This is a genomic window from Gordonia sp. p3-SID1431, from assembly GCF_025143765.1.
In the GTDB taxonomy this organism is placed as follows: Bacteria; Actinomycetota; Actinomycetes; order Mycobacteriales; family Mycobacteriaceae; genus Gordonia; species Gordonia hongkongensis.
Genome location: NZ_JAMBDT010000001.1, coordinates 113,748 through 168,863, shown reverse-complemented (window position 1 = coordinate 168,863; position 55,116 = coordinate 113,748). Strand labels below are relative to the sequence as shown.

Sequence of the window (55,116 nt, the reverse complement as noted above, 5' to 3'; positions counted from 1 at the left end):
CGTTGCCGGTGTGCCGGAACTCGTCGTCGAGGGTCACCGGCAGTGTCACGCGGACGACGTCGGCCTGTGGGGACGCGGGCGGGTTGAGGCTGATCGCCCGGCCGATGGCGGCGAGGAGGAACTCGTGAACGGTCGCGCCATTGCCCTTGGCCGCCTTGCGCAGCGTCCGGGTCGACGCGGAGAACAGGGCGTACTCGCGCTCGCCCGACTTCGTCAGTGCGGGCCAGGCCCGTTTCTTGCCACCGCCGGCCGCGTGCTGGTCGCCATAGGCAGCCTTCGCCTCTTTGAGTTCCTCGGGATCGATGCCGCTGATCCGGAAGCGCGGACTGGTGGCGAATCGCTCGAACTCCGCGAGATCGTCGGGCTCCCCGTCGGCGAGGAGGGCGGCGAAGGCCGCGCCCGCAATGCCGTCGGAGATGCTGTGGTGCACCCGGAGCAGGACCCACTGTCCGACACCTTCGGCACCCGCCGACGGCGTGAAGAGGGTGATGTCCCAGAACGGGCGCGGGCGCGGCAGCGGCGACTCGAGCAGTTTCGTCACCCGGCGCTGGAGATGGGCGCGGTCGGTGAACCCGAACTCGGTCACGTGTTCGCCGGCATCCCAGCTGTCGTCGGCGAGCACCACTTCGGGCTTGCGCCAGCGGCCGTTGCGGATGCCCAGCCGGAAGATCTCGAACAGCCCGGCCCGCTCCCGGACCCGCGTCCGCACCTCGTCGAGGCCGAGCAACGCCCCGTTGCTCTCGAGCTGCAGGATCATCGACCAGTGCATGGGCGCGCTGTCTTTGTCCATGTGCAGATAGGTGTGGTCGGGCGGCGCGAGTTCGGTGACACGCGCGTCGGCCGGTGCCTGGCTGGCTGGGCTGTTCATGGGATGACCGCCTGGGTGAGAGGGACGATGGCTCGAGCGCTTCAGGACACCGGCGAACCGGTGCCGTGGAGTTCGGAGTCGACGAACATGGCCTGGTACCGCTCGGTGTCGGGTTTCATCGCCGCCGCGACCAGTTCCCACAGCACCTCGTCGGTGCCGCCGCCGACGCGGGCCAGTTTCATGTCCCGCCACCAGCGACCGATGGGGGATCCGGTCTCGAGGTAACCGATCCCGCCGAAGATGTGCAGGCACTCCGACGCGACCTCTTCCCCGAGGTTGGCGGCGGTGGCCTTCAGCGCCGCGGCGGTGCGCAGGTTGATCTTGCCCTCCGCGGCGACACCGGCCAGCGAGTAGCGCAGGACGTCGACCCTGGCCTGCAGATCGGCGACGCGCAGGCGGAGTGCCTGGTGGTCGTAGAGCTTCTTGCCGAACTGGGTGCGCTCCACCATCCGGGCAAGCGTCACGCCGATCATCACGTCGCACGCGGCGGCGATCTGGGCGGCCACCGAGTACCGCTCGTGCGCCAACCCCCAGCTGATGATCGCCAGGCCCGTCCCCGGCCGGGCGATCAGCGCCTCGTCGGGGATCCAGGCGTCGATGGTCACCGGCGCGGTGTCGAGGGGCCCGGCGCCGAGTTTGGCATACGGCTTCCCCACCGTCACCGACTCGATCGGGACGGCGGCCAGCGCCACGTTGCCGCCCACGTCGGGACCGTCGTCGACGCCCCGGCAGACCACGAACACGTGGTCCGCGATCGGCGAGAGAGACACGAACTTCTTGTGCCCGACGACACGGAACCCGCCGTTCTCCGGCAGGATCCGGGTCTCGGAGTTCTGTAGATCCGACCCGCCCTGCTCTTCCGACACCCCGATGCACAGCACGGTCTCGGCGGTCAGGGCGCGCTGGGCCAGGTCTCTGAGGTAGTCGTTGCGGCCGAAGCGGCGGAGGATGGCGATGGCCGAATCGTGCAGGCTCACACCCACTCCGATGGCCGCGGAACCCAGCGCGCCGAGATGTGCGCCGAGGGCGAAATGGTCGTGGAGGTCGGTGACCTTGCGGTCCTCCCACTTGCGGACGAAGACGCCCTCGGCACCGAGGTGTTCGAGCAGGGGCCGCGGGAATCGGTGATCCCGCTCGGCCTGCGCCGTCCAGGCCGTCACCTGCTCGTCGAACGCGGCGTCGAGCAGTTCGGCGTACGTCTGCACTGGGGTCTCCACAGTCATGTCGGGTCCGGGTCCTCTCAGGCCGGGGTGCCGGCCTTCGACCGGATGAGGTCCTCGAGGTCGCCGACGGTCTTGGACTCGAAGAGCTCCCGTTCCGACAGCTTCACGCCGAGACGCTCTTCGATCGCCACCACGCCGATGGCGAACGCCACCGAGTCCAGCCCGAGGTCGTCGATCAGCTTCGAGTCGCGGCTGATGTCGCCGAGCGCGAGGTCGAGGTCCTCTTCGAGGATGCCGCGCAGGGCTTCGGTGATGTGGTCGGACATGTGGTGGCTCCTGGGGTGGTGATGTTTGGTCGAAAGTATCGGTCGGTCAGCGCGGGACCACGTACGGGGCGACGCTGGCCAGCTTCTCGCAGGTCTCGGTGAATTCGCGCTCCGGCGTGGACTGGGCGACGATCCCGGCACCGGCACGCAGCCATGCGCCTTGCCCGGACGAGAAGATGGTGCGCAGGGCAAGGGTCGCCTCGAGCTCGCCCGTCGACGAGGCGGTGAGGATCGCGCCGGAGTACAGGCCGCGGCGTCGGGGCTCGAGACGGTCGATCGCCTCCACGGCCGGGGTCTTGGGGATGCCCGACGCGGTGATCGACGGGAACACCACCTCGAGTGCACGCCACGGCGTTTCGTGATCGGCGAGGGTCCCGCGCACGGTCGAGGCCAGATGCTGGACGCTCCCGCGCTCACGAACCTCCATGAACTCGCTCACGGCCGTGGTGTCCGCAGTGGCGATCGAGGAGATCTCGTCGAAGCACGCACGTACCGACATGGCGTGCTCGGCGATCTCCTTGGCATCCGAGAGCAGGTCGGCGCGGGCCGCCGCGTCCTGCTCTTCCGAGATTCCGAAAGCCCTTGTGCCGGCCAGTGGTTCGGTGACCACGGTCCGGTCGTCGTGCACCGCGACCACGAGTTCGGGACTGAACCCGGCCGCCTGCAGGTCACCGAGCGAGAGCAGGTAGCTCCGGGCGGGGTTGTTGTCGGCGCGGCCGCGGGCGTAGGTGGCGGGGATGTCGACCTCGAACGGGATGTCGACGGCACGCGAGAGGATCACCTTCTGGTACCGGCCGGCTTCGATCTCGGCGACAGCCGTGGCCACACGGCCGCGGTAGTCGTCCGGGTCGGACTGCACATCCACCGGCCGCGACTCGACGGAAACGGTTGCTCGCGAAGCGATCTCGAGGAGACGACCGGCACGCTCGGCGTCGAGCGACGCGGTGTCGACCCCGTCAGCATCGACGGTCGCCTCGAACTCGGGAACGATGAGGTGCGCCAGCACCGTGTCCTCGGGAACGCGCTCGAGGATGCCGTGATAGGGCGCGCAGAAGTCGAAACCGACCCAGCCGTAGACGCGCCAGTCGGGAATCGACAGCGACGCGGTCGCGGCGGCGAGCGCGTCGGCGGGGTCGCCGTGCCAGGGCGTCGTCGTGCGGTCGCCCTGATCGTCGACGATGACCTCGCTGCGTGTGATCACCACGCGGGCGCGGACACCGGCTGCGAAGGTCCAGCGCCGGTCACGCTCGTAGACGACATGGTCGCCGAATTCGCCGGAGCGGGCCCAGGCCGCCGTGATCCGCGCGGCATCGAACTCGCTCAGCGGCGAGGCCGGCGCGAGCAGGTCGACGAACTGCGCGGCGTGCGATTCGGTTGTCAGCGACATGTCCTTCGTTCCTCCGGTCGTGATGCACTCGAGCACCGATGATCATAGGGAATCTTAGGGCAGCCTAATCAAACAATCCCCCGCGGGTCGACAACCGGCCTCCCGCCCTGCATCGACCGGTAAGGTTACCCTATCCTGCCTGTGTTTCAATGAACTCATGCCGACGCATCTCGACGCCGCGACCGATCTGCTCGAAGGTTTCGCTCCCCACACCGACGCACAGGCACAGAAGTACCGCGACGCCGGCGTCTTCCTCGACCGCCCGTTGTTCGCCGGCCTCGATCTGGCCGCCGAGCGAACTCCCGACTCCCCTGCGCTGACCGACGCCTCCACCGACGGGCCGCGCACGCTCACCTATACCGAGTTCCGCGACGCCACCCTCCGTCGTGCCGCCGGTTTCGTCGCGGCCGGACTGCGGCCGACGCAACGGGTCGTGTTGCAGCTGAACAACTCCCTCGACTTCGCGGTCACCCTGTACGGCCTCCTACGCGCGGGTGTCGTTCCGGTGATGACGCTGCCCGCGCACCGGATCACCGAGATCGCCCATCTCGCAGCCGGTGCCGGCGCGGTCGCCTACATCGGTGAGGACGGCCGCCGGGGGTTCGACTACCGCGAGCTCGCGACCGAGCTGCAGTCACGGGTGCCCGACGTCGCGCAGGTCTTCATCTCCGGCGAACCGGGTCGATTCACACCGCTCCCCGACGCCGATCCCGCCTCGGTCGAGCTCCCGGCTGCCCCCGACGCCGGGCTACCCGCCCTGTTCCTCGTGTCGGGGGGCACCACCGGACTGCCGAAACTCATCGCGCGCACGCACGACGACTACGACCTCAACGCCCGGCTGTCCGCGGACGTCGCCGGCCTCACCGCCGACGACACCTACCTCGTCGCCCTGCCGGCCGCGCACAACTTTCCGCTGTGCTGCCCGGGAATACTGGGCGTCTTCGGTGCGGGCGGCCACGTCGTCTTCGCCGACAACCCCAGCCCGGACAACACTTTCGACCTCATCGAGCGGCACCGCGTCACGGTGACCGCGCTCGTCCCCGCGCTCGCGCAACTCTGGTGCGCGGCGACCGAGTGGGAGCCGGCGGACATCAGCTCCCTGCGCCTGCTGCAGGTGGGCGGCGCCAAACTGGCCCAGTCCGACGCCGTCGCCCTCGACGCGGCCCTCGGCCCCGTCGTCCAGCAGGTCTTCGGCATGGCCGAGGGGCTGATCTGCTACACCCGGACCGACGACCCACGCGACCTGGTCCAGCAGGTGCAGGGGGCGCCGATGTCGGAGCTCGACGAGGTGCGGGTGGTCGACGAGGACGGCGCCGACGTCCCCGACGGCACAGAAGGTGAATTGCTGGTACGCGGCCCGTACACGATCCGCGGTTACTACCGCGCCGCTGCCCACAACGAGAAGTCCTTCACACCGGACGGGTTTTACCGGTCCGGGGACAAGGTCACCCGGCTGCCGTCGGGGCACCTGGCCGTGACCGGCCGCATCAAGGACACCATCGTGCGCGCCGGGGAGAACGTCGCCGCCGACGACGTCGAGGAGAACCTCCTCGCCCACGATTCGGTCCGGCAGGTCGCGGTGGTCGGGCTGCCCGACGATGCGCTCGGTGAGAAGATCTGTGCGGCAGTCGTGCTCTCGCACGAACACCCCCCGGCCCGACCGCTCGAGCTGGCGACGATCCGTACGTTCCTCGCCGAACGCGGTCTCGCGTCCTTCAAACTGCCCGACGTGGTCCGCGTCGTGCAGACACTGCCGGTCACCGCAGTAGGCAAGATCGACAAAAAGGTGCTCCGCGAGACATTGCTGTCGGAGCCGTCGGCGGGCTGAGCCGAGTCGGAGCCCGTTCCTCACACCGGCGCGAGCGCGACCACCGCTCCCTCTAATCCGAAAGAAGCGCATAACCCCTGCTCCCTGAGGTGCGAGGAGCGATAGCGACGAGCCTCGAAGGGTCCGGCGAGGAATGTTCTGGAGCCGCCGAGGCTTACCTTCGGATCACACCGGCGCGAGCGGCACGATCCCGGGATGGCTGTCGAGGTAGCGCTTGGTGAACGTGCACACCGGCCGGAGGCGGGCACCCTGTTCGCGGGTGTATTGCACGGCGCTACGGGTGAGTCGCGTGGCGAGTCCGTGTCCGCTGTATTCGTCGTAGAGCACGGTGTGCAGCACGGTGATGGTGGTCTGACCGTCCGCCGACTCGGTCGAATAACCGAGCACGCCGACCAGGTCGCCGGCGACCCAGAGTTCGAATCGGTCGCGGTCGGGATTGTGTACCACCTGCGAGATCTGTTGCAGGATGGACTTTGCCGACTGTGGTGGTCGCTGACGATGCTTGCGTAGCACCCGACCCTCCTCACCTCGTGATCGCGGACATCGGATCACCGGCGCGTACCTGCCACACGCGACAGCGCCACCCCTGTGATCCGGGTCACACGGTACCTTACGGAACCGTAACTGCCGACCCCGATCGTGTGATCGTCGCAAATCGATACGGTCTTCCCCACCCGCACGACCCGACCGGACGATGCGATGTAGGGTGGCGGACGCACGACAACTACACACCGCGGGGGCTCTCACGATGACCGAGGGCTGAGATGGCGACGGGCGGTCGCCGACCGCTCGAACCTGTCCGGGTAATGCCGGCGTAGGGAGACCAGCCATGGGCACACGTGTATCCACCACCCGCAACAGCAGCGCACCCGCCGATTCCGGGTTCCTGACCCTCGGCCCGATCGAGGGCAGCGCCAAGCACTACCTCGCCGTCGACGACCTGCGTGTGCCGCAGCGTCGAATCCAGCTCACCAACGGCGAACACCTCGACGTCTACGACACCTCCGGCCCCTACACCGATACGGCGGCGCACATCGACGTCGAGAAGGGCCTCACCCCCACCCGCGACAGCTGGCATCGGCCCGACCCGATCGACGGCGCGAGCACCCAGCTGGCCTGGGCGCGTGCCGGCATCATCACCGACGAGATGCGGTTCATCGCCGCCCGGGAGGGCGTCGACGCCGAACGGGTCCGGTCGGAGGTCGCCATCGGCCGCGCGGTCATCCCGGCCAACCACCGCCACCCCGAGTCCGAACCGATGATCATAGGCAAGAACTTCGCGGTGAAAGTCAATGCGAACATCGGTAATTCGGCGGTGCGCAGCTCGATCTCCGACGAGGTCGAGAAGATGGTGTGGGCCACCCGCTGGGGCGCCGACACGATCATGGATCTCTCGACCGGCGCCGACATCCACACCACCCGCGAGTGGATCATGCGTAACTCGCCGGTCCCCGTGGGGACGGTTCCGATCTACCAGGCGCTGGAGAAGGTCAACGGCGATCCCGCCTCGCTGACCTGGGAACTGTATCGCGACACAGTCATCGAGCAGGCGGAGCAGGGCGTCGATTATATGACCGTCCATGCCGGTGTCCTGCTGCGCTACGTTCCGCTGACCGCGAAGCGGGTGACGGGCATCGTCTCGCGCGGCGGTTCGATCATGGCGGCCTGGTGTCTCGCGCACCACCGGGAGTCGTTCCTGTACACGCACTTCGACGAGTTGTGCGAGATCTTCCGCCGCTACGACATCACGTTCTCCCTCGGCGACGGCTTGCGCCCCGGATCGATCGCCGACGCGAACGACGAGGCCCAGTTCGCCGAACTCCGCACTCTCGGCGAGCTGACCGCGATCGCCAAATCGCATGGTGTGCAGGTCATGATCGAAGGCCCCGGGCACGTCCCGATGCACAAGATCGCCGAGAACGTGCGCCTGGAGGAGGAGCTGTGCGAGGAGGCCCCCTTCTACACCCTGGGTCCGCTCGCCACCGACATCGCGCCGGCCTACGACCACATCACCTCGGCCATCGGCGCGGCGATGATCGCTCAGGCCGGCACCGCGATGCTGTGCTACGTGACTCCGAAAGAGCATCTAGGACTTCCGGACCGCGACGACGTCAAGGTCGGCGTGATCACGTACAAGATCGCGGCGCACTCGGCCGACCTGGCCAAAGGCCACCCGCGGGCACAGGAACGCGACGACGCACTGAGCAAGGCGCGCTTCGAGTTCCGCTGGACCGACCAGTTCAATCTCGCCCTCGACCCCGACACCGCGCGCGCATACCACGACGAGACGCTACCCGCCGAGCCCGCGAAGACCGCCCACTTCTGCTCGATGTGCGGACCCAAGTTCTGCTCGATGCGGATCTCGGCGGACGTCCGCGCCTACGCCGAGGAGCACGGTCTCGTCACCGCGGACGACATCGACCGGACTATCGCCGAGGGCATGGCCGCGAAGTCGGCCGAGTTCGCCGAGGCCGGTAACCGCGTGTACCTCCCGCTCCAGACGACCGGCGGCGCCTGATGCGCACAGACGACGCACGACGACGCACAGTCGACGCGAATCAGCGCACGGTCGACGAACAGGCCTACACGGGACTCCCGCTGTCACCGCCCGGAACGGCCCCGGTACGGGTCCTGACCATCGCTGGTTCGGACTCCGGCGGGGGCGCGGGAATACAGGCAGACATGCGCACCTTCGCCCTGCTCGGGGTGCACGGGTGTGTCGCGGTGACCGCGGTGACGGTCCAGAACTCGGTGGGCGTGAGCGGGTTCGAGGAGATCTCACCGCAGACCGTGGCGGCGCAGATCGACTCCGTGTCCGGTGACATCGGTGTGGCCGCGGCGAAGACCGGGATGCTCGCGTCGGCGCCCATCATCGAGGCCATCGTCGAGCAGTGCCGCACGAGCGGTATCGGCCGGGACACATCCGTTCCGCTGGTGGTCGATCCGGTGTGCGCGTCGATGCACGGCAACCAGCTGCTCGCCGACTCGGCACTCGACACCCTGCGGCACAGCCTGTTTCCCCTCGCGACGGTGGTGACCCCGAACCTGGACGAGGTTCGCCTGATCACCGGGATCGAGGTCACCGATACCGCGTCGCAACGCGACGCGGCCAGGGCGCTGCTCGATCTCGGGCCGCGCTGGGCGCTGGTGAAAGGCGGGCACCTGCGAAGCTCGGACCACTCCCCCGATCTGCTCTACGACGGCGACCAGTTCATCGAGCTCAGCCACGAACGCATCGACACCCCGCATGACCACGGCGCCGGCGACACCCTCGCCGCCGCGATCGCATGCGCGCTGGCCCACGGGCACGACGTTCCCGCGGCGGTCGGCTTCGGCAAGGACTGGGTGACCCGCTGCCTGGCCGCTGCGTATCCACTGGGCGCCGGCCACGGTCCGGTCAATCCGCTGTGGCGTGTGGGCGCCGGGTCGGCGGACTGACGCGACGCCGGTCCCGAACCGGAGAACAGACAACGCTCCCCGACGGCGACCGGCGCCATCGGGGAGCGTTGTCTGTGTCGAGGGACCGTCAGGCGGTTCCGCTGAGGGCCTTGCTCTTCAAGTGCTCGAACTCCTGAGGTGTGATCGCGCCCGAGTCGAGCAGGTTCTTCGCGTCGGCGATCTGCTGGGTCGGCGAGGTGCCTGCGACGGACCGGATGTACTCGTCGGACGCCTGCTTGGCCTCGCTGTAGGCCTCACGCTGACGCTCGGCCATCCCCTTGCCCTTGGCGAGCAGGTACACGATGGCGGTGAGGTACGGGAGGAAGATCAAGAAGACAATCCAGGCCGCCTTCTGCCAGCCCGACGCGGCCTTGTCCCGGAACAGGTCGCTGATGATGTGCCACAGGACGATCAGGTAGGCCACGAACGCGAAGATGACGATCGTGTACCAGATGAAGTCCCAGAATGAATCCCACATCGGAGTGTCTCCCTTGTCTAGAAGAAATCGGCGAGTTCAGAGCCGAGCACATGAACCGTTATGAAGCATTACACAGCACCGACCTCGACACCGTGACGAACTGGAAAGATGTTCGTGAAATCGTGTGAAAAGACCATTGCGGGCGCAATTCCTCCGATTTCGCCCCTCACGATCACAACTTCGCGAAGGGCGACATGGAATCTCACCCGGTAGGTATCGAGAAGGTCGAGCTCGGTCTCGACACGTTCGGGGACATCACCGCCGAACCCGACGGCACATTGCGCTCGGGGTCGCAGACCCTGCGCGATCTGCTCGAGCAGGCCATCCTCGCCGACACGGTCGGCGTCGACTTCCTCGGTGTCGGTGAGCATCACCGGGACGACTACGCGGTGTCGGCACCCGAGGTCGTACTCGGCGCCATCGCGGCGCGCACCACCCGGATGCGTCTCGGTTCGGCCGTCACCGTCCTGAGTTCCGATGATCCGATCCGCGTGTTCCAGCGGTTCTCGACAGTCGATGCGTTGTCGTCGGGTCGTGCCGAGGTGATCCTCGGGCGCGGGTCGTTCACCGAGTCGTTTCCGCTGTTCGGTTTCGACCTCTCCGATTACGAGGAACTGTTCAGCGACAAGCTGGCCCTGTTCGCCGAACTGCGCACCGGCCGACCGGTCTCCTGGTCGGGTTCCACGCGCAGTCCTCTGCAGTCCCAGACGGTCTACCCCGAACTCGAGAACCCGCCCCTGCCGACGTGGATCGCGGTCGGCGGCAGCCCGGAGTCGGTGGTACGTGCCGCGTCGTACGGCCTGCCGCTCATGCTCGCGATCATCGGCGGCGACCCACTGCGCTTCAAGCCGTACGTCGATCTCTATCACCGCGCCCTGCGCGAGATGGACAAGCCGCTGATGCCCGTCGGCGTGCACTCACCGGGACATGTCGCCGACACCGACGCGCAGGCACGCGACGACCTGTGGCCGCACTACCGCGAGTACGTCGGACGCATCGGTCGCGAACGCGGCTGGCCGCCCCCGACCCGCATCGAGTTCGAGCGGTCGACCGGACCCGGCGGCTCGCTCTACGTCGGGTCGCCCGACACCGTTGCCCGCAAGATCGCGTCGACCGTCCAAGCTCTGGGACTGAGCCGATTCGACCTGAAGTACTCGCACGGGACACTCGGCCACGCCGAGCTCATGCGCAGTGTCGAGCTCTATGGGACGCAGGTCATCCCGCGGGTGCGCGAACTGCTCAGCGTCGGGTCAGGGTGAGCTGGAAGTCGCCCGCGGGATCGGTCCACGCCGACACGACGGACAGTCCGGCCGACTCGAGTTCTTCCGCGAGCGCCCCCGGCTGGAACTTGGTGCTGATCTCGGTGTGGATCTCGGTTCCCGCGGGCACCCGCCACGATCGGCCCAGCACACCGAAGTACGCGTCGACGTCCCGTCGGGCACGTAGCCACATCTCGACGCGGTGCTCGCCCGGATTCCAGCGGGCGATGTGTTCGAAGTCGTCGGCGTAGAGCCCGCGAGCGTCGAGGCCGGCACGGAGCACCTCGATCATGTTCCGGTTGAAATCGGCGGTCACACCGGCACTGTCGTCGTAGGCGGCGACGAGCCGCCCGGTGTCCTTGACGAGGTCGGTGCCGAGGAGAAAGTAATCACCCGGGGACAACGAGCCGACCATCGAGCGATAGAACTCCGCGCGCGCAGCAGGATCGAAATTGCCGATAGTGCCACCGAGGAACACCGCGAGGCGCGGGCCGTCGGCGGGCGGGAGATCCAGGTCGGGCTCGGTGAAGTCGGCGACCACGGGGACGACGTCGATCCCGGGATAGTCGACGGCGAGCACTTCGGCTGTCGTCGTGAGCATCTCGGTGCTGACGTCGACGGGGACGTAGGTCGGACGCTCACCGTCGGCGGCCGCGTCCACGAAGGCGTCGAGCAGCAGACGCGTCTTGGTCGATGTGCCCGAGCCCAGTTCGACGATGACGTCGGCACGGGTCGTCGAGGCGATCTCGGCCGACCGCGCGCGCAGGATAGCGGTCTCGCGGCGGGTGGGATAGTACTCGGGCAGACGGGTGATCTCGTCGAAGAGCTTGCTGCCGCGCTCGTCGTACAACCACTTCGTCGGGAGGACCGGCGGTTGCTGCCACAATCCCGAGAGTGCGTCTGCGGCAAGGCCCCCGATGGCCGTCTCCCCGGTGGTCGCCGTCACCGGGGTGTCGCTGTCGAGGCTCATCGGGCCAGCCGGAGTCCCGAGAAGACCCAGCGCGACGGCGCCGGGAAGAAGTTCCGGTACGTCAGTCGTTCGTGACCCACAGGCGTCACCGCGCTCGCCCCGCGCAGCACATGCTGGTCGGACATGAACTTGCCGTTGTATTCACCCACCGCGCCGTTGGCGGGCACGAAGCCGGGATAGGGCAGGTACGCACTGGCCGTCCACTCCCACACATCCCCGATCATCGCCGCACCGACGCGGCCGGGATGACATCGGTCCGGGTCGAGCAGGGCCCCGCGCTCGGTACCCAGTGAGCCGGCAGCGATCTCCCACTCGAATTCGGTGGGCAGCCGGGCCCCCGCCCAGCGGGCGTAGGCGTCGGCCTCGTAGAACGAGACGTGCAGGACGGGCTCGTCGGGCACGATCCGCCGCCGACCGGACAGGGTGTACGTCGTCCAGTCCGACGGGTCGGTGGAGCGCGCACCCGTTTCGTCGCGCCAGTATCCCGGTGCGTCCCATCCGGTCTGGCGGATGGTCGCCCACCCGTCGGACAACCAGAATTCGGCGCGCCGGTAACCGTCGTCGGCCATGAACTCCAGCCAGTCGGCGTTGGTGACCGCGCGGTCGGCGATCTCGAAGTCCTCGAGATACACCCGGTGTCGGGGGCCCTCGTTGTCGTACGAGAACCCGCTGCCCAACGCGCCGATCTCGTTGACGCCCCCCTCGAACTGCCGCCAGCCCAACGCTTTCGCGATGCCCGGTTCGTCGGGTTCGCGATCGACGTACACCGGCCCGAACGCATTCGTGGAGAAGAGATGCTTGATGTCCATGAGCAGCAGCTCCTGATGCTGCTGTTCGTGATTGAAGCCCAGTTCGACGAGTTCGAGCGCGGCCTCGTCGAGGTCTCCGCGTTCGAGAAGGTCCACCATCGCGGCGTCGACATGCTCACGGTAGCGGGTCACATCGCGGACACCCGGCCGCGTGACGAGGCCGCGATCAGGTCGTGGATGCCGTTCTCCCACAGCCTCGTAGTAGCTGTTGAACAGGTACCGGAACGTGTCGTCGTAGACCTTGTACGCGGGGTCACGCCGCAGGATGAACTCCTCGAAGAACCAGGTGACGTGCGCCCGGTGCCATTTCGCCGGGCTCGCCTCGGTCATCGACTGCGGTGTCTGGTCCTCGGGCGAAAGCCGTTCGGACAGCGTGTCGGTCAGGGCGCGGACGTCGAGGTAGCGACGCGCGACATCGGTGACGACACCGTTCGCCGGCGGGCTCTCGGCGGACCGGGTGTCTGTGGACTGGGGACGAACCGACGGTTCGGTGATGCTCACTGGATAACCTCCCGTGGCAAAGCCTGGAGCGGCCGGCGACGACTTCGCCGATCTCCGCATCCATCGTCATGACGCTTGCCGTTCCTGTCAACGCACACGCGCTTGATAGGCCTCGACGTGTCGTCGTCAACTCGGGGTTGACGCGATCGACTCGTCAACCTACGGTTGACGCATGCCCCAGAATTCAGTCTCCATCCGCCTCGACGACCTGATCCATGCCATCCGCAAGGTCCACGAGGACCCGCTGGACCAACTCTCCGACGCAGTGGTCGCCGCCCAGCACCTGGGCGACATCGCCGACAGCCTGATCGGTCACTTCGTCGACCAGGCCCGCCGCTCGGGAGCATCGTGGACCGCCATCGGCACCAGCATGGGCGTGAGCAAACAGGCCGCTCAGAAGCGGTTCGTCGATCGGGTGTCGTCCGCGGGCGAGAACGATGCTCCCGGCGCGGACAACCCGTTCTCGCGTTTCACACCTCGGGCCGCGAACGTACTGATGGCCGCGAACGCGGCAGCTGCCGCGGGCCGTGCCGAGCACGTGACCCCGGCCCACATCGCGCAGGCCCTCACGGCCGAACCGAAGTCCCTCGTGTTCCATGTGTTGCGGGACTCCGGCGTCGACGCCGACACCTGGCGTGCGGCCATCGCGCCGCTGCTCCCGGCACCGCGGGACATCGCCGACGACGAAGCAACGAGCGTGGTGCCCTACGACGACGCGTCGAAGTCGGTCTTGGAGTCGACCGTCGGCGCCGCCCTCGATCTCGGGCACAACTACATCGGCACGGAGCATCTCCTGCTCGGCTTCTTCGCCGATGGCACGCTTGCCGAGGCGATGAGCGCGCTGGGCCTCACGGCCGACGCCGTCCGCTCGACCATCGTCGCGACGTTGGCGCAGGTACTGGAGCAACCCGGCGCCGGGAGCGAAGCGAGCGGGCCGAATCAAACCGGCCCCGGGAGCGAAGCGAGCGGGCCGAATCAAGCCGGCGCCGGGAGCGAAGGGAGCGGGCCGGGTCAGACCGACTAGTCCGAATCGGAGATGTAGTGCACCGCAGCCTCTTCCGCGGAGGCTCCGGCGCCGTCGATCCCGGCGTCCTCGGCGACGGCGTCCGACTCGGTGTCGATACCCGATCCGGCGTCCGGGGCGATGAGACGTCCGGCGCGGCGGTCCCCGACCTCGTCGTCTTCCTCGAACTCGTCGTCACGATCGGAATCGTGTGCGCGCCAGTCGGTCCGCGCACGTTCCTCGGCGGTGATCTCGTCGAGCGGATCGACCGCTCCGACGTCGGGTTCCTCTTCGGCCAGCCGCTCGTCGAGCGTCTCGCCCTCGGCCTGCTCGCGAGAGGTCAGCCCGTGGACGGCGCCCTTGGGCGCATAGTCGGGCGGTGAGTACCCCTCGTCGAGGACGTCGTCGACGCCGCGGTCGTCCAGAGTGTCCTCCGGCTGCAGTTGGTCGTCCTCGTCCAGGCTGTACTCGCCGTCCGAACCCTCCGGGGTGCTACCGATGTCGTCCTTCATCCTTGCCACGATGCCAGCCCGCCGGGAGTCCTGCCAGGACGACCCGATGGCGCGACGTGGCCGACCGCTGTCGGTCGCGCTCACCCGGTTCGGCCGAATCGCCGATGCCGGCGTGCCGGATCGGCGACAATGTCGAGGGTGATCGAGGAAATGCAGGCCGAGGCCCGGGCGCTGCTCTCGGCCGGTGAATACGACCACGCGCTGGCCGAGTTCTCCGTGCTCCGCGAGATCAGATCGCGCCGCGAGGGACCGTATTCGGTGATGTATCTGTCCAATCTGCACGACTGCGTCCGCTGCATGTCCCATCTCATGCTGTGGTCCGACGCCAGCCACCTGTGTCGTGAACTGCACGGCAAGTACGTGCGCACGCACGGGCGCGCCGAAGCCGACACGGTCGACGTCGCGAAGCACTGGGCTTGGGCGCTCGTGCACCTGCACGACTATTCGCCGGCCGTCCGGTTGTACCTGCTGACCGCCGACGCGCTCTGGGAGTCCGATCCCGCCCAGGCGCAACGTCTGCTCGGCGCGGCGGTGGTCCACCGGCACGACACCGATCCCCTCGCGCTGATCTCGCCGGGACTCATCGACGGAGTCGGACTCCGTCACGCCGACGAGGAGCGAGAACTGCTCACGCGCCTGGTCGATAGGTTGGCCGATGGTGGCGGCGCCCCGGCGAGCGCGACCACCATCGACGGTCTGGCTCTGGTGTGAGCCGTCAGACGACGTCTCGGCGTCGGCGTCGCATGATGTAGCTGTCGGCGCCCATCCGGCCGGCCGAGGTGTAGCCGACGGCCAGCAGGCCCGCGATCAGCGCGAGCGGCCACTCGTAACCGCCGTCCATGTTCCAGAACCCGGCGTCCCAGTGCACGAACACGATCGCGCCGATCATATCGGCGATCAGCAGGGTCGCGACGATGGGCAGCAGCAGTCCGAGGATCAGCAGGATGCCGCCGATCAGCTCGACCCATGTCGCGTAGTACGCGGCGAGCTCTGGGTAGGGGATGTCCATGCCGGCCGGGCCGAATGCCGCCTTGGTGGCGTCCATACCCTGGGTGACCAGCTTCTGCCACCCGTGGGCGATGAAGATGATGCCGAGTATCAGGCGCGCGAGAAACTGCGCCACACTACCGAATCCGCTCATTCCGCACTCCTCGAATCGATCGGGCGGGCCGGCTGTGCCGCCGCCAGGTACTCTCTCAGTGTCCGGGACAGCATCGCCCCGTCGCGGGTGAACAGCCGAATCGAGACGTCACCACCGAACCGCAACCGCTTCGTGACCGGTCGCAGCGCGTCGCCGACGCGACTCGTCGAGGCGCGCCGCCGCACGTCAGCCCGCCGGGGCAGAACGGAGTAGGAGTCGAGAGTGCCGGGAAAGTCTGGGCTGGGTTCACGTGGCAACTCCGGGCAACCCGTGCTGGGGGCACCCGCCGACGTCCTCGATACATATCTGCCCGACAACGGCAATCTGGGCTATCGCATCTCTCGATACGATCTGGAACTCGAGTACAAGGTGTCGAGCAATCGACTCGAGGGCACCGCGATCCTGACCGCGACGTCGTATGCCGAGCTCAAGCGTTTCACCCTCGACCTGGCGAGCTCGCTGTCGGTGCAACGGGTGTCGGTCAACGACAAGCGCGCCCGCTATTCGCATCGTCGGCACAAGCTGACCATCACCCCCGACACTCCACTCCCCCCGGGCGGGGCGATGACCGTCACCGTCCGATACCACGGCAGTCCGCATCCGATCCGCGGCCCGTGGGGTGAGGTCGGTTGGGAGGAACTGACCGACGGCTCGCTCTGTGCGAACCAGCCCAACGGGGCGGCGTCGTGGTTCCCCTGCGACGACCACCCGAGCGCCAAGGCGCCGTACCGGATCTCGATCACCACCGACAGCCCGTATCACGCGCTCGCCAACGGCGTCCTGGAGTCCAAGCGGGTCCGCGCCGCGCAGACCACCTGGGTCTACGAGCAGGTGGAACCGATGCCCACCTACCTGGCGTCGATCCAGATCGGTCAGTACAAGCAGATCTCGTTGGCGTCCAAACCGATTCCGGTCTCGGGCCTCGTCCCCTCGCGACTCGAGGAGAACTTCGGGGTCGATTTCGGTCAGCAGACCGAGATGATGTCCGCGTTCGTCGAGATGTTCGGGCCGTATCCGTTCCCCCAGTACACCGTCGTGGTCACCGACGACGAACTCGAGATCCCCATCGAGGCACAGAGTTTCTCCACCTTCGGGGCCAATCACTGCGACGGCAGCCGGCACGCGGAGCGGTTGATCGCCCACGAGCTCGCGCATCAGTGGTTCGGCAACTCGGTGACCGCGGCCCGCTGGCGCGACATCTGGCTCCACGAGGGTTTCGCCTGTTACGCCGAGTGGCTGTGGAGTCAGCACTCGGGCGGCCGCAGCGCCGACGAATGGGCGCGTCACTACTACGCGAAACTCGAATCGTCGCCGGTGCGTGTGCCACTCACCGATCCCGGTCCGCGCAAGATGTTCGACGACTGGATCTACAAACGCGGCGCACTCACCCTGCACGCACTGCGGCTGACCATCGGTGACGGCGACTTCTTCGCGCTGCTGCAGCGGTGGACCGACAAGTATCGGTACGGCTCGGTGACCACCGAGGACTTCATGGCGCTCGCCGCCACCCACTCGTCGAAGCCGCTCAAGGATCTCTGGGACGACTGGCTGTTCACGCCCGAGTTGCCGCCGTTCCCGGGTCCTTCCTGAACCGTTCGATGACGACCGATCCGACGACGCCGGGTCCGGACGCCGGTTCGGCCAGTCCGCCAGGCGACACCGACGCACGGTCACTGGGCCGGGTCACGATGGCGACGATCGTCGCGGCCGCGTCGGGGTATGTCGTCCTGCTCTTGGCGGCCAGGCATCTCGGGGCCGTCGGTTACGGCGTGTTCGCCGTGTTCTGGGCCGCCTACGGCCTGGTGACCGGGGCGCAGAACGGGCAACTGCAGGAGACGACGCGGGCGGTCCGGACCGCCGCATCGGAGGGGCTCGCACGGTCGCGCCCGTTGCTGGTCAATGCGGGCATCGGGCTCGGCCTGGCCGTTCTGGTCGTCGCGACGTCACCGTTGTGGAGCTCACGGGTGTTCACCGCGGATCGCGGCCTGTCGGTGCTGCTGCTCGCCGTCGGCGTGGCGAGCTTCGCGGTGTACGCGCACCTGTGCGGAGCGTTGTCGGGGCGGCTGGACTGGTCGTCGTTCGCGGTGCTGCTGTCGGTCGACGCGCTGATCCGGCTCGCTGGTGCCGGTGTCGCGGTCGCGGCCGGCTGGGGCGTCACCGCGTTCCTGGTCGTCACCGTCGTCGGGTCGGTGTCGTGGTGCCTGCTGCTCGTGGTGTCGGCCTCGGCCCGCCGTGCCATCGGCGTCGCCGGCGACGTCGCGCCCCGACGTCTGACGGGCAACACCCTGACCGCGATGGCCGCCGCCGCCGCGAGCGCAGTCCTCGTCATGGGTTTTCCCGTGCTCATCAACCTGACCACCGACCTGCGTGGCGGCCCCGACGCCGACGACGTCCGGACTATCGGCGCGCTGATCCTCGCCGTCACCCTGACCCGCGCACCACTACTGGTGCCGCTCAACAGCTTTCAGGGTGTGCTGATCTCGAGGTTCGTCGACCGCCGGGACCACCGCCTCGCCGCGCTGGGTGCTCCCCTCGGGATCGTCGCCGCGGTCGGTGGCGTCGGGGTGACGGCCGCGTGGCTGGTGGGCCCGTGGTTGCTGCGATCGGTGTTCGGCGCCGACTTCGATCTCGACGGTGTGGTCGTGGCGATGCTGACGCTCGGCGCGACGTGCCTGGCGCTGCTGACGGTGACCGGCGCCGCCGCGATCGCCGCGGGCGCCCACCGCTGGTACGCGGCCGGATGGTGGGTGTCGACCCTGGTCGCGATCGCGATGTTGCTGCTGCCGCTCGACGTCGCGACCCGGACCTGCGTCGCCCTCGTCGTCGGACCCCTGGTCGGCCTCGGCGTTCATCTCGTCGGGGTGCTGCGGGCCTGACCCTTCGTGACGCTCGCAAGCTCGCTCCTCAGGGAGCATGGGGTCGGCTCGCAAGCTCGCCCCTTAGTACCTGCGGCCTCGCGGCCGTCGTTGACCGAAAGAACCGCATAACCCCTGCTCCCTGAGGTGCGAGGAGCGCAAGCGACGAGCCTCGAAGGGCTGGTGAGGCGCGCTACGAGCCCTTCGAGGCTCGCTTCGCTCGCACCTCAGGGAGCAGGGGTTAAGCTCGCTTCGCCCGCACCTCAGGGAGCAGGGGTTGGGCTCGCTTCACACGCACCTCGAGGAGCGGGGGGCGCTCCTAGCCCCCGGACGAACCCCGCAACCGGCCGAGGCCCGCCCCGACGCGAGCCGAGAGGTGGTTCAGCCTCGACGTCGCGTGCCACCTGGCGGCGCGTGCCGCCTTCGGCCAGCCGTGCGCCTCGCAACGCTGCGCTTCGTCGGCGAAGAATCGGTTCTCCTCGGCGAACCGCCGACCGTCGACGGCCTGCACGGAACTCACCGAGGCGCGGTGCCTGCGGTAGGCGAAGACCACCTCGGGGTCGTAGACCAGTGACCCGCCGGCGCTCGCCAAATCAACGAGGAGTGCGAGATCGAGGACGATCTCGAGTCCGGGCCGGAACCCGACCTCGCGCACGGCGGCGGTCCGCCACAACAGGGACGGAAAGTAGGTCCAGTTGCCGTGGTACAGCGAGGTGGCCAGCTGTTCCCCGGACAGCACGGTCGCCCGCGGCGGCGCGAGAACCGACTTGATCCGGTCACCGAGCGGCGTGACCGGTTGTCCGTTCTCGTCGATGACGTCGACGCCGGGCGCGATGACCGCGGCGTCGGGATGGTGGCGGGCCATCGTACGGACGGTGGCGAGGTAGGCACGGTGCATCACGTCGTCGCACCCCATGACCACGAACCAGTCGGCGGTGACCAGCTCGACGCAGCGCCGGAAGTTCCCGTTCACGCCGAGGTTGGTCTCGTTGCGGAGGTACCGGACCCGGGCGTCACCGAGCGACTCCAGCCAGTGCCGCGGCGTCGGATCCGGGTAGCAGTCGTCGACGACGACGAGCCGAAGGTCCGGGTCGTCTTGGTCGAGCACACTGGTGACGGCTTGCCGGAACTGGGCGACGTCGCCGTAGAACGGCATCATCACGTCGATCGTCACCGCACAAGACTAACCAGGTCCGATCACCACGCGGCCCCCGAGGCGTGCCGGGCGGCAGACCCCGCGCGGAAGCGGGTTAGGGTTGTTGACCATGGCCGACCCCAGTACCAACGCCGACGTGTGGCTGGTGGTACCCGTTTTCAACGAGGGCCAGGTGATCCGCGAGGTGGCGGCCAAGGCCCGCGAGACGTTTCCCAACATCGTCTGCGTCGACGACGGCAGCTCGGACAACTCGGCCGAGGAGATCCGGGCCGCCGGGGTGCATCTGGTTCGGCACCCGGTGAACCTCGGTCAGGGCGCCGCGATCCAGACCGGCGTAGAGTACGCGCGTCGCCGGCCGGGGGCACGGTTCTTCGTGACCTTCGACGCCGACGGACAGCACCGGGTCGACGACGTGTCGGCCATGATCGAGCGCTTACGACGCGAGCCGGTCGACATCATCGTCGGGACCCGCTTCGCCGACGGTCGCAGCGAATCGGTTCCGATCCTGCGCCGGATGGCGTTGCGCACCATCGTGTTCCTGAGTCCGCGCACCCGTCGCCTCGGATTGTCCGACGCACACAACGGACTTCGGGCCTTCAACAAGACCGTGGCCGATCAGCTCGACCTGCTCATGAGCGGGATGAGCCACGCGTCGGAGTTCATCGCGCTCATCGATCACCATCGGTGGCGGGTGGCCGAACAACCGGTGACGATCCTTTACACCGACTACTCGCGCGCGAAGGGACAGTCGCTGATCAACGGGGTCAACATCGTCGCCGATGGCCTGTTCCACACCCGGATGAGGAAGTGATGCCACGATGATCTGGTTCCAGATCCTCGCGATCCTCGGTCTGGTCGCGCTCGTCGGTTTCTTCGTGGTGAACCGGGGCACGGCCCGCGCGTCGGCAGGCGTGAAGCTGCTGTTCGTCGCGTTCATCGGCTTCGGCCTCTACGCGATGCTGAGGCAGGACGACGTCACGTGGGTGGCCAACAAGATCGGCATTCAACGCGGCCTCGACCTGGTCCTGTTCCTGCTGGTCATCGCGTTCGCGTTCACGACGGTGTCGACGTATCTGCGGTTCCGCGACCTGGAGGTCAAGTACGCGCGGCTGGCCCGTGCGATCGCGCTGCAGGACGCGGAGCGCGAGAACCATCCCGGAACGGGCGACTAGCTCCGGACCGTCATCGACTGCGCCACGGCACTACCCGACTCCAGCCGATCGTTCGCACCATCGGCGGCGGAACGGCTTTCGGCCGCGGCCACCTGGAACATGGTGGCGACGATGGAGGCGTACAACACCAGCTCACCGAAGTTGCCGAGCCAGAGAACCGACATGCCCGCGGCCGCGGTGACCAGCATCGTCACCGAGCCGAGCAACAGCCAGAGCGACCGCACCTGACGCCACGTGGTCATCCCGATCGCGATGAGGATCAGCACGGTGCCCAGAGCGGGGACCGGCGGGCCGGCAGCGGCGGCGTTGGCGTACCGCAGCGCATCACCGTCGGTCGCCGGCGTCAGCTCCAGCGCCACGAAGCACTCGACGATCCCGACTGTGATGTATCGGGACATCGGTGACGTTTCTGCATCTGGACATTGGTGACACTTGGTGTGTCAGGACTTCGGTGACGGTGCGGTCTTCTTGGTGGGGCGTGGGCCGCGGGGTTGTCGATTTCCGACGTAGGTGATTCCTGGGGCGGGTCGGGGGTGTTCGACGAGGACTTCGCCTTCGGTGTTGGCGATGACGATTGTGTTGTCGTCGGTGACAACGAGGACCTGGTCGAAGGCGTGGTCCACATCGACCATGTAGGTGACTGCGTCCACGCTGATGGTGCCGGAGGTGCTGACAGTTCTGGCCAGGACGCCGTCGGGTAGGTCGGTGGGTTGCCGCTGTGCGGGCCGAGGGCGTGGTGTCGGCGGATCGAGCAACGGCCGACCGAATTTGGGGTGTGGCGCGTCGGCTTTCGGTGTTGCCTGCCAGGCGGTCAACGGTGTGACCCGCCCGGGCAGTCCTTGGTGAGGCCGCTCGGTGTTGTAGATGTGGTCGAACGCGTCGACCTGGGCCTGCAACTCGGCCAGGGTGTCGGCAAGTGGCTGTTTGTCCAGGTAGCGGAACAGTGTCTGGTGGAAGCGTTCGTTCTTGCCCTGCGTGGTGGGCTTGTAGGGCTTGCCGGTGATTGTTTCGACTCCGAGCGCGTGGGCGTGTTCGACGAGTTGACCGATGCGGCCGCGGCGTGAGGGGTTGAAAGCGGGCCCGTTGTCGGTGAGGAGTCGCTGGGCCACGCCGTGAGCGGTCACCGCCTTGTCGAACACCGCGATCGCGGCGTCGGAGGTCTCACCGGCGGCCACGTAGGAGCCCACGGCGTAGCGAGAGTGATCGTCGATCAGTTGCAGGATGACGCACGTACGTCCGCCGGTCAGAACGTATTCGGTGCCGTCGAGTTGCCAGCACGCATTCGGTGCGGGATAGACGAACCGCCGCCACGCCGAGTGGGGCTTCTTTCTCGGTTCACGCCGGGCTACTCCGGCATCGCGGAAGATGCGGGCCAGCGATGCTGTCGAGGGGACCTGTGCCATGCCCATCGACCGCATCTTGTCGTGCACGCTGATCGGTCCGTGGTCCAGACCCGACCTTTCCAAGGCGGCGCGCACCGCCACCGCTTGTGACTTGACCTCGTCACTGAGCGCTGACGGGCTCGACTTTGGGCGGCGGGTCCGCGGTTCGAGGGCTGCCGCGGGCCCCTCGACTTTGGCGCGTTTACGCAGCTCGTAGAACGACTTTCGAGAAATTCCGTGTTCGACGCAGAATGTTGAGACCGCTCCGCGGGGTGCATCATCAGGCCACTGCGAGATAGCTAGCCGGACGACAGGGTCGATAGGTTCATTAACAGCCACCGTCTGAGCGTTGAATGCGGCACGTGAGCTGACCCGAGGATGGCGGTTCGATCGGAGCCCAACCGGTTGCTTGTCGTGGACACCAACGCGAAAGCGCAAGCCTGCTTCCAGGTCGGCCACCTTGTCGCCTGCATCGACGTGTGTCAATATTGACGCGTGTCGAATAAGAATCTCCTGCTGCCACCCGGCCGCGGCCTCAGTAGCGACGAGACCGGGGCTGTCACCCCACTGTTGAAGGCACTCGCTGATCCGGTTCGACTGCGGTTGCTGTCGGAGGTCGCTGCGCATCCGGGCGGCGAGGCGTGCGTGTGCGACATCTCCGGGCCGTTCGAGCTGTCGCAGCCGACGATCTCGCACCATCTGAAGGTGCTGCGCCAGGCGGGTCTGGTGACCAGCGAGCGCCGCGCGACCTGGGTGTACTACCGGGTGAACACCGAAGCGCTGCAACAACTGTCGGGCCTGCTGGGCGATCTCGCCACGGTCGTGGGGGAAACGCGGTCGTGTGAGGCCGACCAGTGACCGCCACCGACACCGCGGTCGCGGGCAAGTTGTCGACGCTGGACCGGTTTCTGCCGGTGTGGATCGGCGCCGCGATGGTCGCCGGACTGCTGCTCGGTCGAGTCGTCCCCGGCCTGGGTGACACTTTGGCGGCGGTCGAGCTCGACGGCATCTCGCTGCCGATCGCCCTCGGATTGCTGATCATGATGTATCCGGTGCTGGCCAAGGTGCGCTACGACCGACTCGACTCGGTCACCGGTGATCGTCGCCTGCTACTCGGGTCGTTGGCGTTGAACTGGATCATCGGACCGGCGTTGATGTTCGCGCTGGCCTGGCTCCTGCTCCCGGATCTGCCGGAGTACCGGACCGGACTGATCATCGTCGGCCTGGCCCGATGCATCGCGATGGTCATCATCTGGAACGACCTGGCGTGCGGCGACCGCGAAGCCGCTGCTGTTCTCGTCGCACTGAACTCGGTGTTCCAGGTGGTCATGTTCGCCGTGCTGGGTTGGTTCTACCTCTCGGTGTTGCCCGGATGGCTGGGCCTGGAGCAGACCACCATCGACACCTCGCCGTGGCAGATCGCGAAGTCGGTGCTGATCTTCCTCGGTATACCCCTGGTCGCAGGCTTCCTCACCCGCCGCATCGGCGAGCGAACCAAAGGCCGCGACTGGTACGAGTCCTCGTTCCTGCCGCGTCTCGGGCCGTGGGCCCTTTACGGGTTGCTGTTCACCATCGTCATCCTGTTCGCGTTGCAAGGTGAGCAGATCACGTCGCAGCCGTGGGACGTCGTGCGGATCGCTCTGCCGCTGCTGATCTACTTCGCGGTGATGTGGGGCGGTGGGTTCGTGCTTGGGGCCGCGATGGGGCTGGGGTATGCGCGAACCACCACGCTGGCGTTCACCGCCGCGGGCAACAACTTCGAGCTCGCCATCGCCGTCGCGATCGCCACCTACGGTGCAACATCCGGCCAGGCCCTGGCCGGAGTCATCGGACCACTCATCGAGGTCCCCGTCCTCGTCGCCCTCGTGTACGTGTCCCTGGCACTGCGGAAACGCTTCACCACCCCAACCACTGCCTCCAGCCCGGATGTGTCGAAGGAGCCGGCTCGCGATGCCTGAGGATCTGTTGGACGAGCAGCTAAGTCGCAGTGAACACCGCGCGCAGCCCGAACTGTTGATGCCCCATGCCGTGCTCGCCCGTACCGCCGCTGACCTGGCCGCCAAGTATGAGGGGGTGGTGTCTCGCCAGACGGTGGAACGCTGTGTGTTCGAGTCCTACACCGCCTTACGGCGCACCTCCCGGGTGCATGCGCACCTGACGACCTTGGCGGGCAGGTTCGCGGCTGATCGGTTACGCGCCCTGGCCCAGTCCGATGGATCGGTGCCCAAGGATGTGCCCGAAGTTCTGTTCGTCTGCGTCCAGAACGCCGGCCGCTCACAGATGGCCGCCGGATTGTTGACCCACCACGCCGCCGGGCGGGTACACGTGCGCTCCGCCGGGTCAGCCCCCGCGCACTCGATCAACCCGACCGTCGTCGAAGCAATGACCGAGATCGGCGTCGACATGGGCACGCAGTACCCCAAACCGCTCACCGACGATGTAGTCGCCGCCGCCGACGTGGTCGTAGCCATGGGTTGCGGCGACGCGTGTCCGATCTATCCCGGCAAACGCTATCTGGACTGGACGGTCGCGGACCCCCAGGGCCGTCCCCTCGACGAGGTTCGCGCGATCCGCGACGATCTTGACGCCCGAGTTCGTGGTCTTCTCACCGAACTCACCACCGAACGTGTGTGACGTATCTGATGTTCCTTCACAGCTGAAAGGGCTTGTGTCTCATGTCTACATCTCGACCTAGGGTGCTATTTGTGTGTGTCCACAACGCTGGCCGCTCGCAGATGGCCGCCGGTTTCCTCACCGCCTTGAGCCAGGGCAGCGTCGAGGTCCGCTCCGCCGGATCTGCTCCCGCCGACTCCATCAACCCGGCCGCGGTCGAGGCGATGGCTGAAGTCGGTATCGACATCTCCGCACAGTCACCGAAGATCCTCACCCCCGACACCGTCGAATCCTCCGACGTCGTGATCACCATGGGCTGTGGCGATGCGTGCCCGGTGTTCCCCGGCGTCAGCTACCGGGACTGGGCTCTCGACGACCCAGCCGGCCAAGGCATCGACGCGGTCCGCCCCATCCGCGATCAGATCCGCGGACTCGTCGCGAACCTCCTCGACGAACTGGTACCCGCCGACCAGCAGGTCGGCCAATGAGCACACCACCGCAGGTGTTGTTCGTGTGCGTGTCCAACCGCGGCAAATCGGTGATGGCCGAACACCTCACACCGACAGTCACCGACCGGATCACCCCATCCTCAGCCGGCACCAACGCGAAAATCGGCGGCCAGGTCAACGAACTGTCCGCCCAGGTACTCGCCGAAGTCGGCGCCGACGTCGTCGGACATCAGCCGCGGCAACTCACCGATGAACTGATGCAAGCCGTGGACCTGGTCGTGGTGGTCGGCACCGCCGAGGTCACCCCACCCGACGGCGTCGCCCTCGAAGTGTGGGACACCGACGAACCCTCCGGACGGGGCATCGACGGTATCGAACGAATGCGGCTGATCCGCGACGACATCACCAACCGGATCCGCGCCCTCGCCGACCGCATCGCGCGGTAGGCGAGAACGCGAACCGAGGCTGTCAGCAGCAGGCTGTGCGCGCCTCGGCCTGGTCTGCGGCGTTGCCGCCGCAGCACACCGAACCCTGCTCGGCGTCCTCGGTGGCGTTCTGTTCCAACAGTTTCGGGCTGGTCCCGAACGTCTCGGAGTCAGCCAGCACGGTGTAGACCTCCCACTTCTCCTTCGCCGGCCCGGTCACCCACACCTTGTCCTGCGTCGCGAAACAACAGGTGGAGTTGATCTCCTCCTGGGTGAATAGACCCTCCCCGGACAACCGGGCGATCTCGGCGTGCACCTTCTCGCTCGACTCGACCTCGACGCCGAGATGGTTGATCGTGCCGCCCTGGCCGGGATTCTCCAGCAGCACCAGCTTCAGTGGCGGCTCGACGATCGCGAAGTTGGCGTATCCCGGCTTGCGCTTGGCCGGGGTGGTGTTGAACAGCTTGGAGTAGAACTCGATCGCGGTATCGAGATCATCGACATTGAGCGCGAGCTGCATACGGGACATGACCATCACCTTCACCTGTGAGACATATATCGAACTACTGACACCTGCAGGGTGCCACCTTTTCGACATATGTCAAGTACCAGGGTATGGTCGGGTCATGCCGAAGGCCCTGCCGATGGTCGACATCAGTGCCCCGATCTGCTGTGCGCCCGTGTCGGCGGCCCCTCTCGATGACGACACCGCCCTAGAAATCGCTCTGCGGCTCAAGGCGCTGGCCGATCCGGTCCGGATCAAACTCGTCTCGATTCTGCTCACTGACACCGGTGAGGGGATCTGCACCTGCGACCTCGCGACCGCGGTCAGCCTCACCGAGGCCACCACGAGCCACCACCTGGGGCAGCTCCGCGAGGCCGGCATGGTCGCACCTGACCGACGAGGGATGAACGTCTACTACCGTGCCCGGCCAGAGTCGTTGGAAGCGCTGCGCAGCGTTCTCAGCGCCATCACGGGGTGCTGCTGAACCGTCGCAGGCGCGGTCAGTTGAGCACCTGCGTCAGCCCCCCCTCAGCGGCAACCGCGCCACGCAACGCAAGGCACATAGCGGTGCGTGGCGGAAACCAAATGAAGAAGTGTCACCACCAAGACCCCTCACACTGTCACCAGTGTCTTGATGCGGAAGTGACACCGATGTCCTGCGAGATGACACTCGACGATCCCGACGACCACCAATGCGGCGACGAGAACGGCCCCGACCACGACCACCGGACGACTCCACCGCACCCCCAGACGCCAAGCGAGCACGGCCGCGGCGACAACGATCAGCGGAGTCATCAGCCCGTGAATCCAGAAGCGGGGCAGATTGATCGCGTACAGGAGGTCACCGAAGCCGACGAACCGTCCCACCGCAACCGCCATGTTGTCGAATGTCAGTGCCACGCCGAGCAGGACCACCAACCAGGTCACGGCCCCACCCGACCGCCTCAGGCGGAACGCACGCGCGGTCAACGCGATCATCCCCAGCCCTATCGCGGCCATGATCGCCGAATTTCCCATCAGTCCAGTGAGCATCAGCTCGCCACCTCCCATCGCTCAGCTTACTGAACGATTCGGAGCCGTCACCCTCACGGACTGCCCTCCCGGACACAGTTTCGCCAACCCCTTGCGTCTACGTATACATCTACATATAGTTACCGCATGCCCAACAAGACCATCTACGTCTCCGACGAGGACCTCAAAGTCCTCGAACGCGCTCAACAGGTGTCAGGAGGCAATCTCTCCGGCGCAGTCGTCGAGGCACTGCGCGCGTACGTGCGGGCGGCCGACTACCGCGACGCCGGTTACGACGAGGTCGTCCTGCGCGACGGTCCCGACGGAGTGCGTCGTAAACGGTTCTTCGGCAGACTCCTCGCCGAGGAGACCGAGTACGACGAAACCACCGGCAATGCAACCAAATTGACCGCATACGGAGGGCGGACCGGCAAGATCGTCCTCGCGGTCCACCACGTCGACTGGGCGAACTACGGGGTGACACATCGCCAGAAGACCGGTAACTGGCTGAAAGACCTGACCGGCCTTCCCAGTGTCCGCAGCCTGTTCACCGCCGACCTACCCGACTGGGGTGACTACCGCGTCGACATCGTCGACTCTCCCGACCAGCTCAAACCGCTTGTTCCCGAACGCTTCTACGCACGTACCGCAGCCGCCCTCCGACCCGAGGTCGAAGACCTGGACGTGTGAACCCCACCCGACCGCACCGCTAGAACCACCGAGTACTTCCCGGCGACGTCCATCAGGGACGGTCGTCTACCCACATATGCATATATGCGCATGAGTTTATGCCTGGACCCATCAACGACAGGGAGCAAGATCATGACAACAACCGCCATCCGCGCCACCGGACTCACGAAGTCCTTCGGCGACCACACCGTCCTCGACGGTATCGATCTCGACGTACCGGCGGGCACGGTGTTCGCCCTGCTCGGACCCAACGGCTCCGGGAAGACGACCACCGTGAAGATTCTGTCCACGTTGTCGCAACAGGACGCCGGTGGGGTGGAGGTAGCCGGACTCGATCCGCGGACCGACCGCGCCGAGATCTGCGCGCAGATCGGCCTGACCGGGCAGTTCGCCGCCGTCGACACGTTGCTGACCGGGCGGGAGAACCTCACCATGGTCGCCCGCCTGCGACATCTCTCGAAAGCGGCGACCCGCGAACGGGTCGACCGGTTGCTGCGCGACTTCGACCTCACCGACGCCGCGGACCGTCGGGTCGCCGAATACTCCGGCGGTATGACCAGGCGCCTCGACCTGGCCATGACTTTGGTGGGCGAACCGTCGATCATCTTTCTCGACGAGCCGACGACCGGACTCGATCCACGGTCCCGCCGCGCGGTCTGGGACACCGTCCGCGGTCTCGTCGCCGGCGGCACCACCATCTTCCTCACCACGCAGTACCTCGGGGAAGCGGATCACCTCGCGGACCGGATCGCTGTGCTCGACCGCGGCCGCATCGTGGCCGAGGGGACGGCGGCCGAACTGAAGCGTCTCGTGCCGGGCGGATACATCCGGATCGACTTCACGAACGCCGACGACCTCGAACGGGCGCGGTCGCAGTTCCCCTCGGCGGTCGACACCCCGGGCGAGAACACCCTCGCCGTCCCCGGTGGCGCCGGGATCGGCGCTGTCCGCGGCGTGCTCGCCACCCTCGACGACGCCCGGATCGACGCTGCCGGGATCTCGGTCCACACACCGGATCTCGACGACGTCTTCCTCACCATCACCGGCCGCACCGCCGCTACCACCACCAACTAGGAGAAGTCATGACCACCACGCTCGACCACACCCTGTCCGACTCCGCGGTGATGGTGCGCCGCAACCTGATCCGGCTACGGCGCTACCCCACGATGATGTTCTCCACGATTGCGATGCCGGTCGTGATCCTGCTGATGATGACCTACTTCTTCGGCGGTGCCATCGAGAGCGCCCTCGCCGCGGACGGACCGCTGGACGGCAAGTACATCAACTATCTTCTCCCCGGCCTACTGCTCTTCGTGCCGTCGTTCCTGACGGTGGCGGTTGCGGTCTCGGTCAATCAGGACGTCACCGAGGGCATCATCAATCGGTTGCGATCACTGGCAACTCCGCCGACAGCGATCCTGGCCGGACACTTCGTCGGCGCCCTCATCCAAGGTGTGGTCGCGGTCTGCTTCCTGCTCGCGGTCGCGTTCGCGATGGGCTTCCGTGCCGACGCAAGCCTTCTCGACTGGTTCGCGGCCGGCGGACTGCTCCTGCTACTGACCGCCGGCCTCGTGTGGATCGCGGTTGCCATGGGCGTCGTCGCGCCGAATCCGGAGAGTGCGAGCAACATGCCGCTGCCGCTGCTGTTCCTGCCCTATCTGGGCAGTGGGCTGGTCCCGACCGACAGCATGCCCAACGGTGTCCGCCAGTTCGCCGAGTACCAGCCGTTCAGTCCCATCGCCGACACGCTGCGCGGACTCCTCATAGGTCTCGACATCAGTGATCGCTGGCCGTGGGCGCTGGGATGGTGCGTGGTGTTCCTGGTGGTCGGCTACTCCTGGGCGGTCACCGCGTTTCGGCGATCCACTACCGGCTGACGCTTCCCGCCCTGCGACGTGTACGGCTCGCGCCGTGCACGTTTCGGCGTTCGCGCCTCAGTCCCGCAGCGAACCCAGGAAGTCGGCCACCTCGTCGTGGTTCGGCAGCAGACCCGACTCGCGCGCCTCGGTGAGCCCCGGTGCCGCGGTGTCCTTCGGCGAGAGTTCGAACTCCAGCGGCGAACCGTCCCGGGCGTGCGTCGGCCATTCGATACCCAATTCCGGATCAAGCGGGTTGATGCCGTGCTCACCCGTCGGGTTGTATCCGGTGGAACAGAGGTAGGTCACGGTCGAATTGTCGGCGAGCGCGCAGAACGCGTGGCCGAGACCCTCGGACAGGTAGACCGCACGACGATCCACGTCATCGAGCAGGACGGTGTCGTAGGTACCGAAAGTGGGTGAGCCGACGCGGATGTCGACGATGACGTCGAGAATCGCGCCGGTGGGGCAGGTGACGTATTTCGCCTGTCCGGGGGGGACGTCGGCGAAGTGCACGCCGCGCAGCACGCCGGCCGCGGACACCGAGAGGTTCACCTGCGCGAGGTCGAAGCGGTGGCCGATGGTCTCGGCGATCACGTCGGCCTTGAACGCCTCGGCGAACAACCCACGGGCATCGCCGTGTTGGACCGGGGTGAACTCCCACGCTCCGTCGATGGCGAGCGGGCGGACCTTCATGCGGACACCTTTCCCAGAGTCGGTCGTCGGATATGCGCCTCGGGGGCGGCGCTTAGAAACCCTTGCCCCGCTGCAACAGTTCGAGCAGGTAGTCACCGTAACCCGACTTGCGGAGTTTGTCGGCACGAGCCCGCAACTCCTCGTCGGAGAGATAGCCTTGCCGCCACGCGATCTCTTCTGGGACAGCGATTTTGAGCCCCTGGCGTTGTTCGACGGTGCGGACGAAGTTGCCGGCGTCGAGGAGGCTGTCGAACGTGCCGGTGTCGAGCCACGCCGTGCCGCGCGGCAGGACGGTGACCGACAGTTTGCCGCGGTCGAGGTAGTGGGCGTTGACGTCGGTGATCTCGTACTCGCCGCGGGAGCTGGGGCGCAGATTGCGGGCGATGTCGACGACATCGTTGTCGTAGAAGTACAGACCGGGCACCGCGAAGTTCGACTTCGGTTGTGCCGGTTTCTCTTCCAGCGAGATAGCGGTGCCGTCGGCATCGAAGTCGACCACGCCGTAGGCCTCCGGGTTGGCGACCCAGTAGGCGAACACCGCACCGCCGTCGACGTTCTCGAAACCCTGCAACCGGCTGCCGAGTCCGGGGCCGTAGAAGATGTTGTCGCCGAGGACGAGAGCCACCGAGTCTGTACCGATGTGGTCGGCGCCGAGGACAAAGGCCTGCGCGAGTCCGTCCGGGGAGGGCTGGGTCTTGTAGGTGAGGTCGATGCCGAACTGGTCGCCGTTGCCGAGCAGGTTCTCGAAGGCCGGGGCGTCGTGCGGGGTGGTGATGATCAGGATGTCGCGGATCCCGGCCAGCATGAGCGTCGAGAGCGGGTAATAGATCATCGGCTTGTCGTAGACCGGGACGAGTTGCTTGCTCACCCCCTGCGTGATGGGGTGCAGCCGCGTGCCCGTACCGCCGGCCAGGATGATCCCTTTCATGGCGATCAGGGTAATGCCCGCGGCCTTTCGCGACGGCACGCGAGTCGCACCGCTGCGCTCACCCGAGGCGAGCAGGTCAGCTGCTCGGTAGAGTGACTGCGACCATCGACCTCGACGAAAGGCGCCGCGCGTGCGTGTTCTCGTGACCGGGGGTGCCGGGTTCATCGGCGCCAACTTCGTGCTGCGCACCCTGACGACCCGCCCCGACGTCTCGATCCGGGTCCTGGACAAACTCACCTACGCCGCCAACCCCGACACCCTCGCCCCGGTCGCCGACCGCGTCGAACTCATCGAGGGCGACATCACCGACGCCGCCCTGGTCGGCCGACTCGTCGCCGAAACAGACCTCGTCGTGCACTTCGCCGCCGAATCCCACAACGACAACTCCCTGGCCGACCCGTCGGCGTTCGTCTCCACCAACCTCGTGGGCACCTACACCCTGCTCGAAGCCGTCCGCGCCCACCAGGTGCGCTACCACCACATCAGCACCGACGAGGTCTACGGCGACCTCGATCTCGACGACCCCGCCCGCTTCACCGAACAGACCGCCTACAACCCGTCGAGCCCCTACTCCTCGACCAAAGCCGGCAGCGACCTGCTCGTGCGCGCCTGGGTCCGCTCCTTCGGCGTGGCCGCCACCATCTCCAACTGCTCCAACAACTACGGCCCGTACCAGCACATCGAGAAGTTCATCCCCCGCCAGATCACCAACGTGCTCTCCGGGGTGCGACCCAAGCTCTACGGCGACGGCCGCAACGTCCGGGACTGGATCCACGTCGACGACCACAACGACGCCGTGTGGACCATCATCGACCGCGGCCAGATCGGCGAGACCTACCTCATCGGCGCCGACGGCGAGGTCGACAACCGCACCGTGGTGGAAACCATCCTCGAACTCCTCGACCAGCCCGCCGACGCCTTCGACTTCGTCACCGACCGCCCCGGCCACGACCGCCGCTACGCCATCGACTCCACCCGCCTGCGCACCGAACTCGGCTGGACCCCCTCCTACCTCGACTTCCGCGCCGGCCTCGCCGCCACCATCGACTGGTACCGCGACCACCCCGGCTGGTGGCAACCCGCCAAAGAAGCCGTCGAACAGAAGTACGCCACCACCGAACGCGTCACCGGCTGACCGGCACCTCCGCTTATCGACCCAGCCCTCCACTAATTGACCCGCCCCCTCCGCTGGTTAAGCCGGCCCCTCCGCTGGTTGACCCGCCCCCCGCTGGTTGAGCCGGCCCTCCCGCTGGTTGAGCCGGCCCTCCCGCTGGTTGACCCGCCACTCCCCTGGTTGAGCCGCCACTCCGCTGGTTGACCTGGCCCCTCCGCTAATTAATTAGCCCCTCCGCTGGTGACCCGGCCCCTCCACTGGTTGACCCGCACCCTCCGCTGGTTGAGCCGGCCCCGAGCGAAGCGAGGCGCCGAGTCGAAGCCACCTGGTGACCTCCATGCAGTCCACTTGGCCCATTCCCAGGGTCGCCGCTTACGGTGGTCGTCATGCGCGTACTCGTGAGCGGAGGAGCGGGCTACATCGGCTCGCACACCGTCATCCAATTGGTCTCGGCCGGACACGACGTCGTCATCGTCGACGATTTCAGCAACGCCAAGCCGGCCGTCGTCGGCCGGCTCGAGGCACTGACCGACCGTTCCATCCCCGTCCACGCCTTCGACCTCGCCGACGTCGACAAGACCGAACACTTCTTCGCCCACGAGGACATCGACGCGGTCATCCACTTCGCGGGGTTCAAGGCGGTAGGCGAGTCGGTGGCCAAGCCGCTCGACTATTACCAGAACAACCTCGGCACCACGTTCGCCCTGCTCCGCGCGATGGAGCGCCACGACGTGCACACGCTGGTGTTCTCGTCGTCGGCAACGGTCTACGGCGCCGAGCCACAGTTGCCGATGACCGAGGACCTACCCACGTCGGCGACCAACCCGTACGGCTGGACCAAGGTGATGATCGAGCAGATCCTGCGCGATGTCGCCGCCAGTTCGGACGTGTGGCGCATCGCGGCACTGCGGTACTTCAATCCGGTGGGCGCGCATCCGAGCGGGCAGATCGGCGAGGACCCGTCGGGCATTCCGAACAACCTGATGCCGTTCGTCGCGCAGGTCGCGGTCGGCCGGCGCGAGAAGCTGGCGGTCTTCGGCAACGACTACGACACCCCCGACGGCACCGGCGTGCGCGACTACATCCACGTCGACGACCTGGCCGCCGGCCACGTCGCGGCCCTCGACCGCATCAGCACCGGCGAGACCGGCATGTCGACCTGGAATCTCGGTACGGGGCAAGGTGTTTCCGTCTTGGAGGTCGTTCACGCGTTCGAGAAGGCCAGTGGGCGCCCCATCCCCTACGAGGTCGCCCCGCGGCGGGCCGGCGACATCGCCGCGTCCTACGCCGATCCGACCCGGGCGAACGACGACCTGAACTGGCACGCCGCCAAGACAATCGACGACATGTGCGCCGACACCTGGCGCTGGCAGTCGGGCAACCCGAAGGGCTACCCGGACGCCTGACTCGAACCGGCAGGTCCTCGGGCCGGCGCGTGCGGATCGTCGGGATCGACGATCGAGTCGGTGACCCAGCCGATGTAGCGCCGCGCCGAACTGTCCACCACGTCCCGGGCGTTCTCGGCCACGACGACACCGAACGCGTCGTAGAGCCGGTCGAACCGAAGTTCGTTCACCCGGTCGACGATGTGGCGGACGAGCCGCGGTGACAGCGGGATCATGTTCGGGTAGCTGCGCATGAAGGTCACCATGCCGGGTTGCATCACGCCCTTGATGGTGTCGCCGGTCAGCACCGCACCCCGGCCGTCGGCGGCGTCGGGAAGGTGTAGCACCGCGCTGCCGGGGAAATGACCGCCGCACTGGACGAGTCGCACCCCGCCGAGGACTTCGGTGGTGTCCGACCAGAAGCGCACGACGGGGTCGGGTCGGGTGACCCATCGCCGGTCGGAGTCGTTGTAGTACACCGGAACTCGACCGAATCGATGACTGAGCGAGACGCTCGCGCCCACCAGATGGGGGTGACTCGCGGCGATGGCGGCGACCCCGCCGTGCTGCTCCAGCCAGTCGACGAGGGACGGCCCGAGGAAACCCGGCGGTTCCCAGAGGATGTTCCCGTCGGGAGTCGTGACGAGCAGGGCACGCTGCCCGATCCCGACGGAGGGCTGCACCGACAGCGCGGTCAGACCGGGCTCCAGTTCGTGGGCGGTCAGCGCGTTGTCGGCGGTCTCGTCTAGGCGGGTCCAGCTGGGCCCGCTGACCGGAAGCCACTGCCGGTCGTCGTCGCAGATCGGGCACATCGCGGGCGGCGTCTCGCCCGGCGGGAACTCGTTGGCGCAGAACACACACATCCAGGGCCGCATGTCCCGACGCTAGCCCGTGCCCGTGCGTCGAACGGGGTGAATCGCCGCTCCGCTCCGTAAGGAGCGAGACGCGGCCCCACTGCTCCCGAGGAGCGAGACGCGGCCCCACTGCTCCCTAATCCTAAAGAAGCGACCCCATTGCTCCCTGAGGTGTGAGGAGCGATAGCGACGAGCCACGAAGGGCCTGGTGAGACACGTTGCGGAGCCCTTCGTGGCTCGCTTCGCTCGCACCTCAGGGAGCATGAGTTCAGTCGCCCAGGATTGGTCTTTCGTGGCCCACGACGGCCGCCGGGCCGGAATTACTGACGAGCGGAGGCACTCAGGGCGCGGGCGGCGGCGGGTAGACGAGGTCGTTGACGCGGTAGACCACCGCGTCGCCGCGGCGGAAGACCTCGGTCAATCCGGGAGCGCCGTTCTGACGCAACGCCAGGAAGGGGTCGCCCTGGTGACCGCGGGCGGGGTCGGGCATGCCGCGCTGGAACTCCCAGTAACTCGGCGGCGAGTCGATCACGTAGTGCACGTTCATGTCTCGCACGATCTGGTCGATGGCCGGGTCGGCGCCGATCTCCGACACCCCCCAGAACAGGTCGCGCTGCCGCTCGGAGAACTCGTTGGCTCGGTAGAAGGGGAACATCGGGGTGACCCCGGTGACCGGGTACAGCCAGCCGGTGCCCTGGTCGAGGTTGTTGAGGACCAGGACGTCCTGGGCGTCGGGCTGCGCGGCGAGCCACTCGTAGGCGGCGAGATCGTCGGGCCCGACATACTTGCCGCCCCGCTCCTTCGACGCGATCTGCGCGTTCGGCGGATAACGCACGACGGCGGCTCCGGCGATCAGCCCCAGCAACACCACGTATGTCGCGGCCACCACCCAGCGCGCCTTCCCCGAAGTCGCCTCGGCCTTCTCCTGACCGTCGGCCGGTTCCGACGCCACGCGGCGTCGGACCAGACCTGCGACGCCGAGCGCGAGAACCCCGATCGCGACGCCTGCCGCCGCGGCCGAGAGGATCGCGACCACGAACGTGAGCCGGTGGGGTGAGTTGTAGAAGTAGCCGCCGATCGCCCCGAGCGGGTAGGACAGCGGCCCCAGGGACACCATCGCGTTGGCGGTCACCAGGGCGAACACGAACCATGCGACCAGGCCGGCCCAGCATCGCAGCCATACGAGCGCGATCAGCCCGAGCAGGGTGACGACGATCAGCGGCCACACCGGGAAGTGGTCGAGCTCGAGCGGGATCGTCCCGTTGAACGCGCCCTTGACGAGCCCGTCGAGAACGCCGATCGTCTCCTCACGGAAGTCGAAGAACGGGAGTTCGTTGGTGTCGGCGACCCGGATGGTGCCCAGGACGACCGGTGCGATGAGGACCAGCGTCACCACCGCCGTGACGGCCAGCGTCGCGAGATCGCGCAGGCGACCGGCGACCGGACGCCACAGACCCTCGCACAGCCACCAGAGGCCGACGATCACGCCGACGACGATCAGGCCGGAGGGGTGGGTGGCGGTCACACCGGCCACGGCCAGCGCGGCCGGCAGCACACGCGATCTGTCCGACACCACGCTCATCACGAGGACGGCGGCGACCGGCGCCAGGCTCACGCCGACCGCGTTCGGCACCGAGGTCAGCTGGACCTCGACGTAGGGCAGGGACGGGAACAGCGCGCTCAGCGCACCCGCTGTACCGGCGATGAGAGCCGACGAGTCGACGTCGTAGCGGTGCCGCGCGAACCAGTAGGCCAGCGACGCGACACCGAGCGGAACGGTGATCGCCAGCACGGCGGGCGAATACGTGTTGTAGAGCTCGACCGGGTCGGCACCGGTCAGCGGGAACAGCAACGCACCCAGCGCATGCCAGGTGTTCGGGTAGTAGTTGAACCCCTGGGTGTCGTAGTTCATCAGCTCGCCCATCCTCATGGCCGAGCCGACGCCCGTCTCGTGGATCCAGCGCAGCGAACTGGCGTGCCACAACGAATCCCACACCTGCGAGATGTTGCCGAGACCGGCGAATGCGGTCGTCGCGATCGGCCGGATACAGGTGACGGCGATGACGAGTCCACCGAGTCCGAGCCCGGCGGCGACGCGCACCATCGCGGTCCGTCCCACGCGGGATTCGCCGTCGGCGTCGGGTACCGGCGCCAGCCGCTGACCCCACCGGGTGAGCAGCAGTGCCGAGTAGACCCAGGCACCGCCGACCGCGAAGACCAGACCCACCAGGGCCGAGACGGCATTCCACTCGAAGCCGACGACGGAGTACAGCACCGTCAGGATCGAGACCAGGGCGAACGTGATGGGCGGACCGGCGGCCAGCGCGACCGGCCACGGGAGGTTCATCCGTCGGCCGACGAACGCGCCGGGCAGGATGAGCACGAGGGCGGTCACGACGACGACCCATGCTCCCAGCATCATCGTCTGCGCCTTTCCACACTCACCCGCCGCACTCCCCGTCGCACCGCGGTGTCACTGCGCGGTGCCTGATCAAACTCTCAGCAGGTTACCGGGTGGTCGATCGACGACGCGTCACCGTGTGCGGGCGGCCCCGGCGGCCGAGCCCGCCATCGCGGCGGTACCGGGTTCGTCGACGGGCGCACCGTGGCGACTATGTCCGAGGAGAGCGACGATCAGGCTCATCATCGCGGCGACGGCGCCGAAGCCGAACATGACCGGGTAGGTGATCGCCGGCCAGCTCTCCGAGATCCAGGCCAGAACCGCCGGAACCCCGAAGCCGAGGTAGGTCACGCCGTAGAACACGGCCGTGAGCCCGGCGAGGTCGTCGGGTCCGGCGATGCGCTGCACCTCCAGCAGGCCGACGATCATCGCCATGCCGTATCCGCAGCCGAGCAGCGTCGACGCCAGGAGCGCGACCCAGACGGTCAGCACGTGTGCCGCCACGGCCGCGAGGACCATTCCGGCCACGAGCACCACGAAGGCGACGACGACACCGCGGAGACTCCCCGGCCGGTTGATCCGCCGACCCAACGACTGGATGCCGAAACCGGCGGACAGGCCGAGGACGCAGCACAGGCCGGCGAACGCGATCGGCGCTCCCGCGGTGCGGGCGGACATGAGGGCGGGGACGATCGCGTAACCCGATGCGGCGGCACCGAAAACCCAGGGCGCCAGTGGCAGCACGACGAACAGGAAACGACGATGGCCCGCGGACGGGATGCGCAGGTCGTCACGCAGACGCCCCGGCGAATCTTGTCTGGGACGCGTCTCCGGCACCAGCACGATCAGATTCGCCGCGACGACCGCGATGGCGATGTTGATCAGGTACGGCAGCACATGCGGCCACGGCCCCCACTGCGCGAGCACCCCGGCCACCCCGGCGCCGACGCCGAAGCCGGCCGTGAGACTCATGGCCGCGCGACCGGCGCCGGCACCGGTCCGCGCACCGTCTCGGTCCGAGAGTTCCTTGATCCAGCTCCCGCCCACGGCCATCGAGAGCCCCAGCGCGATGCCGCTGCACACCCGCCCGGCGGTCAGCAGTGCTACCGACTCCGAGCCCGCGGCCAGCAGTCCCGAACCGACCGCCGCGAACAGCGGGGCGGGCAGCATGAGTGGCCGTCGGCCCAGGCGATCCGACAACGGGCCGCCGATCAGCAGGGCGGGCACGATGCCCAGGACGTACGCGAAGAGCAACGCGTCGACGACGACCGGCGACATGTCGGTGATCTGCCGGTACATGACCAGCAGCGGCGTGAATTCGTTGCCGCCCCACGCGGTGGCGAACACGGCGAGCGCGACGGCGGGCCATCCGAAGCGCGCGCGGTCGGCGCTCATGCCGGTGCCCCGGGGAGGTCGTGCCCGGGCAGATCGTGAACCGCGACGAGGTGGCCGGCGAGCAGGGTGTCGAAACGTTCGGCGTCGGCGGAGTCGATCGCGTCGAGGAGCGCGCGGTGGTCGTCGAGGATTCGGGCCGCGACACTCGCGTCCCGGTGCACCGACGCCGTCGTCATCCGTCGATGCCGCTCCCCGAGCGTGGTGTAGAAGCCGGACAGCAATGCGTTGTCGCCGGCGGCGGCGATGAGCTGATGGAACTCGGCGTCGATGCGGGAGAACTCCCGGATGTCCGAGGCGTCGGACCGACGATGGGCGTCGAGGTTGGCGCGCAGACTCCGCACGAGTCCGGCCACCGCGCCCGGCCGACCGACGACCGCACGCACCGCGTGCCGTTCGAGGAGCAGGCGTGCGTCCACGACGTCGCGGATCTCGCGCTCACCGATAGGGACCACGAGGGCTCCCCGTTTCGGGTAGAGACGCATCCAGCCTTCGGTCTCCAACCGCAGGAACGCCTCGCGCACCGGAGTACGGCTCACCGAGCACTTCGCGGCGATCTCACCCTCGCTGATCAGCTCACCGCCGGCGATCGCGTTTGTGAGAATTTGTTCTTTGACCTCGACATATACCCGCTCAGCAGCGGATTCGGAGGTCGCATGCAACATAGACACAAGTTGTACCTTATCAATGATCATTGGACACTTCACCTGGGCCGACCCACCTTCCGGAACGATCCCAGACGGTGAGACACTTAATCCGGCCGTAACGAGCGTCACCCCGCTCACACGAGCCCGGCCCGCGTCCGCTGAGCCCACCTGCTCGCGTCGATGCGGATCACTTCTAGCTCGCGGGCAGCGTGGCCGGCGAGACGATGCAACCCGCATTTTCGCGGCTTTTCAGGAGGACCCGTGACGAGCACGGAGGACACACGTATGGGTGAGACCCCCTACACCGAACCCACGATCGCCGACCACCCCATCACCGACGAAGAGATCTTCTTGGCCCACGTCGGCGGCAAGCTCTCGGTGGAGCTGCGCGCACCCATCGACACCCAGCGCGACCTGTCGATCGCCTACACCCCGGGTGTGGCCCAGGTGTCGCGTGCGATCGACACCGATGCCACCCTGGTGAACAAGTACACCTGGACCGATCGCCTGGTCGCCGTGGTGAGCGACGGCTCTGCGGTCCTCGGACTCGGCGACATCGGTCCCCGCGCCTCGCTGCCGGTCATGGAGGGCAAGTCCGCACTGTTCCGCAGCTTCGCCGGACTCAACTCGATCCCCATCGTTCTCGACACCCAGGATCCCGACGAGATCGTCGAGACCCTGATCCGACTCCGCCCGAGCTTCGGCGCCGTGAACCTCGAGGACATCTCCGCGCCGCGCTGCTTCGAGATCGAGCGCCGCGTCATCGAGGCGCTCGACTGCCCGGTCATGCACGACGACCAGCACGGCACCGCGATCGTCGTCCTCGCCGCCCTCAAGGGCGCGACGACCCACCTCGGCCGCGATCTCGCGGGCTTGAAGGTCGTCATCTCCGGTGCCGGCGCCGCAGGTGTCGCGTGCGCCAACATCCTTCTGGCAGTGGGCATCTCCGATGTCGTCGTGTTGGATTCCAAGGGCATCGTGTCTGCGGGACGTGACGGCCTGAACGAGTCGAAGAGCGAACTGGCGTCGCGCACCAACCCGCGCGGGCTGACCGGTGGCGCGGTCGAGGCCCTCGCCGGCGCCGACGTCTTCATCGGTGTGTCGGCAGGTCTGATCCCCGAAGAGCTCATCGCGTCGATGAACGACGATTCGATCGTCTTCGCCCTGTCGAACCCCGACCCGGAGATCCATCCGGAGGCCGCCGCGAAGTACGCGGCGATCGTCGCGACCGGGCGCAGCGACTTCCCGAACCAGATCAACAACGTCCTCGCCTTCCCCGGCGTCTTCAAGGGTGCGCTCGACGCCGGTGCACGACGCATCAGCGAGGGCATGAAAATCGCTGCGGCCGAAGCCATCTTCTCGGTCGTCGCCGATGACTTGCGCGCCGACCGCATCGTGCCCAGCCCGCTCGACGACCGGGTCGCCCCGGCGGTGGCAGCCGCCGTCGCCGACGTCGCCCGCGCCGAGGGGCACTGCTCCTAGGCGCTTTGCCCACCCGCGACTGAGAACCACCCTCTGGCGGGCTACTGACAGCTATCTGTCGGTGGTTCGCCTCTGGAGGGTGGTTTTCGGTACCTCGGCGTCGCTCACCACCCCATGAGTTCCGCCGACTCCTCGGCGATGGCCGGGCCGAGGGTCATCCCGCGGCCTCCGGGGCCGGTGACCGCCCACACCCCGTCCCCGATGGACTCGCGGCACACGATGCGATGGGGCTCGGTGCACTGGCTGTAGACGCCGGCCCAGCGGCGCTGGATCTTTGGCAGCGGCCGCCCGAGCAGCCCCTCCGTCACCTCGACGAGATGGGCGTAGGGGTCCTCGTCGACGTCGAAGGTGAACGGTTCGGCGTACTCGTGGGTGTCGCCGATGGTCAGCCCACCGTGCAGGCGCTGCACGCACAGCAGCTGCATCCCGTGGTCGGCGGCGACCGGTCGCTGCGGTTCGGTGCGCCGAAGTTCCTCGAGGGCGGGGCCCGCGAAGCCCGGGTAGTAGCGGAGGCTGTCGCCGTCGGCGATCGAAGTGGTGAGACGTTGCCCGAGTGGTGCCGTCTGCATCATCTGCAATCGGACCCGACGGACCGGCAGCTCGCCGAAGATCTCGCGGAGCAGTCCGCGATGAGTTGCGCCGGGGCACAACACGACACAGTCGCCTGCGTGAACGGCCCCGGTGTCATCACGAACCGAGGTGCCGGTGATCGCGCGCGCCTCGACGCCCGGAACGAAGGTGTATCGACCCGATCGCTCCAAGCGGAATCGCAAGGCGGGCATCGCCTGTCGGGACTCCACAGCGGCGTCGGACGCGCAGTACAGTCCGGCGAGGTAGTTCCCCTGTAGCGCAGGGTTCTTCTCCGCGACCTCGATCCGGCGCAACAGGGAGAATCCCCGACGCTGCGCGTCGTCGCGGGCGAGCACCTCTTCGGCGACGGCGAGTTCAGCCTCGGTACGTAACAGGGTGATCGAGCCGTTCGCCCGGAAGCCGACCTTCGGGACCTGGGTGCCGATCTGCTCCCAGAGGATGCGGGAGCGCAGCGCGATCTCCAGTTCGGGAACGGATCGCCCCGAGACCCACACCAATCCGAAGTTGCGGACGGTGGCGCCCCGCGCGCCGAGTTCACGATCCAGATGGATCACCTCGTGTCCACGTTCGACGGCCATCCAGGCGTGTGCGGTTCCGATGATCCCAGCACCGACGATGATCACGCGCATGCGTTCACTTCTCCTCTGTCGAAAGATGGTGTCATTCAGGGCGCGACCGCGACGCGCAGAGCGGCCCCCGGGGCCGGTTGCAACGCGCCCTCGATCTGGTCCAGTGGCAGCGGGTTGGTCACCAGCTCCGACCACGGATGACGGTCGACGGTTCGCGCCAGGAAGTCGACGGCCTGCTGTAGATGACGTGGCTCGTAGTTGTGGACGCCGGTGATCGTCCACCAGCGTCGGACCACCTGCTCCGGGTCGATGTCGAGCAACGGGCCCGGGGTGACCGAACCGGCCAGCACGAGCGTCCCGGCGACGTCCAGCCGGGTGAGTCCCCGACGGATGAAATCCGACGAGCCGGTGAAATCGAGTACGACGTCGACGTTCTCGCCGTCGTCGGGCCGCGCCCCGAATCCGGTGGCCTGCTCCACGCGCGCCCGGTCCCAGTCGGCGATCAGGACGTCGGCGCCGCGGTCGGCACACACCGCCGCTGCGGTCGTCCCCAGCATTCCCGCTCCACCGACGAGGACGCGGCGCCCGGCCACCTCCCCGGCACGCTCGGCGACCGCCATCACGGTGGCGGTGGCGCAGGCCGCTGGGGCGGCCACTACATCGTCGAGAGCGTCGGGAACACCGACCGACGTGGTGCCCGCGGGCAGCAAGATGTGGGTGGCGTAACCCCCGGACAGCGGCCAATCACCGTCGAACGGTTCATGTCCGACCTTGCGCACCCGCCGGCACTTGGCGGTGACGCCGCGTCGGCACCGATCGCACTCACCGCACGAGACCGTGACCGACCAGACGACGCGATCCCCTACGCGGGCGGTCGCTCCCGCGCCGGCGTCGACCACCTCACCCACCGCCTCGTGTCCGAGTACGGAGGGGCAGGGCGACTCTCGGCGTCCGGTCACGGTGTGCAGGTCGCTGCCGCACACCGTGGCCAGTCGTACTCGGACGAGCAACTCGCCACGACCAACTGCAGGAAAGGGCATTTCGACGATGTCGATCCGATCGCCCCGCCAGACGGCAGTACGGGTCAGAAGAGTCGTGAGCGTATCCAACCGGACAACCTCTCGATGGTGTAGACGATGACGAAGATGACGAGCACGATGGCCCCGGCGACCTCGAAGTCGAGCGTGCGGATCGATTCGAAGAGCAGGAAGCCGATTCCGCCGGCGCCGACGATGCCGAGCACCGTGGACGTGCGGATGTTGACGTCGAGCAGGTACAGGCCAGAGCCGACGATCGACGGCATGGCCTGCGGAATCACCGTGGCGAACAGGGTTCTCCACCACCCGCAACCAACCGCGCGGGCGGCCTCGACGGGCCCCGGGTCGATCTCCTCCACGGAGTCGGCGACGAGTTTGGCGAGGAAGCCGATGGAACCGATTGCCAGGGCGCAGGTTCCGGCCACCGGACCCAGTCCCAGCGCGGCGACGAACACCACGGCCAGGATGAGTTCCGGCACGGCCCGGACGACGAGAATCCAGGCCCGCGCGGCCCAGTAGACGATTGCGTGCGGGGTCACGTTGCGAGCGGCGAGGATTCCGACCGGGATCGACAACACGGCGCCGATGGCCGTCGACACCACGCCGATCGCGACGGTCTGGAACGCGGCGTCGAACAGGTCCGCCCCGAGCGTGCCGAAGTCGGGCGGGATCATCCGGCCGAACACCTCGACGGCCGGGGGTATCCACGCGATCAGCGCCCACGGCGTGATCTCCAGGACCACCATCGCGGCAACCGTCGCGGCGACAACCAGCACTCCGAAGGCGGTCCGGACGGCGCGTTCCAGACCGGGCCGCATGGGCGACGGCGTCAGCAGCACGCGGCGGATTCCGATGGCCAGCAACTCCATCGCGGCGATGATCACGAGAATGACCAGCACGATGCCGAGGGCTCGCGGATAGATCAGACCACGGAGCGCGTCCTGCAGTGCGAAACCGATTCCGCCTGCGCCGACGAACCCGAGCACGACCGACATCCGGAGGTTGATGTCGATGCGGTACACGAACGCACCGATCCACGCCGGGACACATTGCGGTACGACCGCATTGACCATCTCGCGGACATAGCCGACGCCCGTGCTGCGCACCGCTTCGCGCGGCCCCTCGTCGACCTGCTCGATCGCGTCCGCGAACAGCTTGCCGAGCATGCCGATCGAATGCAACGCCAGGGCCAGGATGCCCGGCAGCACACCGATACCCAGAGCACGCACGAACAAGACCGCGAACAGGAGGTCGGGCATCGCTTGGCAGAACGTGATGATGGCCCGCGCCACCGCTTGGACCGCAGGATGCGGACTGGTGTTGCGAGCGGCCAGGAACGCCAGCGGCACCGACGCGATCGCGGCGAGCACGGTACCAAGTACCGCCATCAGCAGAGTCTCCAACGCCAGCACGCTGATCCGGCCGGGATCACCGAGCCGAGGTGGCAGCATCCGCTCGATGAGCGCAACGATGTCCTCGATCCCGTAGATCAGTGTTCCCGGCGCGAAGTCGATCCACCACGCGCAGATCAGCGTCGCGACAAGGCCTCCGACCGCGATGCCGGGCAGGACCGCGCGGTTCCACCCGGGTCGCTTCCGGGCTGATGGGTCCGCCCGCGGTCGATCGAGCAGCGGGGTGTTCATCGGCGTCGCGCCGCGTTCGTCGACGCCGACACCGGGTCGACGCGTCGGTAGACGTCCATCACCTCGTCGCGGTCCAATCCGACCGTGGAGCGATCCAGAACCTTGTGCCCACTGCGCAATCCGACGATGCGGTGCGCCCACCCGAGGGCCAGGTCCACCTGGTGCAGGGTGCAGAGGATGGTGAGCTTCTCCTCGACGCACACCTGGAACAGCAGATCCATGACGACGCCGGCGTTCTCCGGGTCGAGGGAGGCCACCGGTTCGTCGGCGAGCAGGAGCGTCGGTTTCTGCATCAGCGTGCGTGCGATGGCGACGCGCTGCTGCTGCCCGCCGGAGAGGGTGTCGGCGCGACGGTCGGCGAGGTCGGCGAGACCGACACGGTCGAGGTGCTCGAGCGCCTCCTGGCGCATGTGCTTCGGGTACGTGAGCGCACCGTAGCGCGGGCACCGGAGTCGGCCGAGCCCGCCGAGCAGGACGTTCTCGAGACAGCTGATCCGGCCGACGAGGTTGAAGTGCTGGAAGACGAACCCGACGTCGCGTCGTACAGCCCGCATCTCGGTACGTCCGGCACGATCGACCCGGTGCCCCACGACGTCGACGACGCCGGACGTCGCGGGATGCAGTCCGTTCAGGCAGCGCAGGAAGGTCGACTTCCCGGACCCGGAAAGGCCAAGGAGCACCACGAGTTCGCTGCGGTGGACGTCGAGCGACACGTCGTCGACCGCCACGGTGTCGCCGAACCGCTTGGTCAGTCCGTCGACGTGGACGACGAGGTCGTCGCCGGCCACCGGTGGATGTGCGGTCATCAGCTCGCACACTTCTCGGACTTGGTGACCTCGCAGACGTGCCGCACGCCGGCGTAGTCCTCGTCGGAGGCAGGCACGACACCCCACGCACGCTCGTCGGTGATGAGGCACTCGTCGCCGGAGCAGAAGCCCGCGGCTTCCATCGACTCCTTGTTGACCTGCTCGGTGAACACCTTGGTGAGCGTGTCGATGGCTTCGGGGCCCAGCGAATTGTTCGCCGCGAACACCGATCCCGCGATCATCTCCGACTTCCAGACCGTCTTCAGCTGTCCTTGCTGGAGGTCGCCCTTCTCGATGAGGGTCTTGTCGACCATCGAGTCGAAGGCGAATCCGGCTTCGCAGTCACCGGACGCCACCGACAGCGCCGACGCGTCGTGTCCACCGGCGTAGATCGGGGTGACGCCCGCGGCGAGGTCGGTCTCGGTGCCGGACTTGATCACCCCCGCTTCGATGAGACCGGCGCTCGGGTAGAGGAAGCCGGAGGTGGACCCGGGGTCGACGAAACAGACCGTCTTGCCGGCGAAGTCGTCGATGCTGTTGACGGACGCGTTGTCGGCCTTGGCGATTCCGTAGGACTGGTATCCCGGTTCCGCACCCTTCTCCGACGCCACTGCTCCGATCGGGGTGATGTCGGCCCCGTTGAGGCCGGCGACGACGTAGGCGAAGGGACCGAAGAAGGCGAGGTCGACGTTGTCGGCGATCATCCCCTCGACGACGCCGGCATAGTCGGAGGCCTGGACGAACTCGACCTTCGACCCGGTTTCCTGTTCGATCACCTTGATGACCGGGTCGTAGCTGGCCTTGAGATCGGAGGAGTTCTCGGCCGGGATCGCGGCGAGGGTGAGAGTTTCAGGAAAACCGTTGTCATTGACCGCTTCCGAATCGCCACCGGAACATCCGGCGAGAACGAGGGCGGCGGTGAGGGCGAGCGGAGATCTACGGTTCTTCATCGGAGACGACCTTTCGGGGCGTGACGGGGGCGGGATGTGGAGTGGATCAGGGGGCGGTGATCAGAGCGGGGAGATCGGCGACCGACGTGAGCACCCGATCGGCACCCGCGGCACGCAGGGTGTGCTCGTCGTGGGCACCGGTGAGCACGCCCACGGACAGACCGGCGCGGGCGCGTCGTGCGGTGTCGATGTCGCTCGACGTGTCGCCGACGACGACGACGTTGGCCATGTCGTCGACCTGGGCGGTGAGAGCGGCGGCCAGCACGAGGTCCGGGTAGGGGCGACCGCGCAGGCCGGCGGTGGGCGCGAGGACCTGGTCGACGACCGCGGCCCACCCCAGTGAGTCGAGAATTCGTTGCTGGGTGGCCGGACTGAACCCGGTGGTGAACGCGGTGGCGATCCCGCGCGATCGCAGGTCCGCGAACGTCTCCGCCGCTCCCGGGATCGGGTCGACCCCGTCGTCGATCAGTTCTCCGTAGGCCTCTTCGAACGCTTCGTTTGCCCGTCGGGCCGCGTCGTCGGAGCCGAGAAGCGCGCGGAACACTGCGATCTTGGACTGCCCCATCGTGTCGAGGACGTAGGTGCGGGCGCGGTCGCGCTCGTCGCCCTGGTCGGGAATGCCGACCGCGGTCGCGGCCACCTCGAACGCCTGGGTGACGAGCCCGTCGTCGACGATCGTGGTGCCGGCCATGTCGAAGACGACGAGTTGGACGGACGAGGTGCCATCGTGTGGGGTGGTTGTGCTCGCAAGATCCGAAGCAGGCTCATTGAAGTCATCGGTTGTACGCATGAGCCCACTCTCGCGTTTGGTATAGACCAATTCGGGTGTCTGACCCCAACGCCAGGTGAACACTCGGTTGCCACTTGGTCTAGACCATTATTTGCTATGTTGGTCGCATGACCCTGTCCGAGCAACCGCGCGTTCTCAAGCACCAGGTGGTCAGGTCCCGGCTGGAGGAACTCCTTCAAGACCTCGTCGAGGGTGATCCCTTTCCCGCGGAACGCGATCTCGCCGAGAGCTTCTCGGTGTCACGCGAGACCATCCGACAAGCACTTCGAGAGCTGTTGCTCGACGGCAAAATCGAGCGCCGGGGTCGGATGACGGTGGTCGCGGGTCCCAAGATCCGACAACCGTTGTCGATCGGTTCGTACACCGAGGCGGCCCGCGAGCGCGGGATGGAGACCAGTCGCATCCTGGTGGGATGGACGAACCTGACGGCCGACGCGGTGCTCGCCGAACGCCTGGCGATCGCCGTCGGCGACCCGGTCATCCAGCTCGAGCGTGTCTTCACGACCGACAGGGTGCGCGTCGCGCTGGAACGGACACGCCTGCCGGCCTTCCGGTACCCCGATCTCGAACGCGACTTCGAGGTGACCTCGTCGTTGTATGCCGAATTCCGTAGGCGCGGGGTGCGTTTCGGGCGTACCGAGGACACCATCGAGACGACGTTGCCCGACGCGCGTGAGGCCGCTCTGCTCAACGTCGACGCTCGTACGCCGATGTTCTTGCTGAACCGCTTGTCCTACGACAAGGACGACGTCCCCATCGAGTATCGGCGTTCGCTGTACCGGGGCGACCGGATGGCGTTCACGCAGACGATGTACGCCGACTGATCAGTAGTTCTGGTCCTGCCAGGTGCACAGGCACACCTCGTTGCCCTCGGCGTCGGCGAGGACCCAGAAGGCCGGGGCGTACTCGTCGGTGAGGAGTTGGCCGCCGGCGGTGATGGCCGACTGCAGCCGCTCGTGTAGTTCGTCGGTCGGGATCCACAGGTCGACGTGCATCCTGCTCCGCTGGGGACGAGGTTCGTCCATCTGCTGGAACCAAACGCTGGGTAGGCGCCCAGCCGGATCGACGAGGTCGACAGGTTCGCGATCGGCCGCGTCGCCGTAGCCCAGGACGGCTTTCCAGAAGGGCCTGATGGCCGGGATGTCGAGGGCGTCGATGGCGAGGTTGAACTGGGTGACGGGCGCGGACACCGGCTCGAGGCCGAGGTCGGCGGCGATGCCCGTGATCCGGTTCGCCAGCGCGACATCGGCTTCCGTGAGCTGGTGCGCGCTGTGCGTGGTGAGCACGAGATGCACCGTGCCGTAACGCAGATCGATGTCGGGGTGGTGGTTCGCCTCTTCGGCGGCGTCGATGATCTTGGCGACGAACTCGCCGCCCCGCACCATCGATCCGGTGTTGTAGGCGGCGGCGAGTCTGTCGGCGATGACACGCCAGGGATCGGCGACCATCTCGGCGGCCTCGGCGGTGGTGAGCGGTGAGCGAGTGGACCCGGTCATGTCGCCCCATGCTGCCCCGTTCCGGTGGATTGCGAAAGGGGGCGCGCCTCAGTGCCTCTTGGTGGTCGCCGCGGCCAAGGTCGCGATCGCCTGGTGCGTCGCCGGGAGGAACCCGCGGCGCGCCTCCTGGTCCAGGGGGGTGCCGGCGCCGATGACGGGGTCGTAGTCGAGTCCGATCACTCCGCCGACCGCACCGGACACCACGTTGACCAGCATGTCGGCGAGTCCGTCCTGATGGGTGGCCGGTAGTTGGGAGGAGATGACGACGATCGTCTTCTCCAGCACCCCGGCCCGGTCCCATTCGGTGAAGACGACCCGGGCGCGGTTGAGTAAGTCGGGTCTCGCGGCGATGACGAGCACCGGGGTGAGGTTCGGGAGGTCGTCTTCGGCGAGTTCGGGCAGCAACGTGAGCGGATGCGCACCGGCGTCGACGACGGGAACCGCGCCCTGCCGCCACGTCTCGACGACGGCGTCGGTGACCGTCGCCTCCTCGGGCGGAAGCCACAGACCCGTGCCCGACGCCGTGCGCAACAGTTCGGGGTTACCCGACCCGCGGAGCCGCAGCTCGATGTCGCAGTCGTTGCCCGACGCGTCCACCCACCACGAGAGCAGCCCGAGCGTCGACGACGCCCGATGCTCCGCGAGCAGCGCCGAAACAACCGACGTGCCAACGCCTCCCGCTGTCCCGCACACGACGACGGCCCGCTCGGACCAGGCCTGCGGGTCGCCGTCGCGTGGTGTGGTCGGGTTGGTCATGTGGATTCAGGGAACGAGCATGTAGATGGTCGAACCGTAGCCGGAAGGGACTCGAACAGGACTATTGGGCGAAAACCCACCGAACCCAAGGCTGACTGGACCTGAGCCGGTGTTGATCTCCCAAACCTTCTTCTCGCCCGGACGCGGGCCGAACGTTGCGGTAACCCATTTTTCCAGGTTGTAACCCCGCACGCTGGTGTAGTAGTTCCCAAACAGCACTCGGCAATTCGGATTACGCTTCCAACTCGCCCCAGCCCCGGTGAACCCGTGCGACCGCACCGTGACCCTGACTACACCCCGCTTACCCTTCGGCGCATCCACAGTCGCGTTGACCGCACCCCGGCAGTAGGAGTGGTCGCCGAATATCCCGAAGTTGTAGCCGGTAGTCGAAACTTGGGGAATCGGAGCCGCGGACGCCTGACCGACGCCCGCCATGCACAAGGCGCCAACGATAAGTCCGACAAAAATAGTCGCGAGTAATCGCTTCATTTGATCCCTCTTTACCTTCTGCGGGCGCTCAGTTACGGGACCAACAGGTAGAAACCCGCCCCGTATGACTGGGGTGAGGCGATCGGGCTGTTAGCCGAGTAGGCAGTTACGCCGAATACGACCACACCCGAACCCGTATGAACGTCCCAAGTCTTGCTCTCACCGCGTCGCGGCCCGAAGCCAGCTCTTACCCACTTCTGAATGTTGAGTCCTCGACCGCTTGTGTACGTTGTCGCGAAGAGGACTCGACACCTCGGATTCTTCCTCCATCCCGGGCCGTCGCCTGTGAACCCGTGCGACCGTGCAGTTACTCGAACCACGCCGGGCTTCCCTGCCGGCGCATCGAGACCGATGTTGACAGCTCCGCGGCAGAAGGAGTGGTCACCAAAGGTGCCGAAATTGTTCCCGGTCGTTGATAGCTGGGGAATAGGGGCTGCGGTTGAGTGACCACCGCCAGCAACCGTAGCGATACTTGCCAAGACAAGCACGACCATAAAGACCATGAGTTTTTTCATTCGTCCCTCACTATTCGATTCGGATCAAAAATTGGAAGTGGCCCCGCGTCGGTGCGCCACCCATCTGTGAGCACGCACCGAATATCTTGTCGGCGCGGTGCGGCGTACTAGATCGTCAGTTTTCGCTGGGTTCGTCAAGGAACCAGCATGTAGTACGACACGCCCACCGACTGCCTCAGACGAATCGGGTTGTTACGGGCATACGTCGACACCAGAAACTCGACCACTCCCGACCCAGTCCTGACCTCGTGAACCACCTTCTGCCCACGCCTCGGACCAAAATTGGCATTGAAGAAGTTCCATTGCGCGTACCCAATCGCACTGGTGTGCACCGTGCCGACCAACAGCTTGCACACCGGATTCCGCTTCCAACTCGGCCCCTGGCCGGTAAATCCGCGAGACGTGAGCGAGACGCGGACAACTCCCGGCTCCCTGGGCGCTGCGGTGAGACTGACGTGTAGTACACCGTTGCAGAATGAATGGTTGCCCACCGTAGCAAATTGGTTGCCGCTGACCGAGATTCTCTGCAGTTCGGGCGCCGCGTTGACATCTCCTGGACCAACGATCACCCCGGTCAGCGCTGCTACAGCCACCGTCAGTGCAACTGCAATACGTCTTGACATCAGAAACTCAACTCACTTCGTAAGCTACGGGACCAACATGTAGTGCGACACTCCGTAGGACTGCATGACGCGAACGGGGTTGTTGCGCGCATACGAGACGGCCTGGAACTGAACAAGACCGGACCCGGTCCTGATGTCGTGGACCACCTTCTGTCCGCGGCGCGGTCCAAAATCGGCGTTAAAGAAGTTCCATTTGGCATACGCCTCGATGCTCGTATGCACTGTGCCGATCAGAAGCTTGCACACCGGCTTCCGCTTCCAACTCGGACCGTTTCCTGTGAAGCCAGAAGACGTGAGGGTGACCCGGACGACCCCGGGCTTGGATGGGGCGGCAGTCAAGCCCACGTGCAGGACTCCTCTGCAGTAGGAATGATCGCCAAAGGTTCCCATGGTGTCGCCGGTAATACCTATGCGTGGCAACTGTGGTGCAGCATCGCTTTTCCCAACTCCGACGACAACACCCGCGGACACGACGACAAGGCCGATCACTACACACAACAGACGTTTCATATTCAAAGGCCCTTGTTCTCAGTGATGTTCGGCTGAAGAGTTGCCAACCTCAGCCGGCCACAAGACGTCACTTCCAGGGACCGCGTTCTTCAGGCTGTCGGACTGTGCGCGAGTCCAGTCGCGTACCGACTTCTCAGTCTGCGGGCCGAACACTACATAGGGTGACCGAGCTTGCGCTCCCGACCATTTGAAGGTCGAAGCCCCTATTCTTGCGTCAACGTCGCCACGATGGTTGACGACATAGTCGACGGCTGGCAACCCCGCGCTGCGCGCGCGATCTGCTGTCAGGTGGAATTCAAACTGATTCGGCCCATCAGGCTGCGGGAGGGCGTGCCGTGGACCGTTCTGATTCCATGGCTCATCCGGGTTCGCGCCGGGGTCACCCGCGCCAAGCGCATACGCGAGGGCTCCGCCAGCAGTCCCACCGATGGCGAAACCGACTATTGCGCCTGCAGCGCCAGCCCCGGCACCTCCAACCCCGGCACCGATTAGTGCACCTACACCCGTCTGAAACGGCTGCGGCGGGAACGCGGAGCCGATCAACGCCCCGACTCCCGCACCAACTCCCGCGCCCACAACCGCCGACGGAATACCAAGCGCGACAGCACCAGCCGTACCACCGGCCATGACACCGATGATCGTGGCGGCAGCACGACGCGTCGCCTCGTCCTCAGGAACACCAGCAGAGATCAAACCTTGCGCGATCTTCGCCTCACCATAGGCCGACCACGCATTGATCGAGTTCACATCACGCTTCGACATCCCCTCCGGAATGTCGGTGACGAAGTTGCCCACACGGATCTTCTCCGGCGGCGGCGCGATCGGCCGAACCGGCGGAGCAACCCGCGGAGCCACCCGATTGTTGATCAACGGAGTGTAGGGCTCGTCATACGAATACGACCCAGGCGCGGTGTACGCCTGATAAGGCGCCTCCACCGGCGGCCCCGGAATACTGCCCGGCCCCGGAACCACGACCGGCTCGACCGTGGCCTCAGCACCGGCACCACCATCCGGCGACACATCGCTCGGACTCGTGCCACCCTGCCCCGGCGCCGTGTCACCCGGACTCGTGCCCCCCTGCTCCGGCACCGCAAACGCCGCTCCCGCGCCCGCAGTGATCGACGCTGCGACCACCGCCGATGTCACCGACAGCAATGGACCACTCGGCACCCGACGCTTCCGGTGCCGACCCCGACTATGACTCATTACTCGACTACCTCTCTGGTGCGCCCACGGCGGGCGAGATCTCACTCAACTGATCGAATGGACTGGATGTAGGACCTTCCGCCGATGGTCGTCGTGCGGATGACCTGGCGGTAGGTGATGGGCGCCGCGTCGGGCTGCAGTTCGGTGAGCACCACCGAGTACTCGCCCGGGCCGCGCTCGGCGACCGTCAGACAGTGCCGGGTACCGATGGGACGCTGGTTGATGTACTGCTGCATCACGTACTCGGAGGCCACCGCGCCCGGCGCCGCGACCGCCCGTGCCGCCCTCGCCGAGCGCAGAACGTAGTAGGCGTGGTTGAAGGCGCGGATCGCGCCGGCGCCGGACTCTTGATCACCGGCATCGTCGCCGTCGGACACCGTCGTCCCCGCCCCCACCGGGCGTTGCGTACAGGCGGGCTCGCTCGCCACGGCGGACGTGGATGGCAACAGCGAATCAGAGGCGTCAGCGGTGGACGTCGATGCCGTCGTCGATTCGGGCTCGCCGCCGCGCGTCAGGACCACACCCAAGGCTGTGGCGACAATCACAAGAATCGCTGCTGCCGCACCTGCGATTCGCAGTGGTGAACCGAAACGTGTGGGCTTCTCACCGCGTGCGGCCGATCCGCTCTTCCGCTTCGCACGGACCGACTTCTCCGCCTCCGCCAGGAACGCGTCGAGCTCCGACGCCGGGCGAGGCGCGACGACCTGCGGTGCGGCGACCGCCGGCCGAATCGGCTCCTCGAGCTGTGGAACTGGACGCTCGAGAACCGCCACCGCGGACGGCTGCGAGGCAACCTGAGCTGGGCCGACGGAGCGGTATCGGGCCAGGTGAGCGGCGAGATCGGCGGCTGGCGTCGCGTCGGAAGCGGGCGACGGCGGGACGTCGGGGAACCACAGTGCGGAAGCGCGCGGCGGCACCAAAGATCCCTCCCCCCGGCCGGTGATCATGTCGTCGTGAAGTTGCGCTCAACGACGGCACGACGCAGGGGGTCCCCCGATGACGTCGGCATATGCCGTCGCTGACCTCGGGACACCCTACAACAGCTCTCAGGACCTTCTCAGCTGTCATCCACAGGGGTGACAGGCGATCCTGCGCTGCGAATTCATGCACACAGATGTCGCGCTGACTAGGGTCGCGAGTGTGCTTCTCACGGCCGCAGTCGCCCGCGGGGTCGCGGACGGAACCGTCGACCTCGCCTTCCGGCGATGGGGCCATCCGCGCATTCATCCCGGCTCGAGCTTCATCGCGCTGACTCACGTCATCGAGGTGACGTCCCTGGAACGCGTCGACCCCGAGCGGATCACGCGCGAGGAGGCGCGGCGCGCGGGATACGGCGATGCCGACGCCGTCCGGGCCGCCCTCTGCGTCAACGTCCACAATCCGACCTACCGCATCGGACTGCAGTGCATCGGCGAGGACCCACGGATCGCCCTGCGCGCCGACGATGATCTGGCGGACGCGGACGTGGACGAGATCCGAACCCGCCTCGACCGGATGGACTCCCGGTCCAAGATCGGGCCGTGGACCCGAGAAACCCTCGACCTCATCGCGCGCCGCCCGGGCGTGGTGTCGACCGACCTCGCGGCTGAACTCGGCACCGACCGAGCAGGATTGAAGCAGGACATCACCAAGCTCAAGAAGCTCGGGCTGACCGACAGCCTCGTCGTCGGGTACGAACTGTCGCCGCGCGGCGTCGAGTTCCGGCGTCGCGACCGCGACTGAGGTCACCGAACATCCGACGGCGACGTGTCGACGTGGGCATCATCAAGTTCATGCCCAGCGCACACCCGGCCCGTCACCTGCTGCGCGCCAAGGATCTCGCGGACGTGCGATTCGCCGAGCCGCTGACGGTCGACGACATGGCCGCCGCGGCGAAACTGTCCCGCGCCCACTTCTCGCGGGCCTTCGCAGCCGCATACGGACAGTCGCCACACGCGTATCTGCAGACTCGACGACTGGAACGGGCAGCGGCCATGCTGCGAACGACAGACCGTACCGTCGCCGACATCTGCATGGCGGCGGGTCTTTCCAGTGTCGGTTCGTTCACCACGAGCTTCACTCGCGCATTCGGCAAGACGCCGACCGCATATCGGGATTCGTTCCCACCCGCTTCCACGTACGCACAGATACCGGCGTGCGTTCTGCGCGTCTACTCGCGCCCGGCGCCGACGAGCCGGACCGAGCAATCCCCGGAAAGGGAAGCAACACGCGACGAGGCCAGGTGAGGACAGCACACGGGGAGAAGACCTCGACGGCCGCAGCGACTTACGTTGATCTCACACCGCAACATCCCTCAAGCGAAGGAAGACAACATGATTCGCATCGCCAGCGTCGAGTTCACCGAGACACCCGAAGAACGGCCGTACGGCATCGACGCGGGTTTCCGCGACCCGTCGGGAAACAGTGTTCGCCTGACGCAACTGGCCGAGGTACTCGCCT

The 55,116-nt window shown here is 67.1% G+C and carries 58 protein-coding genes, 2 pseudogenes and 1 riboswitch (2 of these 61 running past the window's edge); of the genes and pseudogenes, 26 read left to right on the top strand and 34 right to left on the bottom strand.

Translation table 11 applies throughout. The features are described 5' to 3' along the window. The 4 genes in view from M4D77_RS00880 to M4D77_RS00865 are tightly spaced (at most 46 nt apart) and all read right to left on the bottom strand, a layout consistent with a single transcriptional unit that may run on beyond the window. Window positions 1–868: the 5' portion of a wax ester/triacylglycerol synthase domain-containing protein gene (locus M4D77_RS00880; protein ID WP_259935326.1), read on the bottom strand. 440 nt of this gene lie to the left of the window's left edge; 868 of the gene's 1,308 nt are visible here — the first part of the coding sequence; its start codon is at window positions 866–868; the stop codon falls past the left edge of the window. Between the two features lie 41 nt (window positions 869–909). Continuing rightward, the gene (locus tag M4D77_RS00875; protein ID WP_259935325.1) at window positions 910–2,091 is read right to left on the bottom strand and encodes an acyl-CoA dehydrogenase family protein; all 1,182 of its coding nucleotides are present in this window, start codon (window positions 2,089–2,091) and stop codon (window positions 910–912) included. A 17-nt stretch (window positions 2,092–2,108) separates the two neighbouring features. Next, entirely contained in the window at window positions 2,109–2,357 is a 249-nt protein-coding gene (locus M4D77_RS00870; RefSeq protein WP_058251371.1) for an acyl carrier protein, read from the bottom strand. 46 nt (window positions 2,358–2,403) lie between these two features. Continuing rightward, on the bottom strand, window positions 2,404–3,744 hold the full coding sequence (locus tag M4D77_RS00865; protein WP_259935324.1) for a salicylate synthase: 1,341 nt from the start codon (window positions 3,742–3,744) through the stop codon (window positions 2,404–2,406). A gap of 157 nt (window positions 3,745–3,901) precedes the next feature. Between M4D77_RS00865 and M4D77_RS00860 the strand changes: the two genes are divergently transcribed. Further along, window positions 3,902–5,572, top strand: a complete 1,671-nt coding sequence (locus tag M4D77_RS00860) for a (2,3-dihydroxybenzoyl)adenylate synthase (protein ID WP_259935323.1) — start codon at window positions 3,902–3,904, stop codon at window positions 5,570–5,572. Window positions 5,573–5,737: 165 nt separating this feature from the next. Here the strand turns inward: M4D77_RS00860 and M4D77_RS00855 are convergent, their stop codons facing one another. Beyond that, window positions 5,738–6,085, bottom strand: a complete 348-nt coding sequence (locus M4D77_RS00855; protein ID WP_159369972.1) for a GNAT family N-acetyltransferase — start codon at window positions 6,083–6,085, stop codon at window positions 5,738–5,740. Window positions 6,086–6,304: 219 nt separating this feature from the next. After that, window positions 6,305–6,394: riboswitch (TPP riboswitch) on the top strand. 7 nt (window positions 6,395–6,401) lie between these two features. On the opposite strand from M4D77_RS00855, the gene thiC reads away from it, so the two are divergent. Next, complete coding sequence (gene thiC / locus M4D77_RS00850; protein WP_238995007.1) at window positions 6,402–8,090, top strand: phosphomethylpyrimidine synthase ThiC; 1,689 nt, start codon at window positions 6,402–6,404, stop codon at window positions 8,088–8,090. Continuing rightward, window positions 8,090–9,010 (top strand): bifunctional hydroxymethylpyrimidine kinase/phosphomethylpyrimidine kinase, encoded by a 921-nt coding sequence (gene thiD, locus M4D77_RS00845; protein WP_159369971.1) that lies wholly within the window; start codon window positions 8,090–8,092, stop codon window positions 9,008–9,010. Before thiC ends, thiD begins: the two co-directional genes overlap by 1 nt. 88 nt (window positions 9,011–9,098) lie before the next feature. Here the strand turns inward: thiD and M4D77_RS00840 are convergent, their stop codons facing one another. Then, complete coding sequence (locus M4D77_RS00840) at window positions 9,099–9,488, bottom strand: SHOCT domain-containing protein (RefSeq protein ID WP_065630488.1); 390 nt, start codon at window positions 9,486–9,488, stop codon at window positions 9,099–9,101. A 194-nt stretch (window positions 9,489–9,682) separates the two neighbouring features. On the opposite strand from M4D77_RS00840, the gene M4D77_RS00835 reads away from it, so the two are divergent. After that, complete coding sequence (locus M4D77_RS00835; protein ID WP_065630489.1) at window positions 9,683–10,747, top strand: LLM class flavin-dependent oxidoreductase; 1,065 nt, start codon at window positions 9,683–9,685, stop codon at window positions 10,745–10,747. Here M4D77_RS00835 and egtD read toward each other — a convergent pair. Both egtD and egtB read right to left on the bottom strand, forming a co-directional pair. After that, a complete protein-coding gene (egtD, locus tag M4D77_RS00830; protein ID WP_065630490.1) occupies window positions 10,728–11,717 on the bottom strand; it encodes an L-histidine N(alpha)-methyltransferase in 990 nt (329 codons plus the stop codon). The genes M4D77_RS00835 and egtD overlap by 20 nt on opposite strands. Beyond that, window positions 11,714–13,027, bottom strand: a complete 1,314-nt coding sequence (egtB, locus tag M4D77_RS00825; protein WP_259935322.1) for an ergothioneine biosynthesis protein EgtB — start codon at window positions 13,025–13,027, stop codon at window positions 11,714–11,716. Before egtB ends, egtD begins: the two co-directional genes overlap by 4 nt. A gap of 172 nt (window positions 13,028–13,199) precedes the next feature. On the opposite strand from egtB, the gene M4D77_RS00820 reads away from it, so the two are divergent. Beyond that, on the top strand, window positions 13,200–14,051 hold the full coding sequence (locus M4D77_RS00820; RefSeq protein WP_137808606.1) for a Clp protease N-terminal domain-containing protein: 852 nt from the start codon (window positions 13,200–13,202) through the stop codon (window positions 14,049–14,051). Here the strand turns inward: M4D77_RS00820 and M4D77_RS00815 are convergent. Beyond that, the gene (locus M4D77_RS00815) at window positions 14,048–14,542 is read right to left on the bottom strand and encodes a DUF5709 domain-containing protein (RefSeq protein WP_058251378.1); all 495 of its coding nucleotides are present in this window, start codon (window positions 14,540–14,542) and stop codon (window positions 14,048–14,050) included. The genes M4D77_RS00820 and M4D77_RS00815 overlap by 4 nt on opposite strands. A gap of 129 nt (window positions 14,543–14,671) precedes the next feature. Here M4D77_RS00815 and M4D77_RS00810 point away from each other — a divergent pair, with 129 nt between their 5' ends. Continuing rightward, the gene (locus M4D77_RS00810) at window positions 14,672–15,253 is read left to right on the top strand and encodes a hypothetical protein (RefSeq protein WP_171011523.1); all 582 of its coding nucleotides are present in this window, start codon (window positions 14,672–14,674) and stop codon (window positions 15,251–15,253) included. A 4-nt stretch (window positions 15,254–15,257) separates the two neighbouring features. Here the strand turns inward: M4D77_RS00810 and M4D77_RS00805 are convergent, their stop codons facing one another. Next, on the bottom strand, window positions 15,258–15,683 hold the full coding sequence (locus M4D77_RS00805) for a DoxX family protein (RefSeq protein WP_058251379.1): 426 nt from the start codon (window positions 15,681–15,683) through the stop codon (window positions 15,258–15,260). Window positions 15,684–15,905: 222 nt separating this feature from the next. Here M4D77_RS00805 and M4D77_RS00800 point away from each other — a divergent pair, with 222 nt between their 5' ends. Next, window positions 15,906–17,273 (top strand): M1 family metallopeptidase, encoded by a 1,368-nt coding sequence (locus tag M4D77_RS00800; protein ID WP_137808608.1) that lies wholly within the window; start codon window positions 15,906–15,908, stop codon window positions 17,271–17,273. An 8-nt stretch (window positions 17,274–17,281) separates the two neighbouring features. Continuing rightward, window positions 17,282–18,559: a polysaccharide biosynthesis protein gene (locus M4D77_RS00795; protein ID WP_259935321.1), complete on the top strand. Its 1,278-nt coding sequence runs from the start codon at window positions 17,282–17,284 to the stop codon at window positions 18,557–18,559. 298 nt (window positions 18,560–18,857) lie between these two features. Here the strand turns inward: M4D77_RS00795 and M4D77_RS00790 are convergent, their stop codons facing one another. Further along, window positions 18,858–19,712 (bottom strand): glycosyltransferase family 2 protein, encoded by an 855-nt coding sequence (locus M4D77_RS00790; protein WP_259935320.1) that lies wholly within the window; start codon window positions 19,710–19,712, stop codon window positions 18,858–18,860. A gap of 91 nt (window positions 19,713–19,803) precedes the next feature. Between M4D77_RS00790 and M4D77_RS00785 the strand changes: the two genes are divergently transcribed. Further along, on the top strand, window positions 19,804–20,505 hold the full coding sequence (locus tag M4D77_RS00785; RefSeq protein WP_065630497.1) for a glycosyltransferase family 2 protein: 702 nt from the start codon (window positions 19,804–19,806) through the stop codon (window positions 20,503–20,505). 7 nt (window positions 20,506–20,512) lie between these two features. Next, window positions 20,513–20,866, top strand: a complete 354-nt coding sequence (locus tag M4D77_RS00780; RefSeq protein WP_259935319.1) for a DUF2304 domain-containing protein — start codon at window positions 20,513–20,515, stop codon at window positions 20,864–20,866. On the opposite strand, the gene M4D77_RS00775 is transcribed toward M4D77_RS00780, so the two are convergent. Both M4D77_RS00775 and M4D77_RS00770 read right to left on the bottom strand, forming a co-directional pair. Beyond that, entirely contained in the window at window positions 20,863–21,264 is a 402-nt protein-coding gene (locus M4D77_RS00775; protein WP_259935334.1) for a hypothetical protein, read from the bottom strand. The two genes, M4D77_RS00780 and M4D77_RS00775, sit on opposite strands and share 4 nt — an antisense overlap. A gap of 19 nt (window positions 21,265–21,283) precedes the next feature. Continuing rightward, window positions 21,284–22,545 (bottom strand): annotated as a pseudogene (locus tag M4D77_RS00770) (integrase core domain-containing protein); the annotation flags it as partial. Window positions 22,546–22,743: 198 nt separating this feature from the next. Here M4D77_RS00770 and M4D77_RS00765 point away from each other — a divergent pair. Genes M4D77_RS00765 through M4D77_RS00745 form a run of 5 tightly spaced genes read left to right on the top strand, consistent with a single transcriptional unit; the run spans window position 22,744 to window position 25,756 of the window. After that, the gene (locus tag M4D77_RS00765) at window positions 22,744–23,106 is read left to right on the top strand and encodes a helix-turn-helix transcriptional regulator (protein WP_007240805.1); all 363 of its coding nucleotides are present in this window, start codon (window positions 22,744–22,746) and stop codon (window positions 23,104–23,106) included. After that, window positions 23,103–24,206 carry an ACR3 family arsenite efflux transporter gene (arsB, locus tag M4D77_RS00760; protein ID WP_005179505.1) on the top strand — a complete coding sequence of 368 codons (1,104 nt, stop codon included), beginning with the start codon at window positions 23,103–23,105 and terminating at the stop codon, window positions 24,204–24,206. The genes M4D77_RS00765 and arsB overlap by 4 nt, the downstream gene beginning before the upstream one ends. Continuing rightward, the gene (locus tag M4D77_RS00755) at window positions 24,199–24,882 is read left to right on the top strand and encodes an arsenate reductase ArsC (RefSeq protein WP_005179509.1); all 684 of its coding nucleotides are present in this window, start codon (window positions 24,199–24,201) and stop codon (window positions 24,880–24,882) included. Before arsB ends, M4D77_RS00755 begins: the two co-directional genes overlap by 8 nt. A 41-nt stretch (window positions 24,883–24,923) precedes the next feature. After that, entirely contained in the window at window positions 24,924–25,349 is a 426-nt protein-coding gene (locus M4D77_RS00750) for an arsenate reductase ArsC (protein WP_012834432.1), read from the top strand. Then, complete coding sequence (locus M4D77_RS00745) at window positions 25,346–25,756, top strand: low molecular weight phosphatase family protein (protein ID WP_005179518.1); 411 nt, start codon at window positions 25,346–25,348, stop codon at window positions 25,754–25,756. Before M4D77_RS00750 ends, M4D77_RS00745 begins: the two co-directional genes overlap by 4 nt. Before the next feature lie 22 nt (window positions 25,757–25,778). Here M4D77_RS00745 and M4D77_RS00740 read toward each other — a convergent pair whose 3' ends face one another. Further along, window positions 25,779–26,264 carry an ArsI/CadI family heavy metal resistance metalloenzyme gene (locus tag M4D77_RS00740; protein ID WP_005179519.1) on the bottom strand — a complete coding sequence of 162 codons (486 nt, stop codon included), beginning with the start codon at window positions 26,262–26,264 and terminating at the stop codon, window positions 25,779–25,781. Between the two features lie 97 nt (window positions 26,265–26,361). Between M4D77_RS00740 and M4D77_RS00735 the strand changes: the two genes are divergently transcribed. Continuing rightward, on the top strand, window positions 26,362–26,724 hold the full coding sequence (locus tag M4D77_RS00735; RefSeq protein ID WP_259935318.1) for an Rv2640c family ArsR-like transcriptional regulator: 363 nt from the start codon (window positions 26,362–26,364) through the stop codon (window positions 26,722–26,724). Between the two features lie 128 nt (window positions 26,725–26,852). On the opposite strand, the gene M4D77_RS00730 is transcribed toward M4D77_RS00735, so the two are convergent. After that, on the bottom strand, window positions 26,853–27,272 hold the full coding sequence (locus M4D77_RS00730; RefSeq protein ID WP_259935317.1) for a hypothetical protein: 420 nt from the start codon (window positions 27,270–27,272) through the stop codon (window positions 26,853–26,855). A gap of 126 nt (window positions 27,273–27,398) precedes the next feature. Here M4D77_RS00730 and M4D77_RS00725 point away from each other — a divergent pair, with 126 nt between their 5' ends. The 3 genes from M4D77_RS00725 to M4D77_RS00715 all read left to right on the top strand — a co-directional run bounded on the left by M4D77_RS00725 (window position 27,399) and on the right by M4D77_RS00715 (window position 29,818). Then, entirely contained in the window at window positions 27,399–27,941 is a 543-nt protein-coding gene (locus tag M4D77_RS00725; RefSeq protein WP_226512331.1) for an EXLDI protein, read from the top strand. A gap of 132 nt (window positions 27,942–28,073) precedes the next feature. Further along, window positions 28,074–29,015: an ABC transporter ATP-binding protein gene (locus M4D77_RS00720; RefSeq protein ID WP_259935316.1), complete on the top strand. Its 942-nt coding sequence runs from the start codon at window positions 28,074–28,076 to the stop codon at window positions 29,013–29,015. 8 nt (window positions 29,016–29,023) lie between these two features. Beyond that, the gene (locus tag M4D77_RS00715) at window positions 29,024–29,818 is read left to right on the top strand and encodes an ABC transporter permease (RefSeq protein ID WP_259935315.1); all 795 of its coding nucleotides are present in this window, start codon (window positions 29,024–29,026) and stop codon (window positions 29,816–29,818) included. Window positions 29,819–29,875: 57 nt separating this feature from the next. Here the strand turns inward: M4D77_RS00715 and M4D77_RS00710 are convergent, their stop codons facing one another. Both M4D77_RS00710 and rfbA read right to left on the bottom strand, forming a co-directional pair. Beyond that, window positions 29,876–30,493, bottom strand: coding sequence for a dTDP-4-dehydrorhamnose 3,5-epimerase family protein (locus M4D77_RS00710; RefSeq protein ID WP_068970630.1), 618 nt, complete (start codon window positions 30,491–30,493; stop codon window positions 29,876–29,878). A gap of 52 nt (window positions 30,494–30,545) precedes the next feature. Further along, window positions 30,546–31,421, bottom strand: coding sequence for a glucose-1-phosphate thymidylyltransferase RfbA (gene rfbA, locus M4D77_RS00705; protein ID WP_065630504.1), 876 nt, complete (start codon window positions 31,419–31,421; stop codon window positions 30,546–30,548). A gap of 130 nt (window positions 31,422–31,551) precedes the next feature. Between rfbA and rfbB the strand changes: the two genes are divergently transcribed. Further along, entirely contained in the window at window positions 31,552–32,556 is a 1,005-nt protein-coding gene (gene rfbB / locus M4D77_RS00700; protein WP_259935314.1) for a dTDP-glucose 4,6-dehydratase, read from the top strand. Window positions 32,557–32,921: 365 nt separating this feature from the next. Next, window positions 32,922–33,941 (top strand): UDP-glucose 4-epimerase GalE, encoded by a 1,020-nt coding sequence (gene galE / locus M4D77_RS00695; protein ID WP_065630506.1) that lies wholly within the window; start codon window positions 32,922–32,924, stop codon window positions 33,939–33,941. On the opposite strand, the gene M4D77_RS00690 is transcribed toward galE, so the two are convergent. The 4 genes from M4D77_RS00690 to M4D77_RS00675 form a co-directional block, all read right to left on the bottom strand. Next, complete coding sequence (locus M4D77_RS00690; protein WP_065630507.1) at window positions 33,926–34,795, bottom strand: hydrolase; 870 nt, start codon at window positions 34,793–34,795, stop codon at window positions 33,926–33,928. The genes galE and M4D77_RS00690 overlap by 16 nt on opposite strands. Before the next feature lie 319 nt (window positions 34,796–35,114). After that, a complete protein-coding gene (locus M4D77_RS00685; RefSeq protein ID WP_259935313.1) occupies window positions 35,115–37,196 on the bottom strand; it encodes a DUF6541 family protein in 2,082 nt (693 codons plus the stop codon). A 111-nt stretch (window positions 37,197–37,307) separates the two neighbouring features. Beyond that, on the bottom strand, window positions 37,308–38,570 hold the full coding sequence (locus tag M4D77_RS00680) for an MFS transporter (protein ID WP_259935312.1): 1,263 nt from the start codon (window positions 38,568–38,570) through the stop codon (window positions 37,308–37,310). After that, a complete protein-coding gene (locus M4D77_RS00675) occupies window positions 38,567–39,232 on the bottom strand; it encodes a GntR family transcriptional regulator (protein WP_058251396.1) in 666 nt (221 codons plus the stop codon). Before M4D77_RS00675 ends, M4D77_RS00680 begins: the two co-directional genes overlap by 4 nt. A gap of 267 nt (window positions 39,233–39,499) precedes the next feature. Between M4D77_RS00675 and M4D77_RS00670 the strand changes: the two genes are divergently transcribed. After that, entirely contained in the window at window positions 39,500–40,696 is a 1,197-nt protein-coding gene (locus tag M4D77_RS00670; protein ID WP_058251397.1) for an NADP-dependent malic enzyme, read from the top strand. A 104-nt stretch (window positions 40,697–40,800) separates the two neighbouring features. On the opposite strand, the gene M4D77_RS00665 is transcribed toward M4D77_RS00670, so the two are convergent. The 6 genes from M4D77_RS00665 to M4D77_RS00640 are packed head-to-tail and all read right to left on the bottom strand — an operon-like array spanning window position 40,801 to window position 47,082. Continuing rightward, the gene (locus M4D77_RS00665; protein ID WP_259935311.1) at window positions 40,801–41,916 is read right to left on the bottom strand and encodes a TIGR03364 family FAD-dependent oxidoreductase; all 1,116 of its coding nucleotides are present in this window, start codon (window positions 41,914–41,916) and stop codon (window positions 40,801–40,803) included. A 35-nt stretch (window positions 41,917–41,951) separates the two neighbouring features. Continuing rightward, window positions 41,952–42,965: a zinc-binding dehydrogenase gene (locus M4D77_RS00660; RefSeq protein WP_259935310.1), complete on the bottom strand. Its 1,014-nt coding sequence runs from the start codon at window positions 42,963–42,965 to the stop codon at window positions 41,952–41,954. Next, window positions 42,941–44,536, bottom strand: coding sequence for a phosphonate ABC transporter, permease protein PhnE (gene phnE, locus M4D77_RS00655; protein WP_259935309.1), 1,596 nt, complete (start codon window positions 44,534–44,536; stop codon window positions 42,941–42,943). The genes M4D77_RS00660 and phnE overlap by 25 nt, the downstream gene beginning before the upstream one ends. Next, window positions 44,533–45,342 (bottom strand): phosphonate ABC transporter ATP-binding protein, encoded by an 810-nt coding sequence (gene phnC, locus M4D77_RS00650; RefSeq protein ID WP_065630542.1) that lies wholly within the window; start codon window positions 45,340–45,342, stop codon window positions 44,533–44,535. The genes phnE and phnC overlap by 4 nt, the downstream gene beginning before the upstream one ends. Continuing rightward, complete coding sequence (locus M4D77_RS00645) at window positions 45,342–46,292, bottom strand: phosphate/phosphite/phosphonate ABC transporter substrate-binding protein (protein WP_259935308.1); 951 nt, start codon at window positions 46,290–46,292, stop codon at window positions 45,342–45,344. Before M4D77_RS00645 ends, phnC begins: the two co-directional genes overlap by 1 nt. Window positions 46,293–46,338: 46 nt before the next feature. Continuing rightward, window positions 46,339–47,082 carry a phosphonatase-like hydrolase gene (locus tag M4D77_RS00640; RefSeq protein WP_259935307.1) on the bottom strand — a complete coding sequence of 248 codons (744 nt, stop codon included), beginning with the start codon at window positions 47,080–47,082 and terminating at the stop codon, window positions 46,339–46,341. A gap of 107 nt (window positions 47,083–47,189) precedes the next feature. Between M4D77_RS00640 and M4D77_RS00635 the strand changes: the two genes are divergently transcribed. Next, the gene (locus M4D77_RS00635; protein WP_065630516.1) at window positions 47,190–47,906 is read left to right on the top strand and encodes a GntR family transcriptional regulator; all 717 of its coding nucleotides are present in this window, start codon (window positions 47,190–47,192) and stop codon (window positions 47,904–47,906) included. Here the strand turns inward: M4D77_RS00635 and M4D77_RS00630 are convergent, their stop codons facing one another. The 7 genes from M4D77_RS00630 to M4D77_RS00595 all read right to left on the bottom strand — a co-directional run bounded on the left by M4D77_RS00630 (window position 47,907) and on the right by M4D77_RS00595 (window position 53,597). Further along, on the bottom strand, window positions 47,907–48,578 hold the full coding sequence (locus M4D77_RS00630) for a VOC family protein (protein ID WP_058251398.1): 672 nt from the start codon (window positions 48,576–48,578) through the stop codon (window positions 47,907–47,909). Window positions 48,579–48,626: 48 nt separating this feature from the next. Then, on the bottom strand, window positions 48,627–49,334 hold the full coding sequence (locus tag M4D77_RS00625; RefSeq protein WP_259935306.1) for a hypothetical protein: 708 nt from the start codon (window positions 49,332–49,334) through the stop codon (window positions 48,627–48,629). A gap of 6 nt (window positions 49,335–49,340) precedes the next feature. After that, entirely contained in the window at window positions 49,341–49,823 is a 483-nt protein-coding gene (locus tag M4D77_RS00620; protein WP_083207333.1) for an enoyl-CoA hydratase, read from the bottom strand. Between the two features lie 649 nt (window positions 49,824–50,472). Further along, the gene (locus tag M4D77_RS00610; RefSeq protein WP_259935304.1) at window positions 50,473–50,961 is read right to left on the bottom strand and encodes an enoyl-CoA hydratase; all 489 of its coding nucleotides are present in this window, start codon (window positions 50,959–50,961) and stop codon (window positions 50,473–50,475) included. Between the two features lie 24 nt (window positions 50,962–50,985). Beyond that, window positions 50,986–51,471: a hypothetical protein gene (locus M4D77_RS00605; RefSeq protein WP_065630519.1), complete on the bottom strand. Its 486-nt coding sequence runs from the start codon at window positions 51,469–51,471 to the stop codon at window positions 50,986–50,988. Window positions 51,472–51,489: 18 nt separating this feature from the next. Next, window positions 51,490–52,677, bottom strand: a complete 1,188-nt coding sequence (locus M4D77_RS00600) for a hypothetical protein (protein WP_226512319.1) — start codon at window positions 52,675–52,677, stop codon at window positions 51,490–51,492. 41 nt (window positions 52,678–52,718) lie between these two features. Then, window positions 52,719–53,597, bottom strand: a complete 879-nt coding sequence (locus M4D77_RS00595; RefSeq protein ID WP_396266469.1) for a hypothetical protein — start codon at window positions 53,595–53,597, stop codon at window positions 52,719–52,721. Window positions 53,598–53,817: 220 nt separating this feature from the next. On the opposite strand from M4D77_RS00595, the gene M4D77_RS00590 reads away from it, so the two are divergent. The 3 genes and pseudogenes from M4D77_RS00590 to M4D77_RS00580 all read left to right on the top strand — a co-directional run. Next, the gene (locus M4D77_RS00590) at window positions 53,818–54,399 is read left to right on the top strand and encodes a hypothetical protein (RefSeq protein ID WP_065630521.1); all 582 of its coding nucleotides are present in this window, start codon (window positions 53,818–53,820) and stop codon (window positions 54,397–54,399) included. A gap of 50 nt (window positions 54,400–54,449) precedes the next feature. Next, window positions 54,450–54,902 carry a helix-turn-helix domain-containing protein gene (locus M4D77_RS00585; protein ID WP_065630544.1) on the top strand — a complete coding sequence of 151 codons (453 nt, stop codon included), beginning with the start codon at window positions 54,450–54,452 and terminating at the stop codon, window positions 54,900–54,902. 105 nt (window positions 54,903–55,007) lie between these two features. Further along, window positions 55,008–55,116 (top strand): annotated as a pseudogene (locus M4D77_RS00580) (VOC family protein) (its annotated part continues 2 nt past the right edge of the window); the annotation flags it as partial.

Bases quoted from the DNA above. Each gene is read 5' to 3' on its own strand.
- M4D77_RS00875 (WP_259935325.1), bottom strand. From the start codon at position 2,091: ATGACTGTGGAGACCCCAGTGCAGACGTACGCCGAACTGCTCGACGCC.
- M4D77_RS00870 (WP_058251371.1), bottom strand. From the start codon at position 2,357: ATGTCCGACCACATCACCGAAGCCCTGCGCGGCATCCTCGAAGAGGAC.
- M4D77_RS00865 (WP_259935324.1), bottom strand. From the start codon at position 3,744: ATGTCGCTGACAACCGAATCGCACGCCGCGCAGTTCGTCGACCTGCTC.
- M4D77_RS00860 (WP_259935323.1), top strand. From the start codon at position 3,902: ATGCCGACGCATCTCGACGCCGCGACCGATCTGCTCGAAGGTTTCGCT.
- thiC (WP_238995007.1), top strand. From the start codon at position 6,402: ATGGGCACACGTGTATCCACCACCCGCAACAGCAGCGCACCCGCCGAT.
- thiD (WP_159369971.1), top strand. From the start codon at position 8,090: ATGCGCACAGACGACGCACGACGACGCACAGTCGACGCGAATCAGCGC.
- M4D77_RS00840 (WP_065630488.1), bottom strand. From the start codon at position 9,488: ATGTGGGATTCATTCTGGGACTTCATCTGGTACACGATCGTCATCTTC.
- M4D77_RS00835 (WP_065630489.1), top strand. From the start codon at position 9,683: ATGGAATCTCACCCGGTAGGTATCGAGAAGGTCGAGCTCGGTCTCGAC.
- egtD (WP_065630490.1), bottom strand. From the start codon at position 11,717: ATGAGCCTCGACAGCGACACCCCGGTGACGGCGACCACCGGGGAGACG.
- M4D77_RS00820 (WP_137808606.1), top strand. From the start codon at position 13,200: ATGCCCCAGAATTCAGTCTCCATCCGCCTCGACGACCTGATCCATGCC.
- M4D77_RS00815 (WP_058251378.1), bottom strand. From the start codon at position 14,542: ATGAAGGACGACATCGGTAGCACCCCGGAGGGTTCGGACGGCGAGTAC.
- M4D77_RS00810 (WP_171011523.1), top strand. From the start codon at position 14,672: ATGTCGAGGGTGATCGAGGAAATGCAGGCCGAGGCCCGGGCGCTGCTC.
- M4D77_RS00805 (WP_058251379.1), bottom strand. From the start codon at position 15,683: ATGAGCGGATTCGGTAGTGTGGCGCAGTTTCTCGCGCGCCTGATACTC.
- M4D77_RS00795 (WP_259935321.1), top strand. From the start codon at position 17,282: ATGACGACCGATCCGACGACGCCGGGTCCGGACGCCGGTTCGGCCAGT.
- M4D77_RS00785 (WP_065630497.1), top strand. From the start codon at position 19,804: ATGGCCGACCCCAGTACCAACGCCGACGTGTGGCTGGTGGTACCCGTT.
- M4D77_RS00780 (WP_259935319.1), top strand. From the start codon at position 20,513: ATGATCTGGTTCCAGATCCTCGCGATCCTCGGTCTGGTCGCGCTCGTC.
- M4D77_RS00775 (WP_259935334.1), bottom strand. From the start codon at position 21,264: ATGTCCCGATACATCACAGTCGGGATCGTCGAGTGCTTCGTGGCGCTG.
- M4D77_RS00755 (WP_005179509.1), top strand. From the start codon at position 24,199: ATGCCTGAGGATCTGTTGGACGAGCAGCTAAGTCGCAGTGAACACCGC.
- M4D77_RS00750 (WP_012834432.1), top strand. From the start codon at position 24,924: ATGTCTACATCTCGACCTAGGGTGCTATTTGTGTGTGTCCACAACGCT.
- M4D77_RS00745 (WP_005179518.1), top strand. From the start codon at position 25,346: ATGAGCACACCACCGCAGGTGTTGTTCGTGTGCGTGTCCAACCGCGGC.
- M4D77_RS00740 (WP_005179519.1), bottom strand. From the start codon at position 26,264: ATGTCCCGTATGCAGCTCGCGCTCAATGTCGATGATCTCGATACCGCG.
- M4D77_RS00735 (WP_259935318.1), top strand. From the start codon at position 26,362: ATGCCGAAGGCCCTGCCGATGGTCGACATCAGTGCCCCGATCTGCTGT.
- M4D77_RS00730 (WP_259935317.1), bottom strand. From the start codon at position 27,272: ATGCTCACTGGACTGATGGGAAATTCGGCGATCATGGCCGCGATAGGG.
- M4D77_RS00725 (WP_226512331.1), top strand. From the start codon at position 27,399: ATGCCCAACAAGACCATCTACGTCTCCGACGAGGACCTCAAAGTCCTC.
- M4D77_RS00720 (WP_259935316.1), top strand. From the start codon at position 28,074: ATGACAACAACCGCCATCCGCGCCACCGGACTCACGAAGTCCTTCGGC.
- M4D77_RS00715 (WP_259935315.1), top strand. From the start codon at position 29,024: ATGACCACCACGCTCGACCACACCCTGTCCGACTCCGCGGTGATGGTG.
- M4D77_RS00710 (WP_068970630.1), bottom strand. From the start codon at position 30,493: ATGAAGGTCCGCCCGCTCGCCATCGACGGAGCGTGGGAGTTCACCCCG.
- rfbA (WP_065630504.1), bottom strand. From the start codon at position 31,421: ATGAAAGGGATCATCCTGGCCGGCGGTACGGGCACGCGGCTGCACCCC.
- galE (WP_065630506.1), top strand. From the start codon at position 32,922: ATGCGCGTACTCGTGAGCGGAGGAGCGGGCTACATCGGCTCGCACACC.
- M4D77_RS00690 (WP_065630507.1), bottom strand. From the start codon at position 34,795: ATGCGGCCCTGGATGTGTGTGTTCTGCGCCAACGAGTTCCCGCCGGGC.
- M4D77_RS00685 (WP_259935313.1), bottom strand. From the start codon at position 37,196: ATGATGCTGGGAGCATGGGTCGTCGTCGTGACCGCCCTCGTGCTCATC.
- M4D77_RS00680 (WP_259935312.1), bottom strand. From the start codon at position 38,570: ATGAGCGCCGACCGCGCGCGCTTCGGATGGCCCGCCGTCGCGCTCGCC.
- M4D77_RS00675 (WP_058251396.1), bottom strand. From the start codon at position 39,232: ATGTTGCATGCGACCTCCGAATCCGCTGCTGAGCGGGTATATGTCGAG.
- M4D77_RS00670 (WP_058251397.1), top strand. From the start codon at position 39,500: ATGGGTGAGACCCCCTACACCGAACCCACGATCGCCGACCACCCCATC.
- M4D77_RS00665 (WP_259935311.1), bottom strand. From the start codon at position 41,916: ATGCGCGTGATCATCGTCGGTGCTGGGATCATCGGAACCGCACACGCC.
- phnE (WP_259935309.1), bottom strand. From the start codon at position 44,536: ATGAACACCCCGCTGCTCGATCGACCGCGGGCGGACCCATCAGCCCGG.
- phnC (WP_065630542.1), bottom strand. From the start codon at position 45,342: ATGACCGCACATCCACCGGTGGCCGGCGACGACCTCGTCGTCCACGTC.
- M4D77_RS00645 (WP_259935308.1), bottom strand. From the start codon at position 46,292: ATGAAGAACCGTAGATCTCCGCTCGCCCTCACCGCCGCCCTCGTTCTC.
- M4D77_RS00640 (WP_259935307.1), bottom strand. From the start codon at position 47,082: ATGCGTACAACCGATGACTTCAATGAGCCTGCTTCGGATCTTGCGAGC.
- M4D77_RS00635 (WP_065630516.1), top strand. From the start codon at position 47,190: ATGACCCTGTCCGAGCAACCGCGCGTTCTCAAGCACCAGGTGGTCAGG.
- M4D77_RS00630 (WP_058251398.1), bottom strand. From the start codon at position 48,578: ATGACCGGGTCCACTCGCTCACCGCTCACCACCGCCGAGGCCGCCGAG.
- M4D77_RS00625 (WP_259935306.1), bottom strand. From the start codon at position 49,334: ATGACCAACCCGACCACACCACGCGACGGCGACCCGCAGGCCTGGTCC.
- M4D77_RS00620 (WP_083207333.1), bottom strand. From the start codon at position 49,823: ATGAAGCGATTACTCGCGACTATTTTTGTCGGACTTATCGTTGGCGCC.
- M4D77_RS00610 (WP_259935304.1), bottom strand. From the start codon at position 50,961: ATGTCAAGACGTATTGCAGTTGCACTGACGGTGGCTGTAGCAGCGCTG.
- M4D77_RS00605 (WP_065630519.1), bottom strand. From the start codon at position 51,471: ATGAAACGTCTGTTGTGTGTAGTGATCGGCCTTGTCGTCGTGTCCGCG.
- M4D77_RS00600 (WP_226512319.1), bottom strand. From the start codon at position 52,677: ATGAGTCATAGTCGGGGTCGGCACCGGAAGCGTCGGGTGCCGAGTGGT.
- M4D77_RS00585 (WP_065630544.1), top strand. From the start codon at position 54,450: ATGCCCAGCGCACACCCGGCCCGTCACCTGCTGCGCGCCAAGGATCTC.